Raw genomic sequence first — 57,671 nt, 5'->3', positions numbered from 1 at the left:
CGGTCGCGTCGAGTACAGGGAGGTGGGGTGGATCTGCACGTAGTCCATGTGCTCGAGGGCGATGCCATGGCGCGCGGCAATGGCGCATGCGTCGCCGGTAAGGCTGGGGAAGTTGGTGGAACGAGGGTACGTGCCGCCTATACCGCCGCAGGCCCAAAGCGTCTGGCTTGCGAAGATGCGCAGCTGCTCCCCGTCGGCTGTGTGCGCAAGGACGCCGCAGCAGCGCATCTGCGGCTGGCGGGGGTCGACGTCGCGCTGCGTGGCCGATGCAGCGGCAACGAGCGGCGCGCAGTCATAATCTTCAACGTTGGTCGCGTTTTGCGTCGTTTCGCCTTGTACCGCCGTCTCGTTCTTCGCCGCATTCTCTGCGTTGACCTGGGCCTCGTCCTGCGTGACTAGGATGTCGTCCATGCAGGTGTGCTCCAGGATGCGGACGTTGGGCAGCTCGCGCACGCGAGCAAGCAGCGTGGAGGTTATCTCGTCGCCGGTGATGTCGCTGTGGAAGCAGATGCGCGGGCGGCTGTGCGCGCCCTCGCGGGTGTAGCGTAGGTTGCCTGCCTGGTCGCGCTCGAAATCCACACCGCGTTTCACCAGGTCGGAGATGATGCTGCGGCTTGCGCGGATCATCAAATCCACGCTTTCGCAGCGGTTCTCGTAATGGCCCGCGCGCAGGGTGTCCTCGAAAAACGGCGCGTAGTCGGCGTCGTCGTGCTGCACGCAGATGCCGCCTTGCGCCAGCATGGAGTCGCATTCGTCCACAGTCGTTTTCGCCAGCATCACCACGGAAAGCGTGGAGGGAAGGTTGAGCGCGCAGTACAGCCCTGCCACGCCGCAGCCGACGATGACCACATCGCAAGCGATGTCGCGCACCTTGGCTGCGCCGCTGCCATCCGGTTGCAATCGGTTACCGGCATGCGCGCCCGACACGTCAGCATGCGTGCAAATCGCATCTGCTACCGCCGTTTCCGCAGGTGCAGTGGCTATTTCGCCAGCCAATTCGTTCTCTTCGCTCATCTTCGCCACCTACTTCGCCGCGTACTCCAGCATGCGTTCGAGCGTCAGGCGCGCCGCGGGGGCCAGCTCGTCGCCGACGTGCACCTCGTACGGAGCGGGGTTGCGCAGGCATGCGGCCAGCTTCGGCAGCGTGACCAGGTCCATGTTCTCGCAGCGCGGCGTGGTGGCGGGGAAGTGGAAGCGCTTGCCCGTGCCCTGCGTGCGCAGCTCGAGCTCGCGGATGATGCCGACCACGGTGCACACGATGAACTCCTGCGCCTCCGACGCGGCGGCGTGCTCGATCATGCCCTTCGTCGATCCGATGTAATCGGCCTCGGCCAGCACGTCGGCCGGGCACTCGGGGTGAGCCATGACCACGGCATCGGGATGCGCTTCCTCCAGGTCGATGATCTGCTCCACGCTGATGGTCATGTGGCGCGGGCAGTAGCCTTTGTTCAGGATGACGTTTTTGCCGGGCAGCTGGCTTGCCACGTAGCGGCCCAGGTTCATGTCGGGGATGAACAGGATGTTGCGCTGCGGCAGGTTGCTGCAGATCTTCACAGCGTTCGAGGAGGTCACGCACACGTCGGACCAGGTCTTCGCCTCGGCGGTGGAGTTGACGTAGCACACCACGGCCAGGTCGTCGCCGTATTCGGCGCGCACGCGGTCGATGTCGGGCTTGCTGATCATGTGCGCCATGGGGCAGTCGGCGGCGGGCTCGGGCAAAAGCACGGTCTTGCCCGGATTGAGCAGCTTCGCCGATTCGCCCATGAATTCCACGCCGCACAGCACGATGGTTTGTTGCGGCAGGTCGACGGCCAGTTTCGCCAGGGCGAAGCTGTCGCCGACGTAGTCGGCCGCGGCCTGCACCTCGGGCGGCACGTAGTAGTGCGCCAAGATCACCGCGTCGCGCTGCTCCTTTAGCTGCGCGATTTCCTGGGTCAGCGCCGCGATAGACTCGGCCGCGCTTGTCGTCTGCGCGCCTGCGCCGGTTTGCCCTGCGTTGTTTTCGATGCCCTGCTCGCTCATGTTCGCTCCATGCTTCCGTGCGGTTATTTGACGCTGCAGTATGCCGCAAAACTTTACAGCTGACTTGACAGCTGTAAAGTTCCCATCGTTTCTCCATCGGCCGCAAGGGCTGCCGCCTGTGTTCGTGCTCGCTCGTGCGCCCGGCTCGGCGCGTCTGTCGCTAGCAGCGGCTCCGCCCGCCGCATCCGCCCGCCGCCCGCGGAGCGCCTTCGCCGTTTGCCCTTAAATCCCGTATCGCCGGTAGGTACAACATGCGAAAGGCCCATACTGAATCGGTGCGGAACACGTTTGCGTCCCGCGTCCGGCGCCAACCCGTGTATTGCGGGCGCGCTGCATCCATTCGTCAACCCAAGGAGGTTCAGCATGGCTCGCGTGTACAATTTCTCGGCCGGTCCGGCAGTGCTCCCCGAGGAGGTGCTGTCCTCCGCCGCCGCGGAAATGCTCGATTATCAGGGCACCGGCATGTCCGTGATGGAGATGTCGCATCGCTCCGCCGCGTTCAAGGGCATCATCGAGACCGCTGAGCAGGACATCCGCGACCTCATGAACATCCCCGACAACTACCGCGTGCTGTTCCTGCAGGGCGGCGCCACGCAGCAGTTCGCGGCCATTCCCATGAACCTGATGCAGAACAAGGTTGCCGACTATATCGTGTCGGGCAACTGGTCGAAGAAGGCCTTCAAGGAGGCAAAGCTCTACGGCGATGCCCGCTGCATCGCCAGCTCCGAGGACGAGAACTTCACCTACGTGCCCGACGTCGACGGCCTCACGTTCAGCCCCGACGCCGACTACGTCTACATCTGCCAGAACGAGACCGTCTACGGCAACCGCTACACCAAGCTGCCCGAAACCGGCGACACCCCGCTGGTCTCCGACGTGTCCAGCATGTTCCTCTCCGAGCCCATGGATGTGTCGAAGTACGGCCTGATCTACGGCGGCGTGCAGAAGAACGTCGGCCCGGCCGGCGTGGTTATCGTCATCGTGCGCGACGACCTGATCCGCGAGGACGTGTTGCCGTTCACGCCCACCATCATGCGCTACAAGACGCAGGCCGACGCCGGCAGCCTGTCCAATACCCCGCCGTGCTACGGCATCTACATGTGCGGCAAGGTGTTCCAGTGGCTCAAGGGCCTGGGCGGCCTTGAGGCCATGCAGAAGCTCAACGAGGAGAAGGCCGCCATCCTCTACGACTACCTGGATCAGTCCAAGCTGTTCAGCGGCACGGCGAAGAAGGAGTTCCGTTCGCTTATGAACGTGCCGTTCGTCACGGGCAACCCCGAGCTGGACGCGAAGTTCATCGCCGAGGCCAAGGCCGCGGGCATCGAGAACATCAAGGGCCACCGCAGCGTCGGCGGCATGCGCGCCAGCATCTACAACGCCATGCCCAAGGCGGGCGTCGAGGCGCTGGTCCAGTTCATGGACAAGTTCGAGCGCGAGAACGCGTAAGTTCGCGATAAGCGAGCGCCCGGTGCGCGGGCGCTGGTCTCGCGATAGCGATAGCGCTTTCAAACGGGCGGGCGGCCACCAAGGTCGCCCGCCCGTTTTGTTGCGTGAAGGACGCCGCGGCGTCTATCGGGTTTGCTTGTGACTATTGGCGTTACGAATAGGTTTCAGGTCGGTTATCGGTTTCGCATTGGTGCTTGTGGCGTTATAATAGTGAGATTATGACTACACAGCTTCCTTATCTCATCTGCTCCATCTTGAGCTTCGTTCCCGCCATCGTGTTGCACGAGATGGCGCACGGCTTTGCTGCCTGGAAACTGGGCGACCCCACCGCCAAACGCGCGGGGCGCCTGTCGTTCAACCCGCTTGCGCACGTCGACCCGTTCGGCACCGTTATCATGCCGTTTTTGCTCATGGCCATGAACATGCCCGTGTTCGGCTACGCCAAGCCGGTTCCGTACAATCCCGCGTACTTCAAGGACCCGCGCAAGGGCGACCTGATCGTGGGTTTGGCCGGTCCCGCCGCAAATTTGCTGCTCGCCGTGCTGGCGGGCGTGGTCGCGTGGGTGCTCTACGGGTTCGCCCCTGTTGCGCAGTGGGTGGTGCAGAGCCAGGCGTTCTTCTACATCTACTTGATGTTCCTGCCCATGTTCGCGCTGATCAACCTGTACCTTATGTTCTTCAACCTGCTGCCCATCCCTCCGCTGGACGGCAGCTCCATCTTCGCGTTCTTCATGCCCGTGAAGTGGTTGCCGAAGTACTACAAGGTGCAGCAGTACGCGTTCCCCATCTTCATGATCGTGGCTATTATGCTGCCGTATATCATCCACGTGAACGTGTTCGGCATCTACCTGGATGCTACCGCCGGCAACCTGGGCAACCTGCTGTTCCCCTTCACCATCTCGTAGGGGCGGCGGGGCATCGTGTCGTACCGCGTTCGCACCGACAGTTTCGAGGGGCCGTTCGATCTGCTGTTGTACCTGGTCAGCCGCCAGAAGGTTGATATCGGCGCCATCAACATCACGCAAATCGCCGATCAGTATCTGGCCGAAGTGGGCCGCATGCAGAACCTTGACCTGGACGTTGCCAGCGATTTTTTGCTGGTAGCCAGCACGCTGCTGGAGATCAAGGCGCAAAGCCTGTTGCCGCGCGAGCATATCGAGGTGGAGGACGATATCGCCGAGCTGGCGCCCTCCGAGGCGCGCGACATGCTGGTGGAGCGTCTGCTGGAATACAAGCAGTACAAGAACGCCGCGGCGGCGTTGCACGCGCGGTTCGTTGCCGAGGGTCGCATGCATCCGCGTCCGTTCGGCCCCGAGGCGTGCTTCCTGAACCTCATGCCCGACTTCTTGCGCGATGTGTCGCTTGACTCTCTGGCGCTGCTTGCCGCCCGTGCGCTGGCGCGGCGCGAGGTGTTTCTGCTGGAAAGCGAGCATATCGCCGCGAAACCCATCCCGGTGGAGGTTCACGTGCGCGCCATCCATCAGCGCATCCGCAACCTCAAACAGCTGCGCTTCTCGCAGTTGATCGCCGACGATGCGCCCACGCCGCTGGTGGTGGTCACGTTCCTGGCGGTGCTCGAGCTGTACAAGCGCTCCATGGTACGCGTGGAGCAAAGCCAGCTGTTCGGCGACATCGATATCGAGTACATCGAGGGTTCGGGCGAGCTTTTGCTGGACGGCGATGATGCGCTGACGTCGGTTGGGGAGGAATAGATGTTCGAAGGACTTGATCAGGCGCAGCTGCCCGGCGCCATAGAGGCCATGCTGTTCGTTACCGACGAGCCGGTCGGCGTCATCGAGCTGGCCGACATGCTGGAGGCCGACCCGAAGCTGGTCGAGCAGGCGCTGATGGACCTGCGCGAGAAGCTGGAGCGCGAACAGCGCGGCATCCAGCTGCGCGAGGTGGCCGGCGGCTGGCGGCTGTACACGCACCCGGCCTATCACGACCTGGTGGAGAAGTACGTGCTGTCATGGGACACGCGCAAGCTCTCGCAAGCGGCTATGGAAACGCTTGCCATCGTGGCCTACCTGCAGCCCTGCACGCGCGCCGGCGTTGCCAGCGTGCGCGGCGTGAACTCCGACAGCTCCATAAACTCCCTGGTGGAAAAGGGGTTAATTCGCGAAGCGGGGCAGGCAGACGCGCCGGGCAACCCCACGCTGTATACCACCACGCGCGGCTTCCTGGAGAAGTTCGGGTTGCGCTCGGTGCGCGACCTTCCGAATCTGGACGAGTTCGCGCCCGATGACGCCACGCGTCAGCTCATCCGCGAGCGCCTGAGCGCGGGCGGGCAGGAGGCGCGCGTGGCGCCCGAGGCGCAGGTCATGGATGGCGGAGCGGGCGATCCGCTCGATGGGCTGCAGTTCGACTTCGAGGACGAAGGCGCTGGCGGTGCGTCGACCTCGCAGCAGGGTGCCGGCGACGGCCCGGTGAGCAGCGCCGCGCAGCAGATGCTCGCCGACGCCATGGCGCAAAGCTTCGGGCTGGTGGAGAAGATCGACTTCGACAGCCTGAAGTTCGAAACCGACGACGAGTAACCGTTTCCCCGCCTACTTCGACCGACCTGTGATGGGAGAATCATGACCAGGCAACTCAAACCCAACCAAACGCAGCCCGAGGAGCGCCTTGTGCCCATGCGCCTGCAGAAGTTCCTGGCGCGCGCCGGCGCGGCAAGCCGTCGAGGGTCGGAGAACCTCATGACGGCCGGGCGCGTGACGGTGAACGGCCAGGTAGTCACCGAGCTGGGAAGCAAAGTCGATCCGTTGGTTGACCAGGTGGCCGTCGACGGCGTGCCCGTGCGCCTGGAGGGCGGCCCCGTCACCATCATGCTGCACAAACCCGCCGGTTACGTGACCACCATGTCCGACCCGCAGGGCCGACCCACGGTGGCCGAGCTCGTTCCCACCGACCGCTTCCCGGGGCTGTTTCCCATCGGGCGCCTGGACTTCGACACCACGGGCCTTTTGCTGTTCAGCACCGACGGCGAGCTGGGCAACGGCCTTTTGCACCCGCGTCATCACGTGGAGAAGCGCTACTTGGCGCTGGTCAACGGCAAGCCCACGCCCGAGCAGCTCGCCCAGCTTGAGCAAGGCATCCAGCTTGACGACGGCATGACCGCGCCCGCGAAGGCCGCGCTGGTGGAAGGTGCGGAAGCGAAGCGCGCGCTGTCCATGCTGGAGGTGCCGCCCGCCGTGCCCGACCACGAGCCCAACGGCAGCGTGCCCAGTCCGCAACGCGTCGCCATCCTGCGCAAGCGCTCCCAGCAGCGCGCCGTGGTGCGCGTAGTGTTGCGCGAAGGACGGAAACGCCAGGTCAAGCGCATGCTGTCGGCTATCAAGCACGGCGTTTTGGCCCTGCACCGCGACAGTTTCGGCCCCATCGAGCTAGGCGACCTGCCCCGCAGCCAATGGCGCGAACTCACTCCCGAAGAGGTGGCGGCGCTGCACGCGTCTATAAAGTAAGCGTTCGTGTTCCCCTCGTGCTTGCCGGGCGTGGCGGGCTGTGCGCTGGCGGGAAACGGCTATAATGGGCACCCGGGTAAACTGCTGGTGTTTGCGAACTCGGCGTTTCGCCTTGTCGCGGGCCTTCTTTGACCTGCGCGGCGGTTTCGCGCTTGCCGATGCGATGCCGGCTTGCCCGCAACGTCCTATCCTAGATCGGATCCGGAAGGTCTGCATCGCCTTATGGCACAAACAATCGATCAAGCGAAAACCGGCGGCTTCGAACGCGTAGCCGTCATCGGCTTCGGCCTCATCGGCGCCAGCTTCGCCGCCGCATTGCGCGGGGCGAACCCGTCGGCGCAGGTCATGGCCGTCGACACCGACCTGGCCACCCGCGTCGAGGCCGTCAACAGGGGCTGGGCCACCGCAACCGCCGCTCCCGATGCCGCGGAGTTCCGTGCGTTCATCGAAGACAGTTGCGACCTGGTGGTTTTGGCCACGCCCGTCAGCGTGGTGGAAGGCTATCTGAAGGATTTGGCGGAGTGGGGCTATCGCGGCATAATCACCGATACCGCTTCCACGAAAAGCCGCATCATCGAAATGGCCGCGCACACCCTTCCGTATCCGCAGAACTTCGTCCCCGGCCACCCCATGGCCGGTTCCGAAAAGAACGGCATCACGGGCGCCCGCGCCGACCTGTTCAAGGGCGCGTATTGGATCTTGTGCCCCGACGCCGATACGCCGGCGGAGCATTTCACGCGCCTGCACGAGCTGATCACCGGCATCGGCGCGCGCGTCATCAGCCTGCCGCGTGAACAGCATGACGCGGCGGTGGCCGTGGTCAGCCACGTGCCGCACTTCACCGCCAGCTCGCTCGTGCAGCTTGCTGTGCGCCACGCCGAGGGCCAGGATTCGCTTATGCGCCTTGCAGCGGGCGGGTTCAAGGACTCCACGCGCATCGCCGCCGGCTCGCCCGAGCTGTGGTGCGGCATCGCCTTCGACAACAAAGATGCGCTTTTGGGTGGTTTGCGCGAGATGCAGGGCATCATCGGGCAGTTCGCCGACGCGCTTGAGGCGGGCGATCGCGCAACGCTGACCAGCCTGCTCGCCGAGGCCGCCGATGCGCGGCGCGCGCTGCCCGCCGCATGGCTGCCGTGCACCGAGCGCCTGCTGGAGGTGCGCATCCCCATGGAGGACCGCCCCGGCGTGGTGGCCGAGGTCACCACCATCACCAGCAAGGTGGGGTGCAATATCCAGTCCATCGAGATCGATCACGTCACCGAGGACTCGGCCGTGCTCTCGCTCGTGCTCACCGACGAAGGCGACATCGGCAAGCTGTCGGCGCACCTTATCAACGCCGGTTTCTCCGTTTCGTTCAGCCCGCTAGCGCCTAAGGAGCACACCCATGTCGGATAACATCACCGTCATCAAACCGCTTGAAAGCCCCATGCACGGTTCCACGCGCGTGCCGGGCGACAAGTCCATCAGCCACCGCGCCGTGCTGTTCTCCGCCATGGCGGAAGGTACTTCGCGCGTGTCCGGCGTGCTCGATTCCGCCGACGTGCGCAGCTCCATCGGCGCCGTGAGCGCCCTGGGCGCCCAGGTCAGCCTGGAGAAGCAGCCCGACGGAAGCCTTGCCGGCGGCATCACCGGCTGGGGCGCCGCCGGTCCCAGCCAGCCCGCCGAGCCCGTGGATTGCGGCAACTCCGGCACCACGGTGCGCCTGCTCATGGGCATCCTGGCGCCGTGGGATATCCAGGTCACGCTCACGGGCGATTCCTCGCTGTGCAAGCGCCCGATGCGCCGCATCACCGCGCCGCTCATGAAGATGGGCGCGCGCTTCCTTCCCGAAGGCCGCGAGACGCTGCCCATCACCGTCCACGGCGGCGGGCTGCGCCCCCTCACCTACGACGCTCCTATGGCATCGGCCCAGCTCAAGACCGCTGTGCTGCTTGCCGGCATGTACGCTTCGGGAACCACCACGGTCAACGAGCCGGCGCCGAGCCGCAACCACACCGAGCTCATGCTGCCCGAATACGGCGTGGCCACCACGGCCGGCTCCTGCACGGCCAGCGTGACCGGCACCGCCCAGCCCCATGCCGGCGAGGTGCTCGTGCCGGGCGACCCCTCCTCGGCGGCGTTCCTCGCGTGCGCGGCGGTTCTGCGCCCTGAAAGCTCGATCCAGATCGAGGACGTCAGCCTGAACACGGCGCGTATCGGCTTCGTGCGCACGCTCGAGCGCATGGGCGCCCAGGTCAGCGTCACGCACACGGGCGCGGCGGGCAAGGAGCCCTACGGCATCATCGAGGCCTGCTACACGCCTGACCTGCGCGGCTGCGAGGTGCCGGCCGACAAGATCGCCGGCATCATCGACGAGATCCCGGTGCTGGCGCTGGTTGCCGCTCACGCGCACGGCATCACCGTGTTCCGTCAGGTGGGGGAGCTTCGCGTGAAGGAAACCGACCGTCTTGCCGCTATAATGGACGGTCTGGCCAAGTTGGGCGTGGATGCCTGGTGCGAAGGCGACGACCTTTACATCGAGGGCCAGCCCGGCCTGCAGGTCCCCGAGGGGCTCGAGTTCGACTCGCTCGGCGACCATCGCCTTGCCATGACCTGGTCGCTCGTCGGCCTGACCGGCAAGGTTTCCGTGAACATCAAGGATTTCGAGGCCGTGTGCGTCAGCTATCCCGGCTTCCTGGACGATATCGAAAGGCTTGCACGATGATCATCGCTATCGACGGCCCGAGCGGCGCCGGCAAATCGACCGTTTCGAAGGCGGTCGCGCGCCGTTTGGGCTTCTCGTGCCTGGACACGGGCGCCATGTACCGCTCCATCGCCTGGCAGGCGCTGCAAGATGGCGTCTCGCTGGAAGACGGCGAAGCGCTCGGCCGCATCGCCGATATGCATGAAATCGGGTTCTCCCATGAGCCGGGCGACCCGTTGCCGCGCCGCGTCTCCATCGCCGGCGTGGACGTGACCGACGCCATCCGCACGGCCGAGATCGACCGCTCCGTCAGCGCCGTGGCCGCCGCGCCCGCCGTTCGCCAGGCGCTTGTGGCCCAGCAGCAGCGCATCGGCCGCGCGGGCAACTACGTGGTGGAAGGCCGCGACATCGGCACGGCGGTGTTCCCTGAGGCTGAGCTGAAGGTGTTTTTGACCGCCAGCGCTGCCGAGCGCGCCCATCGCCGCGTGGCGCAAAACGAGCGCCGGGGCGTGGGCAGCACCGATTACGCCGAGGTGCTTGCCGACATCGAGCGCCGAGACGCCATCGATTCCTCGCGCGATACCAGCCCGCTCAAGCCGGCGCCCGATGCCGTGCAGATGGACTCCACGGGTCGCACCATCGAGCAGATCATCGAGCGCATCTGCACGCTTGCCCAGGAGAAGGGCGTGCACGTATGAGCCTGTTTCTGAAATACGAGGACATGTGGGACCGCGCGCTCGGCGGCACCACCGACGAGAAGCAGATCCCGCATTGGTTCGCGAACTTCGCGTATGTGCTGATCGGCTTCGTGTTCAAGGTGCTGTTCCGCTATCGCGTGGACGGGCGCGAGAACCTTCGCGCGTTCAAGGACCGCTGCGGTGCGGTGGTGGTTTCCAACCACACGTCGTTTTTGGACGTGGTGCTTATGTACGTGGCGGCGCGTCCGAGCCAGTTCGTGCGTCTGATGGGCCGCGACTCGCTGTTCGGCAACGCCCACGGCTTGGCGGGGCAGATCCTCTCGCGCGTGGGCGCGTTCCCCATCAAGCGCGATTCGGCCGACCGCACCGCCATTAAACGCGCGGCGCACATGCTGAAGGGAAACCAGCTGGTGGGCATCCTGCCGGAGGGCACGCGCCGCGGCAAGGGCAGCAAAACGCCCGAAATCCACTCCGGTGCGGCGTTCATCGCGAAGATGGGCAAGGCGCCTATCCTGCCCATGTGCGTGCGTGAGGCGGAGAACGTCAAGCGCAAAGGCGAGCGCATCCGTTTCCCCAAAATCACGGTGGAATACGGAAAGCCTCTGGTGGTAAGCGATTTCGACTTCCTGCCGAAGGAAGATCGCCTGGACGGGTGCTCGTGGTACGCCATGCGCGAGGTGTTCGCGCTGCATCAGCGCGTACCGCGCGAGCAGGTGGATATGCGCGCGCTGTTCCCCGACGGCCGCGATTTCTCCGAGGTGTTCGCCGCTCATCCCATTCCCGAGCACACCCCCGAGGAGGCCATCGAGCTGACCCGCCCCACGAAGAAGGCGAAGGCCGAGTAGTAACAGGTTTGGGATAGCAGGGGCCGCGTAAGCGGCCCTTTGCGCTATCGTGCGTCGTAAAAGCCGGGAGGCGCGAGCCGCAAAACGCTATCTGCATCCGTAAGCCCGCAGCCGCAATCTGCACGTTGCTATTCCGCGGGCAACTATTCGCGAGTCGCTATCTGCGAGCCTCGACCTATACCTATACGAAAGGATCGGACATGGAAGTCATCCGCAGCAAGAACGCCGGCGCATGCTACGGCGTGCAACGAGCTCTTGACCTGGCCCTGAAGGCCAGCGAGGGCGATGGCAGCGCGTTCACGTTGGGGCCGCTGATCCACAATCCCCAGGTGGTGGCGAACCTTGAGGCGCGCGGCGTGCTGGCCGTCAAGGAGCCCGAGCAGGCCACGCACGGGGCTATCATCATCCGCAGCCATGGCGTCACCCCGGCCGTGCGCCGCTCGGTGGAGGCGCGCGGGCTTCCCGTGATCGATGCCACGTGCCCGCATGTCGCGCGCGCGCAAAAGGCCGCGGCCACGCTTGCCGGTGAGTGCGGCTATGTGGTTGTCGTGGGCGAGGAAGGCCATCCCGAAGTGGAGGGCCTGGTGGCGTATGCTCACGAGGCCGGTGCGCAGGTGCATGTGGCGGAAACGGCAGCCGATCTGCCGGGCGACCTGCCCGAGCGCGTGGGCGTGGTCGTGCAGACCACGCAAACCCGCGATGCGCTTGACGACGTGCTCGAGGGCATCCGCGCCCAGGGCGTCGATGCGCAGGTCAAGGATACGGTGTGCACGGCAACGCGCCAGCGCCAGCAGGCCGCCGCGGAGCTTGCCGGTCAGGTGGACGCCATCGTGGTGATCGGCGGCCGCAATTCGGCCAATACCACGCATCTGGCCGAAATCTGCGCCGCCGAATGCCCGCGCACGCATCACATCGAGTCGGCTGCCGAGCTTGATCCGGCATGGTTCGCGGGCTGCTCTTCCGTAGGCGTCACGGCCGGCGCCAGCACCCCCGACGACCAGATCGACGAAGTGGTGCAACGCCTCGAGCGCATGTAGCGAACATATCCCCATGTGAACCGTCCCCGTCTGCACGTGCTTCGGCATGTGAGGGCGGGGACGGTTTTGTGCACGGACGGTGAAGAAACGGCCCGATTTGTTGCACAACAAATCCCGCGAAAACCGGGTTAGCCTTGAAGCATGAACGAAGCCGTCCGGCGCCGCAAAAGCGTCGGCGCGCGAACGCGATGCGGAGGTTGCCACCATGTGCAGGATATTGCTCGTCGAAGATGCCGTGCCCGAGCCCGAGGCGCTGCGCGTGCTCATCGAGCAGCATCCCTGCGCCGGCGCGATCCAGTTGGAGAGCTGCGCGTTTTTCCAGGTGAGCGAGCGCATCTCCCAAAGCCCGCGCATCGATGCGCTGTTCGCTCCCGTGGATGCCCCTGGCGCCTTCCCGGCGTGCGCTTGCGATGAACGCGCCGGCATCGCGCTGGTGCGCGAGTTGCAAGATCGTGACATCCTTCCGCTGACCGTGTACTGCACCACGCGCGCTGCCTACACCTCGGCGGTGTACGGCACCGACCATCAGTATCTGCTGCTGGCGCCGTATTCGCCCACGGAGGCGCGCAACGCCTTGGACAAGGTGTTCGGTTTGCTCGGCCATCGCGCGGCAAGCCCGCTTGCGTTGCGCAGTGCCGGGACCGTGCACATCGTGGACCCCGCCGACGTGGTATATGTGAAAAGTATCGGGCGGAAAGTGCTGGTCAAGCTGTCGGATGCTCGCGTGCTGGAATCGTATGCGGCGCTGGCGGAGCTTGAGCAGCAGCTGCCCGGCAGCTTCGTGCGCTGCCACAAAAGCTACCTTGCGAACATGGAGCACGTCGTCCAGGCGTCCGCCGACGGGCTGGTCATGGACTGCGACGAGGCGGTCCCCATCAGCCAGCGCCAGTACCGCACCGTCCGCGACGCCCTCAGGTCGTTCTCCGTCTCGTAGGGGAAGAGTGCCGCGGTCGACGGGGTTTGCCCCGTCGGCTTCGTTTCGCCTTCGCGGGATGAGCGTCGGCAGGCGCCGCGGTCGACGATCTTCGAATCGCGCTTTTCGCCGCCGCCTTCGCATTCTTTCCTAGAGCGGGTATTGGTCCTCCGACTTCTTCGTGCCATTCCCGCCGGGCAAAACGCAATTCCGTCTTATGCTTAGTTGCGCTGATTTTTCGCGTCGCGTTCCCGCCGTGCGCCTTAGCGGGCGCGGCATGCTACCATGATATGCTGCGAAAAATCGACGGCATATGGGCAAGTAGAAGCGGAAAGGCGGTGTTGACGTGGGCATTTATCCTCCTCAGGATGTGGCGAAGCAAGCTGCGCAGTCCGCGGGCCGCCGCAAGCGCCGCGCTCCCGAGCCCCCGAGGGCCGTCATCGAATCCGTGCTGCCCGAAAGCCCCGCCGACGACGCGGGCTTCACGCCGGGCTGCATCATCACCAGCGTGGACGGCCAGCCCGTGCGCGACATGATCGACTGGCGCTGGCTAACCGCCGACGACGTGATCACCCTCGGCTACATCGACACCGACGGCGACGCCGGCGAGGTGGAGCTTGAGCGCTACGAAGGCGAGGAATGGGGCTTCGAGTTCTCCGGCGTGGTGTTCGATGGCGTCAAGCAGTGCCGCAACGCCTGCATCTTCTGCTTTATGCGCCAGCTGCCCGATGACATGCGCCCGTCGCTGACCCTGCGCGACGACGACTTCCGCCTCAGCTTCCTGTCGGGAACGTTCGTCACGTTCACCAACTTGTCGGCCGCCGACGAGGCGCGCATCATCGAGCAGCACATCAGCCCGCTGCGCGTTTCCCTGCACGCGTCCAACCCCGAGGTTCGCCGCCGCATCATCGGCCGGCATGCCCAGCACGGCATCGACGTGATGGACCGCCTGCTTGCCGCCGGTATCGAGTTCCACGCCCAGATCGTGCTCATGCCCGACGAGAACGACGGCGACGCGCTGCGCGAGACGCTCGACTGGGCGTATGCGCGCCCGGGCATCCTGGACATCTGCATCGTTCCGCTGGGGTTCACCAAGCACCAGACGTGCTTCACGAAAAGCTTCAACGACCCTGTGGCCGCGCGTGCCGCCATGGACACCATCGTGCCTGCTCAACAGCGTGCCCTTGCCGAACGAGGCCACCTGTGGGCCTTCGCCGCCGACGAGTTCTACTGCAACGCCTACGGCGACGAGTTGCTGGAGAACCTTCCGCCCACCGAGCACTACGGCGACTTCGGCATGTTCGAGGACGGCGTGGGCATCATCCGCTCGTTCGTGGACGATTGGGAGGCGGCGGAAGCGGCAGGGCTTGACGCGCAGGCTGCCCAGGCGCTGCAGCAGGCGGGCATGCGCGTGCGCTACATCGCTGGCATGGCCACGCCGCATTTCTTCCGCCCGCTGTTCTCGCGCGGCCCGCTTGCCGGGGTGGTGGAGCCGCTGTTCGTGGAGAACCGCTTCTTCGGCGGGAACGTCGACGTCACCGGGCTGTTGTGCAGCTGCGACATCGTCGAGGCCATCCGCGCCGACGCGGCCGAGCACCCGGGGTGGACGTACGTGGTCCCCAAGGTCATCTTCAACGACGACGGCGTCACGCTCGATGACGCAACGTTGGAGGATATGGGGAAGGCGGCGGGCGTGCCCGTGAGCGTGGTATCCTGTAACGCGACTGGGTTCTTGCCGGAACTCGTCGAACTGGCGCGCGAATAGCGGCGCCGCAAACGTAGTATTTTCCTCAACCGAAAAGGATTTGATATGGCTCTGCCCATTGTGGCGGTTGTTGGACGGCCGAACGTCGGCAAGTCCACCTTCGTTAACCGCATTGCCCAGGCCGACGAGGCCATCGTGCACGAGATGCGCGGCGTCACCCGCGACCGTTCGTACCACATCGCTGACTGGAACGGCGTGCCGTTCAAGCTCATCGATACCGGCGGTATCGAGATGGGCGACGACGACGCGTTCCAAAGCTCCATCCGCACGCAAGCGTTCGCCGGCGTGAACGAGGCTGACGTCATCGTCTTCATCGTCGACGGCCGCACCGGCATCAACGCCGACGACGAGGAGGTGGCGCGCGTGCTGCGCAAGACCTCCAAGCCGGTGTACCTGGTGGTGAACAAGATGGACAACCCCGACACCATGGACCAGGTCTGGGAGTTCTACCAGCTGGGACTGGGCGATCCGTGGTCGGTCTCCTCGCTGCACGGTAACGGCACGGGCGACCTGCTCGACGCCGTGGTGGAGGACCTGAAGAAGGTCGAGACCGCTGACGATGAGGAAGAGGACGGTGGCATCAACATCGCCATCATCGGCCGTCCGAACGCCGGTAAGTCCTCGCTGACCAACCGTCTGACCTCGGACGATCGCTCCATCGTGTCCAACGTCGCCGGCACCACGCGCGACGCCATCGACACCGTCATCGAGCACGACGGCCAGCGCTACACCATCGTCGACACCGCCGGCCTGCGCCAGAAGAGCAAGATCGACGAGGACGTGGAGTACTACGGCTTCGTGCGCGCGATGCGCGCCATCGACCGCGCCGACGTGGCCATCCTGGTCATCGACGGTTCCATCGGTCTGACCGACCAGGACCAGCGCGTGGCCGGCTTCGCCGCCGACCGCCAATGCGCCATGGTCATCGTGTTGAACAAGTGGGACCTGGTGGAGGGCCCCGACGCCAAGGCCGAGGTGCGCGAGAAGATCACCGACCGCATGACCTTTGTGGGCTATGCCCCGGTCGTTGCCACCTGCGCGCTCACGGGCAAGTCCGTCCATCGCATCTGGGAAGCCGTCGATGTGGCGTACGAGAACTTCTGCAAGAGCATCCCCACCAACCAGCTCAACGTCTGGTTGGGCGAGATCCGCGAGGGCGGCCATACCGTCTCGAAGGGCAAGGCCATCCTGCGCATGAAGTACGTCACCCAAACGGCAACGTGCCCGCCGCAGTTCACGTTCTTCGTGAACCGCCCCGACCTGGTCAACGACAACTACGAGCGCTTCCTGGAGAATCGCCTGCGAAAGTCGTTCGACCTGACGGGCACGCCCATCCGTATGAAATTCAAGAAGAAAGATTAAGAGAGAGCCGCTGTGGAACTGCTGGGAGCATTAGGGGTTTTCGTCATCTCTTTCCTGCTGGGGTCCATCCCCTGGGGCGTCATCATCTCGAAGGTGTTCTACCGCACCGACATCCGCGAGCACGGCTCGGGCAACATCGGCACCACCAACGCCATGCGCACCATGGGCAAGGTGGGCGGCAGCGCCGTGTTCGTGCTGGATTTCGGCAAGGGCATCGTATCGGGCCTGATCGCGGCCGCGGCTGCGGCCATGTTCGGCGGCGGTATGTCGCTATCGGGCCATGTCATCGGCTATGACGACTTCGTCACGGTGGCCTTCTTGGGCTGTGTATGGGGACACATTTTCAGTCCTTGGCTGGGATTCAAGGGTGGCAAAGGCGTTGCCGTCGCCGTCGGCTGTCTGTTCGTGACGTTCGGCTGGCAGGGCGCGTGTCTTGAGCTGGCCATCTTCGCCGTGCTGGTGCTTGCCACCAAGTACGTGTCGGTGGGTTCCATCGCCGCCGCGGGGGCGTGCCCGCTGTTCGCCGCGTACTACTTCTTGTATGCCACGTTCGCGCCCGCAGCGTGGGTTTGCACCACGGTGGCGGCGCTGACGGTGATCTGGGCACATCGCGGCAACATCGCGCGCCTGCGCGCCGGCAACGAGCGCCGCATCGGGCAAAAGGGTAAGGAAGCGTAAGGAAAGTGGACGACGACATGAAGGTTGCAGTCATCGGCGCCGGTTCATGGGGAACCGCGCTGGCGCAGACGCTGGCCCTCAACGGGCATAACGTGAGCCTGTGGGCCCGCAAGGATTCGGTGGTGCACGGCATCAACCACGAGCACGTCAATCCGCGCTACCTTTCGGATGCGAAGCTGTCCGAGAATATCGTGGCCACCACCTCGTACCGCGATGCGCTGCATCGTGCGAAGGCCGCCGTCATCGTGACGCCGTCGAATCTGCTGCGCGGCGTGGCGCGCGTGCTGTCCGACGTGGTGGACGACCAGTTCCCGATCATCATCTGCTCGAAGGGCGTGGAGGCCGATAGCGGCTATCTGCCTGTGGGCGTGTTCGAGTCCGAGCTTGGCAACAAGGACCGCTTGGCGGTGCTTTCGGGCCCTAACCATGCCGAGGAGGTCATCAAGGCCAAGCCGGCGGGCACCGTGATCGCATCGTCGAGCCAGGACACGGCGGTGATGTTCCGCGACCTGTTCGTCGCGCCGACGTTCCGCACCTACACCAGCGACGACGTCACGGGCGTGGAGCTGTGCGCCGCGTTCAAGAACGTTATCGCCATCGCGGTGGGCGTGGCCTACGGCCTGGGCTACGGCGACAACACGGCCGCCATGATCATGACGCGCGGTTTGGCCGAGATGAGCCGCCTGACGGTGAAGTGCGGCGGGCAGGCAATCACGTGCATGGGCTTGGCCGGCGCGGGCGACCTGATCGCCACGTGCACCTCCGAGCATTCGCGCAACCGTTCGTTCGGCGTGGAGCTGGCGAAGGGCGGCACGCTTGATGCGTATCGCGAGCGTACTCACATGGTCGTCGAAGGCGCGCTGGCGTGCAAAACGCTGAAAACGCTGTCGGAGGCCTATGATGTCGAGCTGCCCATCACCGACGTGGTGCGCAGCGTAGTGTGGGAAGGCGCCGACCCGAAAGCGGCAGCAAAGGACCTGTTCGCACGCCCGTTGACCACCGAGTTCTACGGACTGTAGTCCGACCTGGGGTTTCTAGGCTGTGTCTTGCCGAGTGAACAGGGGACGGAGGTGTGTTCGTCCGGTGTTCTACGGGCTGCAGGGATGGCTTGGGAGCTCCGAGGCCGTAGCACGCCTGGGGCTTACTGGCTGCAGGCTGGGTCTGGACATTCGGACTAAGGATTTGACCGGGGCCTCTCAGGGCTGTATAGTCCGATTTGATATGATTTTGCCGAAGAGCGGTTGCTGTGTTTAGCGGCAGCCGCTCTCTTTATGAGCTCCGAACAGTGAACAGTGGGGGGTGAACAGGGGACGGAGGTGTGTTCACGCGCCATCGTAGCCGCATGAGCAAGAGACGACGACCGCGTGAACATACCTCCGTCCCCTGTTCATGACGAACGCACCTCTGTTTCCGTTTCGCTAGCAAGCTTCTGAAAGACGAAAACCGGCAGGCGGATGACGGGCCCCTCCCTTGCGAAAGGAACCGCATGAGCAATTACTCGTCCACCGTTGATACCCTTGCGCGTCAGGTGAAGGTCATCGCTTCCAGCGCGGTTGCGGTCATCGCACTGGCCTTGGCCTTTGCGACCGCGCCTGCTGCGGCGTTCGCCGTTGACGCAGCCGGTGCTGGCGACCAAGGCTCGCCGTGCGTCCCCACCCAGGAGCAAGTTGAAAGCTACCGTGCGGACGGCTCGCTCGACGAGCGTGCGCAGGTTGCCGAGCGCCTTGGCCATGCGCAGCTGTCTGCCGATCTGACGCAGCAGGCTCTTGCGCGGCAAGCGGCGGCGCTCGGCCAAGGCGCGGATATGTTCTCGCTGCGCTTCGCGGTTCCTTCGGTTTGGAAGAGCGGTATGGCAACGGTCGGCGCCGGGCGCGTGCTGGCGTTGCGTGTGTCGTTCCCGGACTATTCCTTCGCCGACGATGATACGCTTGAGGCGCTTGATGCGCTCATCAACGGCGGCGCCGCCTCCGCGTTCCCTTATGAAAGCCTGCACGCCTACTACCGGCGCGCGAGCTACGGTGCGCTCGACATCTCCGGAACCGCCGTGGACTACCAGGCCAAACACGAGCGCAGCTACTATCAGCACGACATCAACTCGCTGTTCGTCGAAGCGCTCGACGCGCTTGACGAGACCCTGGACCTTTCGCAATTCGATGGAAACGGCGATGGGTACATCGATTGCGTGTACCTGCATTTCGCCGGGCCCGATGCCGGGTGGGGAAGCACCTGGTGGAGCCAGGAATGGACGGTGCCGCAGCAGGCTCCTCCCGAGGCGTATGAACGTTCATGGGATGGCATGCGTCTGTGGAACGCGTTCCTGCTGGCCGACAACTGCGCTGCGGACATGGCGGCTTCCACGCTCATTCACGAAACGGGCCACGTGCTCGGCCTTCCCGATCTGTACAGTTATCGGAAATCGACGGTCGGCTTGTCGGGGCGTTCGGGGTGCCTGACGTTCGACCTGATGGACAATAACGCCGGCGACACCAACGCCTTCTTCAAATGGATGCTCGGTTGGATTGACGAAAGCAAGGTCGTGCGCGTGGTCGCGAACGCCGATGGGATCGACGTGCAGCGCGGCGGCGTCACACAGCACTACGACGAGCATTCGATCGATCAGGTGCTTTCCGCGTTCACGAGCTCCGACCTTGCAGAATGTGGCGGGTTTATCGCCGTGTCCGATTCCGACGATCTGCTTGACCCGACGAAGGGCCTGTTCTCGTCGTTTTACCTGCTGCAATACGATCGCTATGCCGGCAACCAGTCGCTGGTGTACAAGCGCGGCGGTCAGGATTTCGAGCTGCCGTCGGGCTTCAGGCTCTTCCGTGTGCAGGCGGCGCTTTCCGCGGAAGGGAACGACTACCTACATCAGAACACCTCCGGAGCGCCCGGCAACCAGCTTATCGAGCTGGTCGACCCCGACATGGACGCCACCCACTCCGAAGGGATCGGTTACGCGCCTGCTGCGATCACGGGCGACGGGTACGGGTGCATGCTGTATGCCGGCCAGGAGGTGTCGCCGACCACGTATCCCTCCACGAATTTCGGCGAGAGCATTGGCGGCGGTTTCACGGGATTGACGTTCTCGTTTGGCGAATGCGGCGAAGATTCCGGCGCCGTCACCGTTTCCTGGTCGGACGCCGACGAGCCGGTTCCGGGCAACTTCTCCCTTTCCTTGCAGTCTGGCACGCTGCTGAACTGGGGCCCTGTGACGTTCGCCATGTCGTATCCCGCGCTTTACAAGGCGTTCGAGAACGAGGCGTTTCCGTATCTCGTGATCGACGGGAAGCGTATCTTCTCCGCCGCGGACGTGAGCGGCGAAACCGTTTCCATGCGATATCAGCTCAATCCTGGCGAGGTTTTGCCGACCAGCGCTTGCGAAGCGGTGTTCCCCGCGGGTTGCTTCTTGTTGGGCGTGGTTGATGGGCAAGAGGTGTATTCCGAGGAGATCCGCGTGCCGTTTTCCCCGTCCGGCCTGGCGAGCTTCGGCAAGCATGGCTTCTACGAGCTGGAGACCGACCCGCTCGACGAGCGCGTCGGCATATCTTCGGTGTTCGCTCGTGGCGACGGGTCACACTGCTTCCTGCGCGCGGTCGGCGAGAGCCTGTACCTGGAAACCATTGACGAGAAGGACCCGTCGAAGGTGAGCGAAGCGAAGATCGACGGCGCGGCGCTGCCAACGTATCCGCAGGCCAGCGCGGTGCTGCAGTGCGCTGGCCTGCCCGATGACCGCTGCCTGGTGACGGTATCGTTCGAGAACTTCGACGCTTCCGACTTGGCGCGCGCCTACTTGGTGGACCTTGGGTCGCATCGGGTACTCGGCGAGGCGTCCCTCAGCCGGTTCCCTGGCACCGTTCGCGCCATGACGGTGGGGAACGTGCCGGTTTTGGGGATGTATGCGTATCAGCTTGGCTTCGGCGAGGGTTATGTGATGACGTCGGCGTTCGCGGACGTTGCGGCAGGTGGGGCGGATGCGAGTGCTGCGGTTTCGGCTGCGGAGTGCGTGCTTTGGACGCGGGCGTCGGGTGTCTACGATGCGGGTGACGGGCTGATCGCTGCCATGTTCACCGAGAACGTTCTCGATGGCAACGGCTATCCCGGCGGGGTGGACCTTACGGTGCGCCTGTACGATGCCGAGTCGGTGGCGGCGCTTTTCGCGACTGCGCCCGCTCAGCTGGATCCCGATGCGCTTGCGGATTTCACCGAAAGCCTTGATCCGGTGCGCGTGTGCAAGCTGAGCGGGTATCAGGCAGTCAACGATGTGGCGGCCTGCGATGATGCCGTGTATGTGCTGGCATCGGGCCGTTTGGATGCCAGCGGGTCGCAAGGCGATGCGTCGCGTGGAGGCGCGATCGTGCGGTTCGACCGTTCGGGCGTGCAAACCGCCTGCCGTGAGCTTGTCCCGGTCAGCTCGGTTGCGGCGACGTATACGGATCTGGTCGTCGGCGAGCAGGGTGCGGTGGCGGCAACGCGCATCGCGATAGGGAACAAGGGCGCGTTCGAACCGCAGGAGACGCAGCTGTTCGATTCGTCGCTGAACGCGGCGGGGTCGTATGATTTCGTCGGGAACTCGACCGGCGGCTGGGTCGGCGGGCGTTGGGTGGCGCTGGGCTGGGATAGCTCGCGGTTCGGCAACGCCATAGGCGCCGGGGCCCCGCCCGCGGGGGTTGCTGCGGCGGTGGGCGTTGATGGCGTTGTTGCGCGAGAGGGCGAGGAACCCGACCTGCACACGCGCGTCGGCTATGCGATATCCGACGCCTTGGATGTTGCCTCTGAGCCTGAAGAGTCGGACGATTCTGAGGACCCTGATGATACGGAAGACCTTGATTCGGAGAAGCCCGATGCTTCCAAGAGCCCTGGTGGGCCAAAGGATTCGGGCGAACCGCAGGGGGCAGGCGCTTTGTCTGCGGGAACCGGCGATAGCGCGCCTGTTCTTCCGCTGGCCATCGTCGCCGTCGTCGCGCTGGCGGTTGCGATATGGGCGCGCCGTCGTAGCCGTTGACCGACGGATGACTAGGCGGTTTATTGAATCGGTGGCCGCTGTTCACCGGTTGTTGTGCATGGTTGCAAACAAAGAGAAAGCCCGCGAACTCCAATGGGTTCGCGGGCTTTCGCGATCTTAAAGGCTTGTGGCGGGATTCCCGCTATTCGGCGGCTTCCTCGTCCTGCTTTTCGGCAGCTTCGACGATCTTGTCGATGATGACGTCCAGCTTGCCTTCCACGTCGTAGTCCTCGACCTTGCCCTCGTCGCACAGGCGCGCGAACTTCGGGTCGATGGGCAGAGTGGTGTAGGCGGGGATGTTGTAGCGCTCGGCAACTTCGGCGCCCTGAGGCTCGCCGAAGATGTGATGTTCCTTGCCGCAGTCGTCGCACTTGAAGTAGGCCATGTTCTCCACCAGGCCCAGCACCTCGACGTCCATGTCATGTGCAAGGTTGACCGCCTTGCCCACGATCATGGCCACCAGCTCCTGGGGAGCCGACACGGTGACGATGCCGTCGACGGGCAGCGACTGGAACACGGTGAGCAGCACGTCGGAGGTTCCCGGAGGCATGTCGACGAACAGGTAGTCGATGTCGCCCCAGTTCGTCTCGCTCCAGAACTGGCGGATGGCGTTGGACACGACCGGGCCGCGCCATGCCACCGGCAGGTCGCCCTTGGGAAGCATGAGGTTAGTGGACATGACCTTGATGCCCGTTTGGGTTTGGCCGGGCAGGATGCCGTCGGCGTCGGCGGTCAGCGGGTTGGTGATGCCGAAGGTCTTCGGGATGGAAGGGCCGGTGATGTCGGCGTCTAGGATGCCCACCTTGTTGCCGCGCTTGTTCATTTCGCTGGCAAGCAGGCTGGTGACCAGGGACTTGCCTACGCCGCCCTTACCGGAGACGACGCCGATGACGTGCTTGACGTTGCTGCGCTTGTTCGTCTCAAGCTTGGTGGGGCCGGCAGCGGTGCGCTCGCCGCACCCCGAAACACCGCAGCTGCCGCACTCGTGCGAGCACTCTTCTGCCATGATTCCTTCTTTCTTATTGTGCTCCCAGATGCCTGGAAGCGTCACTCGTCCTGAAGGGATGATAGCACAACGCGTCAACGCGGCAGCCAATTAGCACCTGCGACGTGACATATGCGGCACATTGTCAAGCAAACCCCGCTTTATGCATTTTGAGACACTTCGGGGACGTAGCGCTAACTGTCAGCTTGCGGAGTGGCGGTCACCTCGTCTATTCCCGTCGCGGCCCGTGCGTACGTTGCCGTCTACAGCCATGCGAGCATGATCCTTGGCTGAGACGCTTCGGGGACGTAGCGCTAACTGTCAGCTTGCGGAGTGGCGGTCACCTCGTCTATTCCCGTCGCGGCTCGTGCGTGCGTTTGTCGTTTGCGGCCATGCGCGCAATGCGAGCAAGGTCCTTGGTGAAGATCGCCCGTTGGTGCGCGGCCTCGTAAAGTTGACAGATAGTCCTACGTCCCCGAAGTGTCTGGATTTGGGCGGGTGGGTGTGGCTACTGGACCTGCTGGACTTCGGTGGCGTTGAGGTCGAAGTCCTTGAATGCGGCGGTGGTGTAGGCGGGGTTCTCGTAGGTGTTGAAGTAGTAGCGGCCCTCGCGTGCGGAATAGGCGCTGGTGAACACGGTGAACTCGTTTGCGCCGTCGTTCATCTGCGCGCTTCCCTCCACCATGGCCACGCCGCCGAGCGTGCGGAAGACGCGCGCGACGTTGCCGGTCTCGGTGTCCTTCGGCGCATGATGCGCGTTCAGGTACGCCGCGCGCACGAAGCGCGAGGGCGAGTACACGTCGCCGGGCAGCCCGCGCATGCCCGCGCCGGCGCCGTAGGGCGTCAGCGTTGCGTTCGCCCAGGTCACGGAGCTAGGCGCGCCGGGGGTCACGTTCATGTAGCTGCGCAGGTTCTCCAGGTGCCACGCAAGGCCCGGCTGATTGGCAAGCACGTCGGCGGGGTCGCGCATCACCTGCAGGCCCTCGGCGGTGGACTCCACCACGATGCAGCCGCTGGCGTCGGCGATGATCCAGTGCAGCATGCTGATGGGGAAGTCGCCGAAGCCCTTGTTCACCAGCGTGATGTTCGCCAGCGCCGCCTCGACGTCGTCGACCTTGTCGAAGTTCGAGGTGACCCACAAGGGGAATTCGTACGGTGCGACTGCCGTGGTTCCCGGACGGGCGTCGTCGGGGAAGTATGCGTAGCCGGGGAAGTTCAGGCCGGCGATGGCCAGGCCGTTCTCGTTGGCGCAGTCGAAGTACAGCGGGTACCCTTCCGACGCGATGGCCATGCCCAGCACCGCACGATGCCCCGTGTTCGCGGGATGGTTGCGCGGCGTGAACGTGATGGTTTCGCCATAGCCGTACGCCCAGTCCAGGTTGCGGCCGAAATACAGGTTTCCGTCAGGGTCGGTGAATCGAATCGCCGTGCACATACGTGCCTCCGTTCAGTATCGATGCGCGGGTTTGCGCTCGCGCTTGCTCCTTCGGGGCGTTTTGCCTCTGCAGGAAAGGAATAGTACGCCTGCGACTGCTGGTTGCAATCGGAAAAGCCCTAGCGTTGCCTTCGCGTTGCGAAGCCGTTGAGCTGGCGTGCGTGCGGCTTGCGGGGCGAAGAAAGCGAGTAGCCCGCGCATCGCGCAAGGCGCATAGCCGTTGCGTTGCCAATCGACGGTTGCGAAGCCGCTGAGCGGGGGCGTGTGCAGCTTGTAGGGTGGGGATCGTGCGACAAAAAGCCCGCTGCCGTAAAACGGTATGCAGACGGATTGCCTCGAGAGAGGTTCGGGGTCAAGAGAACGAACAGCCCGCGCATCGCACAAGACGATATGCGGGCTATGGGGTTCGAAGGGTTGCTGCTGCTGGGCGCAAAGGCTCGGGAACGACGGGAAACCGCTGCTTCCTGCGCTATTTCCCGTTGCGGATCTTCTTGATGCCTCCGGCGGCTATAGCGGCGCCTGCGCCGATAGCTAGTACGCCAGGTCCGGGCAGTATGAGCATGGGAACGCCCACTGCCATGACGGCGGCGCCTGCCACGGTTTGAGCTGCGCCCGTCAGGCGTGAAGCGGCAGCGGCGGCATCTCCTTGATTGCGAACGGGGTTGCCGTGGCCGTCGACGAACGTGGTATGCAGCGGCTGATTGTCCACCTTCCCGACGCGTTTGCCGAACGAGGGCGGCGTGAAAGGCTCTGCTGCTGTTTGGGCGGCAGCGGCAGCGCCGCGCGCTGCGTCGACCGGGTTCACGTCGATGATGGGATGTTTCGGGAACGCCATGAGCTGCTCCTTATGCGTAGCGCCGCAGGGGTGCGGCGCGTGGTAAGTCTTGTGCGGGACGGGCCTAGCAGCCGCGTTCCGCTATTCGTAGGGTATCGCGCTGCGGGTGCTGCGGGCCCGCGCACGCCGACGCTGTCACCAACGCGTAACGAGTTCGCCACATGTCTCATTTTGGATTGCCGGTCGGCCCGCCTTCCTCTGCGACGAATCGGCTTGCCGGCAGCTTCGCCTTCTGGTAACGCCTTGGTTTCCCGTTCGCTTTCTCCTAGCTTTCACGCTCGTTTTCGACCCGCCTTCCCCATGATGCCTTCGAGGCCCCCGGTTTTCCCATGCGGAGCCTCTGCTCGCCGATGGATGCCTTCCTGCAACGCCCCGGGGCGTATCCATCATCAGGCGTTTTGCCGGTTCGCGGAGGGTTTTGCGCTACACTATCGGTAGTGTTCCGACCGTTTGGTTCGACTGCGTTTCGCGCTTGAATCGAGTTGGCGAATCGGGCGCGACGCCTTTATAAGGGGAAGGTGATCGTATGGCAGCTCCTGCTACCGAACATGTCCGAAACATCGTGCTGGTGGGCCAAGACGGCGCCGGCAAAACCTCGCTTGCCGAGGCCATGCTGCACGTCTCAGGCCGCACGCCGCGCATGGGCACTACCCACGACGGCAAATCCTACCTTGATTACGACCAGGAGGAGATCCGCCGCAAGTTCACCCTGGGCACTTCCGTCGCGCCCATTCCGTACCACGATTACAAGATCAACCTGCTCGACACCTCGGGCCATCCCGACTTCATCGGCGACACGCTTGCCACCATGCAAGCTGCCGAAATGGCGCTGTTCGTTATTGACGCCGTTGCAGGTCCGCAGGTCATGACCACGAAGCTGTGGCGCGAGGCCGAAGGCATGCGCCTGTCTCGCGCCGTATTCATTAACCACATCGACCGCGAGCACGCGAACTTCGACACCATCATGGCGCAGCTCCACGCGCGCTTCGGAAGCCGCTTGGGCCCGGTCACCATCCCCATCGGCGTTGCCGAGGACTTCAAGGGCGTCATCGACGTGCTGCGCATGAAGGCCCGCTATTTCGATCAGGATGGCACCACCGATGACCGCATCGAGGATATCCCGGCCGAGTACGCCGAGGCGGCGCAGATCGCGCGCGACCGCCTGTGCGACCTGGTTGCCGAGGCCGACGACGACCTGATGATGAAGTATCTGGACGGCTCCGAGCAGCTGACGCAGGAAGAGCTCGAAAGCCTGCTCGACAAGGCCATCGCGCAGGAGCTGTTCATTCCCGTGTACGTGGGCTCCACCATCATCGAGCAGGGCATCCGTTGCGTGATGAAGGATATCTGCACCTACTTCCCGCACCCGCGCCACCACGGCGCCTTCCGTCTTGCCAACGGCGAGGAGACGTTCGTGGACGAGGACGGCGAGCCGGCGGCGTTCGTCTTCAAGACCGTTGCCGACCCGTTCGTGGGACGCTTGAGCTACTTGAAGCTGATCAGCGGCGTGCTCACGCCCGGCATGGAACTCACCAACGCACGCACGGGAAAGAAGGACCGCCTGGGTCATCTGTACGTGATGATGGGCAAGGAGGCCACGGACGTGAAGTCGGCGAAGGCCGGCGACATCATCGTGGTTCCCAAGCTCACCGACACGCGCGCTGGCGACACGCTGTCCCAATCGGGCACGATGTCCATCGACCCGCTGCCGCTGCCCGTACCGCAGTATCCCGTTGCCATCGAGGCTGCCAACAAGAAGGAAGAGGACAAGGTCGGTACCTTCCTTGCGCGCGCGGTCGAGAACGACCCCACGCTGCGCGTCGCCCGTAACGAGCAGACGCACCAGACCATCGTCACGGCAATGGGCGAGGCGCAGGTGGAGACGCTGCTTGCGCGCATGAAGGAGCAGGCGAAGGTGGAGGCGCGTCTGGTTCCCGTGCGCATCCCGTATCGCGAGACCATCACGAAGACGGCCGAGGCGCAGGGGCGCCATAAAAAGCAGACCGGCGGCGCAGGCCAGTTCGGTGACTGCTGGTTGCGTATCAGCCCCAACCCTGGCGAGGGCTACGAGTTCGTCGATGAGGTCAAGGGCGGCGCCATCCCCGGCGGCTTGATCCCCGCCGTTGACAAGGGCGTTCAGGAGGCAATGGCCGAGGGTTTCTTGGCGGGCTATCCCATGGTGGATATCAAGTGCGCCGTGTTCGACGGCTCGTACCATTCGGTCGACTCCAACGAGATGGCGTTCAAGACCGCAGCGCGCATCGGTTTCCGTGCGGCATGCGAGCAGGCCGGTGCCATTCTGCTCGAGCCCATGGCAACCATGGACATCGTGGTGACCGAGGAATATGCCGGCACCGTTATGGGCGACATCGCCACGCGTCGCGGACGTATCGTAGGCACTGACTCCACTGATGAGGGCGAGACGGTCATCATGGTGCGCGTGCCGTATGCCGAGGTCATCGGCTACACCAAGGACCTGCGCGCCATGACGCGCGGTTCCGGTAGCTACTACATCGAACTGGAGGGCTACGACCCCGCGCCCGCCGATGTGACGAAGAAGCTGGTCGAGGCTTACCAGGCATCGAAGGCATAGACAGGTCCATAAGATGATTGCAGCGAGCCGTCCTGCGGGGCGGCTCGCTGTTTGCTGCGGCGAAGCGATTCGGGTTGGTGTTTGCATTCGCGCCTCCTGGTGCGTTCTTGGTTAGGTGGCTTGGTGATCGTGCGGTGTTGATCGTGGCATCGGCATGCTCCGGGTCGCAGAGTCGCCTGCATTTCGCGGCAGTCGCTTGCTTGTGGCGGGCAGGCCCTGAGTTTGCGAGGAGCCCGCCCGTTCCAAAGGGAGGAGAGGCGATGGGGAGTAAAGCAGCAGGTCAGGAGCGTCTCCCATGACACGGCCCGCTTAAATCCAGCCGCCTCATCGCCTGGTACGAGTATGATGCCGCCATCTTGCAGAACCCTTGTCCGTTACACCGAAAACTGTCGGGTGGACCTTGCAGGTTTCGGAGCAATCCTTCTGCTAGGAAGACGTCGGAATGGCTGAAAGACCTTGCAACGTTGGCGGGTTGCAGTCTCCTTAGTCTTGCAGATTTGTGAATCCCCAGGTAAGCGGGCTTCCGCGTCGTGCGCGCTAGCGTTCCGGGCCGTCTGAAGTATTTCCTTATAGCTTCGGTAACTTTTCCTCATGTGGGCATTTTTCCTAGACGGTTCGCCGAGTTCTTGGTAGGCTCGAACTATTGATTCCGCGCCATGCCCACGCATCGGCGCAGGCAAGTAAAGGGGAATGCCATGTCTTACGTATTCACGCACGCAACGCTGCTCGACGGCACGCGCGATATGCAACCGCAGGAGAACATGACCGTCGCCGTGGACGATAACGGCCGCATCAGCGCGGTCGGGCCCGCTGCCTCCACGGTGGGTCCTGCGGGCGCGCAGGAAGTGGACTTGAAGGGCGCCTATTTGATGCCGGGCCTGGTCAATCTGCATGTGCATCTGTGCGGCAGCGGCAAGCCCACCAGCGCCGGCGCGGCGGGCGACCTTATTGAGAAGGTCGTCGCCAACCCTATCGGGCGTTGGTACCTGCATCGCACGCTGCGCAAGCATGCCCAACAGCAGCTGGCCAGCGGCGTTACCACGGTGCGAAGCGTGGGCGACCCGGGCTTCGCCGATGTGTGGGTGCGCGATGCCATCAACGCCGGCAAGTACCAGGGTCCGCGCTTGGTCACGTCGGGCGTGGGTGTGACGGTGCCGGGCGGTCACGGCGCGGGACTGTTCGCGCACATTGCCGAAACGCCTGATCAGGCGCGTGAGATCGTTCGTGACTGCTTCGCCCACAAGTGCGACTTGGTGAAGCTGTTCATCACTGGCGGCGTGTTCGATGCCGAGAAGGAGGGCGAGCCGGGCGTGCTGCGCATGTCGCCCGAGATCGCGGCGGCTGCGGTGGACGAGGCTCACAAGCTGGGCATGCATACCGCGGCGCATATCGAGAGCACCGAGGGCGTTCGCGTGGGCTTGGAAGCGGGTGTGGACACCATCGAGCACGGCGGCGTTTTGGACGATGAGCTGCTGGCGCTGTTCCGCGAAAATGGCGTGGGCCGAAAAAGCTCGCTGACCTGCACCGTCTCCCCGGCGCTGCCGTTCATCAAGCTGCCGCCCGAGATGACCCATTCCACCGAGATCCAGGTGGTCAACGGCCGCATCGTCTTCGAAGGTATCGTGTCGGCTGCAAAACAGGCCTTGGAGCAGGGGATTCCCGTTGGGCTGGGCACCGATTCGGCGTGCCCGTACGTCACGCAATACGATATGTGGCGCGAGCTGGTGTATTTCGAGCGCATCGTGGGCGCAAGCCGACAGCTTGCGCTGCATTCGGCAACGCTGGGAAACGCGAGCATCATCGGGCTTGGCGACGAGACGGGTTCGATCGAAGTAGGGAAATCGGCCGACATGATCGTACTGGATGCGAACCCGCTTGATGACCTGGAGGCGCTGCGACACGTACGGCGCGTCATGGTCCGCGGCAAGTTCGCCGACAGCCTGCACGTGAAGCACCTGCCCGAACTCGATCGCGAACTGGACAAGTTCTTGCCGGCTTAATGACCTAAGAATTATCTTAATTAGATAGCTTCGTCTTCTGTTTATACGACTGGCGTTTTCGATGGCCTCGTGCTAGGGCGGCAACCCTGTGATGCGCGAGGCCTTTCTTTCGTTCGTGCTGGCCTTGTCGATCAACCCGGTTGTTTGGGTTTGCATTTTGCTGGCCTTTTTGCGAACTGAGACGGCGGCGAGCCGCACCCGCGAAGGACACAGGCTGGGCTCCCGAATGGGACCGGACGGTATCGCCGTCTAAAATCCTTTGTCCCCGGAGTCGCCGCCCTTATTCTGCTGTTAGTGATTCGACGGTCGGTATCCCCATTTCCTTCAGCATGGAGTTCGGGTCGACAATGCGCATAATCGTCTTATATTTATCGAACAGCTGCGATAACTCGTTGAAGAAGTCGAAAAGCTCTTCTTTCGGCAATATCGGGACCATTTGCTCGACCATATCCTTGAAAGCTATGTCATGAGAGCGGCCAATTTTTGCACAGTATAGACGCTCATCGTGGGCGCATAGATTGCGAAAATCTACCAGAACGGAGAAGGCATGCAGCAACTCTTGCGGTGTGATTCTTCTATTGGAGTCAGAAACTGATGCAATCGTCTTACATGCACTGTTCTGGATGCTTCGGCGTTGAAGCTGATAAAAATGGGCTATATGGCCGAAGGTCAAGTCGTTCGCGAGTACCCATAGAGGCACGAACCCATAACGGTTTACGTAATGCGATATGAAGGCTTTTCCGTCTGATCCCGCAACCTTTTTGTTCAGCACGCTCATAAGCCTCGATAGATTTGTTTGATGTATTTTCGCACGGTTGCCGGAGAAGCCTTTTGCAAACAGCATGTCCTTTGCGGATGCGTATGATGAAGTAGCAAGATAGTCGTTTGGACCTGGATTTGCCTTGCAGAAGGAATACACTACCGCGTTTTTCATGATTGCTTCTGCCTTTGCGATGTACTTGAACGTTAGCGAGCGCAAATCGCGATCGAACAGAAATAGCGAGTAAATCCACTCGAAGCGTGTTCCTTTTTGGAAAATATCATCGGCACTTTCCTTCATTGCCTGAGTGTCAAGAAAGGGCTTTTTATACCCGTTGACCACAGCATAGTAGCTTTCGCGCATCAACTGGGTTTTCGTGTTTTCGTCCGTGATAACGTTGCGCGATTCAAGAAGGTCTATGAGCTCATCGATGGTTTAAAATTCTTTTGCCAAGGTGACTCCTAAAATCAAAGGGCCGCTAGCCCAATGAGCTAGCGACCCTTCTAGTCCCCGCCTCACTTAGAGTCCACGGGGCCGTGTCACTAGTCATTAATCTACATTGCATAGCGCCGACGGTCAAGCGCCCCACGTTGTTTTGTCGAAACTCTTTTGAACTGGTGAACGCGTAGCATCGCATATCAGCTTCTGCATCCTCTGTTGCCAACTACTCTGCGTATCGCAGGAGAGGAGCTCGTGAACCTCCTTGACGGCGCGCACGCATGTTTTACCTTTCCGCTTTTCGAGATGCTTCGATCGACTCCCCTAAATTGATAATCAGCAATTCGTGCTTCATTAACCCTACCTTGTCTATTTCATCTTCGTTTGGAAATCGATGTCGTGATGCGCGATTCGACACTTGTGCATTAGAGCGCCTCGCGGCTCTGGAAGTAGGCTACATGCTCCACCTTCACTTGACGGTCGTCCTGGGCTGTTATGTACAGGTTCATGTGCTCGGGATTGTGGGACTCGGGCGATAGAATCAGGTCGCCATTGATCACGGTCATGCGGCGCATGATGGAATCGGCGTTGTCGATGGTGGCCACAACGACGTCGCCGGTTTTCGCGGGGATGCCCGGCTGCACGATCGCCACCATGCCGGGAGGGCAGATGCGGTCCATACAGTCGCCGTCAACCTCTATGGCATAACTGTCCGGGTCGCGGTCAAGTAGAAATTGCGGCACGAGCACCTCTGGGAGCTCGTCGAACTCTTCGGGAAGGTGCGGCTTGCCGGCGTGCGTGCTGCCGACCACCGGAACCTTTGCCAGTGGCGCTGCCTTGATGGATAAACTCTCGCTAGAGAAGCGGTCATGATTGCTTGCTGCAATGATGGCGTTATCAGGCACAACGTCATCTTCAATGATTTCGCTTTTTGCGATTCTCAATGCTAAAGATATTTTTTCAATTGTACCCATTCTTGGGATGGCGCGGCCGTTTTCCCACTGCGATACGGCCATGCTGGACACGCCGGCAAGCCGACCGAACTCGTCCTGCGTCATTCCCGCAGCTCGTCGAATCCGCCTGATGTTTTCAGCTATTGTCATAGCGCCTCTCTCTACGGTTTGTTGAAAGATAATTACAATCTATTATAGAAACTATATGTTTAACTATAGCGTAATTATCACGAAAAGAGATCGATGAGTGAACGATTTCTTGCTGCGGATTTGACGGGCTTTTGCTGAGGAATCAGCTGTTTCCGCAGGTCAAACGGTGTGAAAACGCAATAAAACAAACGTTCGATTTTTCTTGAACGCGGGGGTTTCGCATGGTACAGTAGATGCAGCGAACCCCCCTTTTCGCGTATTCGCAACCCACCTGCCCATATCCATGAAGGAGGCACGAGCGCCCGATGATCAGACCGATTATGCGAAACGAACTGTTCTTGGCCATGCCATCGGAGGCTGCAACTATCGAGGACGCGCCTGTTGGACAGGATTTGCTCGACACGCTTCAAGCACACGCTCATGAGTGTGTGGGAATGGCGGCGAACATGATCGGCGTGCGCAAGCGCATCATCGTGTTCGATGACAATGGCGCGGCTAAGCTCATGTTCAATCCCGAAATCGTGCACGCCTCAAGCGAGTATTCTACTGAGGAGGGGTGCCTGTCTCTTGTGGGGCAGCGGCCGTGTCAGCGGCATCGCAAGATTCGCGTGTCGTATCAGGACGAATCGTTCAAAACCTGTCAGAAAAGCTTCAGCGGCTTCACTGCGCAGATCATCCAGCATGAAATAGATCACATAAACGGCATTGTCATCTAGGCGTTTGTCGTAGCGTTTTACCGGATGAGACGCTTCTGGACGGTCTCCGAAGCTGTTGCAAGCCGCAATCAACTTGCAGGATTGCGGTGACGTGGTCATGTAATCGCGCATTTGCGTTTGCATTGCGTCTGCATTTAGACTTGCGTTTGCGTTTTGCGCATTGTGAAACTTGTTGTTAGGGAAAGGTTTGCCGTGTCGGTACCTATAGAGCAGGCGCGCTTGGCGCTGGAGATGCATTTCGGCTACAAGGATTTCAGGCCGGGCCAGCAGGGTGTAGTGCAGGCTTTGCTCGCAGGTCGCGATGCGCTTGCGGTCATGCCTACCGGCGCCGGCAAGTCGGTGTGCTATCAGATACCGGGTGTTGTCATGAGCGGCCTTGCGCTGGTCATAAGCCCGTTGGTGTCGCTGATGGGCGATCAGGTGCGCAGCTTGCAGGATGCTGGCATTCAGGCGGCGTATCTGAACTCCACGCTTACCCCGTCTCAGCAGGGTTCGATTATGGCGCGTGCCCTGGCGGGGGAGTTCGACCTGCTCTATGTTGCGCCTGAGCGTTTGGAGGATCCGCGCTTTGTGGAGTTCGCCTCGCAGGCGCCCATTCCGCTGGTCGCGGTAGACGAAGCGCATTGCGTATCGCAATGGGGCCAGGATTTTCGCCCATCGTATCTGCGCATCGGTACGTTCATCGAACAGCTTCCTACGCGCCCCACTGTTGCCGCACTCACCGCAACGGCAACGGAGCGCGTTCGCGCCGACATCGTGCGTCTTTTAGGATTGCGGGATCCCTACCAAGCGGTCACCGGTTTCGACCGGCCAAACCTTCACTTTTCCGTGGAGCGCCTAGAGCCGAACAAAAAGTTGAACCGCATCACAACGTATGCGAAGGCGCATCCTGAGGACTCGGGCGTGGTGTATTGCAATACGCGCAAGAATGTCGAGAAGGTGCACGAACACTTGGTGCAGTCCGGCGTGAAGGCAACGCGCTATCACGCAGGATTGAGAAAAGAAGAGCGCAGTGCCAATCAGCAGGCATGGATCAACGACGATGCTGCGGTCATCGTGGCAACTAACGCCTTCGGCATGGGCATCGATAAATCAAACGTGCGTTACGTCATCCACTACAACATGCCCGCAAGCATTGAGGCCTATTATCAGGAAGCGGGCCGCGCGGGGCGCGACGGGCTTGCGGGCGAGTGCATGCTCTATTGGAGCGATGGCGATTTGTCCACTTGCAGGTTCTTCCTTGAGCAGGACCGCGGCAACGAAGGCATGAGCCCCGAGGAGGCTGAAGTAGCACGTGCTGCTAGGCGCCGCATGCTGGCGGCCATGGATGGCTATTGCCTGACGTGCGAATGCCTGCGCGGCTACATGTTGCGTTACTTCGGCGATGAGTCCGCAGCGCAGCAGGACAACGGCTCGTGCAACAATTGCTCGAACTGCGAAGGCGGGTTCAGGGCGGTCGATGTTACCGCGGAAGCGCGTGCCGTCATGCGTTGCGTACAGGAGCTGCGTGGAAGGTTCGGTAAGGGCGTGGTGGTAGATGTGCTGCGCGGCACGAACACGGAACGTCTCGAGCAGTTCGGCCTTGCGCAGGCGAAGTGCCTCAACTCCGTCAGCATGTCGCAAGTGCAGCTGAAAGAGGTCATCGAGCTGCTTGCGGCGGGCGAGTACTTGGAGATATCTGAAGGCAAGTTCCCCGTGGTGGGGTTCGGCCCTCGTTTCCGCGAGGCTGCAGCGCCTGATTTCCGGTTACAGATGAAACAGGTGTTGCGACAACCGCAGCGCAAGCCGGGCGTTGCCGGCGGTCACTCGTTCGGTGGGTCGGGTACGGCAAGCGGTCCCGATGCAGCATACGATCAGGATCTGTTCGAAAGGCTGCGCACATTGCGCAAGCAGCTGGCGGTCGAAGGTGGGTTGGCTCCGTACATGGTGTTCGGCGATGCGTCGCTGCGAGACATGTGCGCCCGTATGCCCGAAACCGAGGATGAGTTCATGGACGTTAACGGCGTAGGCATGAAGAAGCTCGAGAAGTACGGCAAGGCCTTCCTCGACGAGATTGCAGCCTATCGCTCCGAAGTGCAGTAAACAGCGGCGCGCTTAGGCTGGGCATAGGACTAAGCTTGGCATCATATGGGAAGAGGGGCTTGCGCCCCTCTTCCCATATGCCACGATGTTAGCGATTAAGGGGCTAAGTGCCCCTGGCCTCTTGAGCCTCGTTACGCTTGGCGATAGTGCGAGAGGAAGTCGCCGAGCTGGCCCATGGCTTCGGAGAGCACCTCGATACGCGGGAGGTAGACCACGCGGAAGTGGTCGGGCGAACCCCAGTTGAAGCCCTTGCCGGGAACTAGCAGGATCTTCTTCTCGTGCAGCAGGTCGAGTGCGAACTGCTCGTCGTTGGTGATGTTGAACTTCTTCACATCGATCTTCGGGAAGATGTAGAAGGCTGCACGGGGCTTGACGGCGGTGATGCCGGGGATGTCGTTGAGCGCCTTGTACACGTAATCGCGCTGCTCGCATACGCGGCCTCCGGGCACCACGTAGTTGCGCACGCTCTGATGGCCCCACAGCGCGGTCTGGACGATGGACTGCGCCGGCACGTTGGAGCACAGGCGCATATTCGACAACATGTTCAGGCCCAAGATGAAGTCCTGCGCGCAGTATTTCTCGCCGGACAGCACCATCCAGCCAATGCGATAGCCGGCAATCATGTGCGACTTTGAAAGACCCGAGAAGGTGATGCAGAACAGGTCGGGAGCAAGGCTTGCGATGGACACGTGCTCAAGGTCGTCCATGACCAAGCGGTCATAGATCTCGTCGGACAGGATCATCAGCTGGTGCTTGCGAGCCACATCGACGATCTGCTGCAGCACCTCGCGCGGATACAGCGCGCCAGTGGGGTTGTTGGGGTTGATAATGACGATGGCCTTCGTGCGCGGCGTGATCTTGCGCTCGATATCGTCGATATCGGGATACCACTCAGCCTGCTCGTCGCAGATGTAGTGAACGGGCGTGCCGCCGGCAAGGGTGGCGCAAGCCGTCCACAGCGGATAGTCGGGGCTGGGGATAAGGATCTCGTCGCCGGTGTCGAGCAGCGCCTGCATGCACAGGTTAATGAGCTCGCTGACGCCGTTGCCGGTGTAGATGCTGTCCATGTCTACATTGGGAAGGCCCTTGATCTGAGAGTACTGCATGATGGCCTTGCGCGCGCTGAACAAGCCCTTCGAATCGCTGTAACCCTCGCAATCGGGAAGCTGATGACGCATATCCTGAACCACCTCGTCGGGCGTGCGGAACCCGAACGGGGCAGGGTTGCCGATGTTCAATTTCAAAATGCGCATGCCCTGGGACTCCATGCGAGCGGCTTCGTCCACAACCGGACCACGAACATCGTACAGAACGTTATCAAGCTTCGAGGATTTCTTGAACTGACGCATAGGTACGCTCCCTTGATCATCGGACACAGCAGGTTCATTAGTATTGGAAGGTTCAAAATCATTTTGAACCTCATGAACAAGTGGTTCAGGTTCAGAAGGTTCATGTTCAGGAGGAGTCATGGGCGCAGATTCCTCACCACCCAGCCACTCAGGAGTGACGTTCAATAGTTCAGCAAGCAGCTGCATCACGTCGGGGCGGGGGATGGTCTTGCCGCTGACGTACTGGCTGACCTGGCTTTTCCAGAGTTTATGACCTTCTTCTTGCGCTGCGTGGATCAAATCTGCCTGCTTCATGCCGGCGGCATCCATGGCAATCTTCAGTTGCTCGGCAAACACGTTCTGATCCATACCGTTCCTTTCGTTCAAAGTTCAAACTATAGGTTCATAGTTCAGTTCAACATAGAATTGAACTAAAAATTGAGCCAAAGCATGAACAATTCAATTCATGAACCTATAAATTAAACTATGAACTGTCGTTAATGGTAATATTAAGTTCAGAGTTCATAGGTTCAATTTCTTGCAGTGTAGCACGTTCGTGTAGCTATGTGTTCAATTTCATAAAGCTCCTGAAGTTCAAGAATGAACTTTCTCCGGTTAACGGTCTGTTCGCCTCTTCTCCCCGTTTCCTTAAAAGCATTACCCTCATCTGAAGTCGGCCTTACAGTCGCTTTACATATCGCCCCTAGACTTTCTCTCTGCATGCCGAGGGTGTGCTGCGCCCTTGAAACGTCGCAGTAACGCGTTCGAGACCGACAAGCTCTCATATGGGGTAGAGCCACTCGAACGCTCGATGTTCTAACGACGCAATGAGGTTTTCGAAGGGAGAACGAAAGTAATGGATCCGGCAACGCTGGTAATCGTCGGCTTGGTGATCGTCACCGCTTTGACGTTTGACTTCACGAACGGTTTCCACGATACGGCCAATGCAATGGCCACGTCCATCGCTACGGGCGCGCTCAAGCCCAGAACCGCTGTTATCGCCGCAGGTACGCTGAACCTCGTCGGCGCGTTTCTGTCTGTGGAGGTCGCAAAGACCATCTCCGGTGGTTTGATCAACGAGCAAGTTGTCACCATCGCGCCTGAGTTCATCTTGGCGGGCTTGATCGGTGCCATCATTTGGAACCTGCTCACCTGGCTGGTAGGCCTTCCTTCCTCGAGCAGCCATGCGTTGTTCGGCGGTCTGGTCGGCGCCGTCATCATCGGCGCGGGCGTTGAGGGCGTGAACTTCACTGCCGTGATCACCAAGATCCTTGTCCCTGCTCTGGTGTCTCCCGTCGTTGCCGGTTTGGCGGCCTTCTGCGCGGTCAAGATCATCTTCGCCGTGGTTAAGCACATGAGCGAGAAACAGGTCGAGTCCGGCTTCCGTCACGGTCAGACCGTCACCGCTTGCTTGGTGGCTCTTTCGCACGGCACTAACGACGCCCAGAAAACCATGGGCATTATCACGCTGACGCTTATTGCCGTGGGCCTTCAGCCTTCCGGTTCCGGTCCCGAGCTTTGGGTTGTCGCCGTCTGCGGCCTTGCCATCGCCGCCGGCACGTACATGGGCGGTTGGCGCGTCATCCGCACGCTGGGCAAGGGCCTGACCGAGATCAGCACCCCGCAGGGCTTCGCCGCCGAGGCTGCAAGCGCAACCACTATCCTGGTGTCGTCCCACCTTGGCTTCGCGCTTTCCACCACGCAGGTTTGCTCTGGTTCCATCATCGGCACCGGTCTTGGCAAGAAGGGCAATCCGGTCAACTGGGGCGTTGCTGGCCGTATGCTGATCGCCTGGCTGGTCACCTTCCCCGCGGCGGGCATCGTTGGCGCCCTTGCTTGTGCGCTTGCGAAAACCGGCGTCTGGGGGACCGTGGCAACGGTTGCCATCGCTGTGTGCGCCGCGCTGATCATCTTCCGCCTTTCCAAGCGCAATCCGGTCAACAGCGGCAACGTCAACGATAGCCATAAGGTGAACATCAACGCCGAGAAGGCTCGCACGGTCCAGCCCCAAGCTCAGGCTGCGTAAGAAAGGTAGAACATGATCACGACTGAAATCATTAGCTTTGCTACCGTTCTATTCACCGCGGTTTGCGTTGCAAGCCTTATCAGCGTCTTGTATGCCTGGGGTTTGCGCATGTGGGCAGACGGCTCGGTGGATGCTCAAGGCAACGCTCATCTGATGCACCGTGTAGTCTCCGTTATCTGCTTCACCGCTTGCGTCTCGATCGTCCTATTCGCCCTTTGGCTCATGATTCCCATGTTCCACTAATCAACGATTGCGGATAGGTGCTTTTGGCGGGTATCATTTTGTGACCGATATCCGAATGCGATCACTTCGTTAGGAGTTGCAATGGGAAGCATTTTGGTAGGCATTGACGGCAGCGATCGCGGGCGTCGCGCCCTTGATTGGGCGGTGCGATTCGCTCGCGTGGTCGGCTACGACGTCCACATGCTGGCGGTCATCGATGAAGCGATCGCCAACAAAGCCGGAGTAGGCGTCGAAACCATCACCGAAACCGTGACCGCCGCGCTCGAGAAGAAGCGCCAAGCAGCCTTGGAAAGCTATCCCGACATGCGCATCCAGGCAAGCGTCTCCGTCGGCGACATCGTCGGCGTGCTCGCCGATTCCGCGGCCATGCACGACCTGATCGTGTTGGGCAGCCACCACGGCCACACCATCGGCGAAACCATCGGCGGCGCGAAGGGCCTGCGCGTTTCCGTGTCCACCAGCGTCCCCACCGTCGTGGTGCCCGCGGATTGGGATGCGAAGCAGCAGGGTACCGGGGTCGTCGTGGGCGTCGGCCCCGACGAGGCGATCAGCGCCCGCGCCATCGACTTCGCCGCACGCGCGGCCGTGGCCACGCAGCAGCCGCTTGAGCTGATCAGCGCCTGGGGCGTTCCCGCATGGCTTGAGCGCACCGCGGAATCCATGGGCGGCGGCCTCGCCACCGTCGGCGAGCAGCGTCAGATCGAGCTTGACCGCCAGCTCGGCCGACTTGCCTTCGAGTACCCGGCGCTGCAGGCCACGGGCCGCACTGTTGAGGATTCCTCGCCCTCCCGTGCCCTTATCGAAGCCGGTAAGGAAGCATCCATGCTGGTCATGGGCACCAACTCGCGCAATGCGCTGGGTCGCACGCTGTTCGGGAGCGTCACGCACAGCGTGCTTTTGAACCTGAAGGTGCCGACCATCATCGTCCCTCAGGCATAAGCGCTACGCAACATATCCGATGTCGCATCTCCCCTTGGCGGCATCCCCCCATACGAAACCGGCGCCCTTGAGCGCCGGTTTCCGTTTCTGTTGGGGTTTACGGGCGAGCAAATCGCCCGCTGGGCGGTGGCGAGGCGTTTTTTGCGGGCGAAAGAGATACCGCCGAGAGGATGGCCCTATGGCGGTAACTTATTCGCGAATCTCAGCCGTCGCTTCGTCGCGCATCCCCGCCTTACGCCGTCCAGTCGCGGCGGATTTGCTCCCATTTCGCGTCACGGCCAGCTTCCACCTGGGCAATCTCGTCGTCGGTGAGCGCACGGAACCTGCCTTGACGTCGCAGATATGCCTCAACGCTGGCGAACTCACGCGGGTTCCTGCTGAGCTTGAACTGCCCGCCCGGCACGCCGCTGAGCTGGGGTCCTTCGTACTCGGCCAGGTACCACAGGCCGCAATCCACGATGTCGCGCGCCACGTCCACCATATCGGCCTCGGGGCAGCCCCAGCCGGTCGGGCAGGGCGCGATCACGTGGATGAAGCGCGTGCCGCGGATGTCGCGGGCGCGTTCCAGCTTGCGCAGGAAGTCGGGCAGATACCCCACGCTGGCCGTGGCCGCATAGGGGATGCCGTGCGCGGCCACGATCTCGAACACGTTCTTCTTCTGCGTCAGGCACCCGTGCGCGTTGCGCCCGGCCGGCGTGGTGGTGGTCTTCGCGCCGAAGGGCGTCAGCGAGCTCTTCTGGATGCCCGTGTTCATGTACGCCTCGTTGTCGTAGCAGATGTAGAGCACGTCGTCGTTGCGGTCGATGGCGCCCGAGAGCGCCTGCAGGCCGATGTCGGCGGTGCCGCCGTCGCCGGCGAAACCCACCACGGTGCAGTCGTCGGGCTTGATGCCCTGCGCCCGCAAACCTGCTTCGATACCGGTGAGCACGCTTGCCGTCGCCGCAAAAGGCGTGATCATCGCGTTGTTGGCGAACGAAAGCTGCGGGAAGTTGAATCCCACGGCGCTCATGCAGCCCGCCGGCAGCGCCGCCACCGCGTTCGGGCCGAGCACCTTGAGCGCCGCGCGAACGGCAAGCGAGCCGCCGCAGCCGGCGCAAGCCTTGTGCCCGAAGAAGAACTCGTCATCGGGCAGGGTCTTCGCGTTCAAAGCCATGGCTATCGGCCTCCTTCCGCATCGGTTGCGCACGCGCCGTCGCGCGCGCCTTCAGAGTCGCCGCCGGCAATGGCAACGGCCCCGGCGTCGCCGCAACCTTCGCAGCACGGGTTGCCGAACTCGTCGGCAACGGAGTCGACGCCCAAAAAGCCCACGCGCGGGCAATCCTCTGGCGCGATGCGCCCGGCGGCGATCTGCTCCAGCACTTCGAACATGCCCCTCATCTGGGCCTGCGTGATATCGTCGCCGCCAAGGCCGCCCACGAAGTTCACCACCGGCACGGCGTTGCCCGCCTGCTGCAGTGCGGAGCACACGTTGGTCATGACCGTGCCTTCCGCGCCGAAGCTGACGTCCTTCTCCAGCACGCCGACGGCTGTCGCGTTCGCCAGCGCCTCCACGATCTGCCGCGCGGGGAACGGGCGCATGTACCGGATGCGCACCAGGCCCGCTTTCACGCCCTGCGCGCGCAGCTTCGCCACGCGCTCGCGCGCCAGGCCGGCGATGGAGCCCAGCGTGACCAGCACGATTTCGGCATTGTCGCAGTTCACGGCCTCGATCAGGCCCGGATAGCTCCTGCCGAACACCTCGGCGAAGCGCGCTTCGACGCGCTCCACGGCGTCGGCGGCGGCCAGCATGCCCTCGTGAGCCGAGCGCTTGAAGTAGCGGTTGAACTCCGGGCCCGCCGAGTAGCCGATGTTGACGGGGTTTGCGAAGTCGAAGCGGTTGCCTGCGCCGTCGTAGGGCGGCAGGAACGCGTCGGCTTGCTCCTGGTCGGGAATATCCACGCTTTCGTAGGTATGCGTGAGCGCAAAACCGTCCAAGTTCACCATGAACGGCGTGCGGACCTCAGGGTCCTCGGCTACGGCATAGGCCATGAGCGCCAGGTCGAGCGCCTCCTGGTTGTCCTGCGCGTATGCCTGCACCCAGCCGTGGTCCAGAAGCGCTAGGCTGTCGCGTTGGTCGCCGTAGATATTCCACGGCAGCGCGGTCGCGCGGTTCGCGTTCATCATGACGATGGGGAAGCGGCCGCCTGCAGCATAGGTCAGGCATTCTGCCATGTAGAGCAAGCCCTGGCTCGACGTCGCCGTGAACGTGCGCGCGCCCGTGGCCGACGCGCCGATGGCGCACGACAGGGCCGAATGCTCGCTTTCGACGTGCACGTACTCGGCCGCCAGCTGGCCTTCCTCGACCATCTCGGAGAGGCGCTCGACCACGACGGTCTGCGGCGTGATGGGGTAGGCCGAGATCACCTGCGGCCGCGCCAGGCGCACGCCCTCGGCGAACGCCTCGTCACCGGATAGAAAACGCTTCATGCGCATCACGCCTCCTTCGCGTTCGCTTCGGGCGCCATGGAAAGCGCGTCGAACTTGCAGGCGGCGGCGCAAACCCCACAGCCTTTGCAGAAATCAAGGTCGATATCCACCGAAACACCCGCCTTGTTCTGGCCGGCAACCTTGAAGATGGCACCGTCCGGGCAGTACAGGTAGCACTGCAGACAGCCTGTGCACGCGTCCACGTCGAGCACAGGGCGCACGTTGCGCCAGCCTGCGTTGACCTGCGTCAGGTAACCCGCCGTGTAGCAAGTGGTGTCGGCATAGGCGGAAGGCTCGGGAATGGTGGCGAACAGCTGCGGCATATGCGCTGCCGAAGAATGCGCCGACCGGTGCACACCGGTTACCGTCTCTACCGCTTCGCCAGGATGAACTGCGGATTCGTCCGCGCCAGCAGCTTCCACATGCCCGGCAACCTCTGCCTGTTGAACCAGCGCGATGGCGCGCTCGACCACCTTGATGTTGCCCTTGTGCAGCTTCGCGGGCATGTACTGGCGGATGGCCTCTTCCACGCTCTCGCGGTCCACGCAATCGGCAAGTTGCGCCAGCGCGCCCAAAAACACCGTGTTGGGGATGGGTCGGCCCAGAAGCTCGGTTGCCAGACCGTCCGCGTCGATGGCCAGCAGGCGCGGGTCGCCCAGCGCCTCGGCGGTGTTCACCAGGCAGATGCCGCCCGGCTTCAGCTCGCGCTCCCAGCCGGGCGCCAGCAGCGTTCCGTCCAGGTAGATCACGAAATCCGCCTTTGAAACGGCACTTCGGTCACCGATTTGCACCGTATCGATCTTGGTGAACGCGCGCATGGGAGCGCCGCGTCGCTCGGGGCCGAACGAGGGGAACGCCAGCGCGTGCCGCTTGCCGTCAAGCGACGCCGCCGCGCCCAGAAGCCGAGCGGCGGTGAAGGCCCCCTGCCCGCCGCGGCCATGCCAAAGCACTTCTATCATGTGAAACCTTTTCCCGTCTTGGATACGCCGTTCCATCATACGCCAGGGTTTTTGCCCTGCATTCGGCGGGCCCGGCGTCGGCCCGCAAAACGCCGAAAAGGGGACGAGCACGCTCGTCCCCTCCAAGGTCGCAAAAACCGCGTTTCCTAGAACTTCGCGTAGCGCTCCAGATTCTTCTCGAGCGTTGCCACGAAGCGCGCCGCGGTGCCGTCGAGCTGCGCGCCCTTCTTCTTCAGGTAGCCCAGGCGCAGCGTGACGTCCGCGTCGAGCGGCACCGTGCGCAGCTGAGCGCCGTCGGAGATGCCCACCAGGATGCCGGAGGTGACCGTGTAGCCGTTGAGCGCCACGATCAGCTCGGAGAGGCTGGCGCGGTCGGTGGTGGCGATGGACTTGGCGCGCGGCTGGTCGCCCAGCGCCTCCTCGAAGAAGGCGGCCGGAGCGTCTTTGCCCTGGTCGAAGTAGATGTAGGGGTAATCGGCAAGCTGCTCGAGCGTCAGGCTGGACGCGTTGACCAGCGGGTGGCTGGCCGGCAGCGCCACGCGCGGGGCCGACTCGACCAGCTGCACGAACTCAAGGCCGGCGGCGTCGAAGGCGGCGTCAAGCTCCGCGGCGGTCGCGGAGGTCTCGAACACCACGCCCAGCTCGCTTTCGCCCGACGCCACGTCGTCGATGACGCCCTGCGTGGTGCGGTCGCGGAACGCGTAGTTGTAGGAGTCGCCGCCGAGCGCCAGCACCGTGTGCGCAAACGTCTGGACATTGAACAGGTAATGCTGTCCGGAAACGGAGAAATCGTATGCCATGGGAAGATCCTTTCGCTGAATGCCGCTTCTCGCAAAACCCCTCGCAGGAAGCGGCCGATGTAAACCAGGGAGTTTTGCGCCGCCGCTTACTTGGCGCTTTCGCGCTCGTCGATGAAACGCTTGGCCTTGTGCTCGCTGGAGGTGCCCAGCTTGTCGGCGTCGAACACGATGACCTTTGCCGGACGCACGCCCGTGTGGGCCTTCAGCGCTGCCTCGACGCGCTTGGACACCTGGTCGTAAGGCTCGTCGCTGCCCAGGGCGCGCTCGACGGACACCTCGTAGCGGGTGGTGAAGTTCTCGTCGTAGACGCGGATGGAGTACTCGCCGGTCAAGCCCGGCTCCTTGCGTACGACGTACTCGACGTCGGAGGGGAACACGTTCACGGCGCCCACGATGAACATCTCGTCCTTGCGGCCGGTCACGTGGATGCGGGCGTGGGTGCGGCCGCAGCTGCACTTCTCCGTGGAAACGTAGCCGATGTCGCCGGTGCGGAAGCGGATCATCGGGCGGGCCTTCTTCATGAGCGTGGTGTAGGTCAGCTCGCCGGTGCTGCCGGGCTCGAGCACCTCGCCGGTGACCGGGTCGACGGTTTCGACGAGGATCTGGTCCTCCACGATGTGCAGGCCGTCCTTCGCCTCGCACATGGCCGCGCAGGCGCCGTAGATGTCGGACAGGCCGAAGAAGTCGACCACGTTGGCGCCCCACAGCTCCTCGATGCTCTCGCGGGTGGATTCGATGGAACCGCCCGGCTCACCTGCGACGATGATGGTGCGGATGCTGAAGTCGTTGCGCGGGTCGAGGCCCTTCTCCTTGATCTTCTGGCCCAGGGTCCAGGCGTAGGAGGGGCTGGTCCAGATGATGGTGGGCTGGTACTGCTTCAGCACGAAGATCAGGCGGTCGGAGGGGATGGCGCCGGCCCAGATGGCAAGCGCGCCCAGGCGCTGCGCGCCGATGACGTCGGGGCCGCCGACGTACAGGGCGAAGTTCAGGCCGTGGACGTAACGGTCGTTGGGGCGCATGCCGGCCTGCCAGAACAGTCGGGCCTCGGTGTCCTGCCACAGGTCGAAGTCCTCCTGCGTGAAGGGGCTGACCGTGGGCACGCCGGTGGAGCCGGAGGAGGTGGCCATGAACACGACGTCCTCCTCGGGCACGCTGCACAGCTCGCCGAAGAAGCTGCCCACGTGCTGGGTGTCGCGCTCGGTCTGCTTGTTGATGAAGGGGAACTTCGCCAGGTCGTCGAGCGTTTTGATGTCGGAGGGCTTCACGCCGGCGGCGTCGAAGCTGCGCTTGTAGTAGACGGTGTTGTCGTAGGCGTACTGCACCATGGTCTGCAGGCGCTCGAGCTGCAGCTGCTCAAGCTCGGGGCGCGGCATGCACTCGATTTCCGGATCGTAGTACTTCTGGTCGTACGGGATGTTCTTCTTTGCCATGATGCGGTGCTCCTTGCTATCGCGTAGTGCCGGCGGGCGCCTTGCCTGCCGTGGTTTTGCTGTTCGTATTGAACCACCGAATCGTCCGGTATTCAACGTAGGTTACTAGGATATTTATCGATGGGGTGTTATCGGGCAAAACGATAACATGATTGACCTGGGAATATATGGCGAAAGAAGGGGCAGGGAAGGGGAAAGCTGGCGAAGAGAAGTGCGATGTTAGCCATGGCTAGCTGCCGGTTTGCGCGCTCAGCGGTAGGCGGGGACGCGCCGGAGTATGGGAGGAGAGGGGAAGGGGAGGTGGAGAAAGGGAACGGCGAGCGAAGAGGGGCGGCAATGCGCGGGTGTGGGGTGACCGTGCCTTCCGTTCCCTCCTCGAGTATCGTCCCGTAATCCGTTCGCCGAAGTCCGTTGGTTGCTCGTCGTCTTTGGCCGCGCTGTGTCAAGGGCAGACAGCCCTTCGCCGTTCCCCTGCGTTTCATATGGTTGCAGCCCGCGCGCTGCTTGAGCGTCAGCGGGCGCTCCTAGCCCTCCGCCAGCTCGCGCAAAAGCTTGATCTCGGCTGCGTAGCCGGGCAGCTCGTTGGGGGTTTCTAGGATGAAGGGCAGGTCGCGGAGCGCGGGGTGCGTGACGATGCGCTGGAACGCGTCGACGCCGATAAAGCCCTGGCCGATGCACTCGTGGCGGTCCTTGTGCGCTCCGCAGGGGTTCTTCGAGTCGTTGATGTGCACGGCGCGCAGGCGCTCGAGGCCGATCACGCGGTCGAACTCGTCGAGCACTCCGTCCAGATCGTTCACGATGTCATAGCCGCCGTCGTGGATGTGGCACGTGTCCAGGCACACGCCCATGTGGTCGGAAAGCTTCACGCGGTCGATGATGGCGGCCAGCTCCTCGAACGTGCGGCCCACCTCGGTGCCCTTGCCGGCCATGGCCTCAAGCAGCACCGTGGTGGTCTGCTCGGGGCGCAACACCTCGTTGAGCAGGCCCGATATCAGCTCGATGCCCGTTTCCGCACCTTGCTTCACGTGGCTTCCAGGATGGAAGTTGTAGTAGTTGCCGGGCACGGACTCCATGCGCACCAGGTCGTCGGCCATGCATTCCAGCGCGAACTCGCGGGCGTGCGGCTTGTCCGAGCAGGGGTTGAGCGTGTAAGGCGCATGCGCAACCAGCGGGCCGAAGTCGTGCTCGGCCATCAGCGCGCGCAGCGCCGCGGCGTCGGCGGGGTCGATGGCCTTCGCCTTGCCGCCGCGCGGGTTGCGCGTGAAGAACGCGAACGTGTTCGCGCCGATGGAAAGCGCGGTTTCGCCCATGGCCAAAAAGCCCTTCGAGGTTGACAGATGGCATCCGATGGTCAGCATATCGGCCCTTTCTTTGTCTGCGGATTTTTGTGAATTGAAGGTTGAGATCTCGGTGTTAGAGGCTTGGGAACTCGGGTTTGGGGCTTGGGGTTTCCGGGAACCAAGGTTCCGGAACCCGTAGACCGTGGGCTCGGGAAGTTGCGGGTTGGGAGTGGGGTCCCGTGTTCGGGTTCGGTGGAGTTGGGACCCACTGCTTGCGCGTCCGCAGCCTGTTCGCCTAGCGCTACCAGAGCCCCAGCGCGTGCTGCGCCGCGAGGCTCACGCATGCGATCGCCACCCAGCATGCGGCGCCCAGCACGATGGGCTTTGCGCCCGATTTCACCAGGCAAACCACGTCGGTGTTCAAGCCGATGGCGGCCATGGCCACCACGATGAAGAACTTGCTGAGCGTTTTGAGCGGCGCGAAAACGGCAGGGTCGATGCCCGCGGCGCTGGCGGCCGTGGCCACCAGGGAGGCGCACACGAACAGCACGATGAACGTGGACAGCGCACGTTTCAGGCTGAAACCGCTGGTAGAGGCCGTATCCGTGCCATTTTGCGCGGCTTGCTTGCGCTCGCGCGCGGAAACCCAAAGCGCCAGCGCGAACGTGATGGGGATGATGGCCAGCGTGCGCGTGAGCTTGACGATGGTGGCGTAATCGAGCGCGTTCGCGCCGGGGTGCATGCCATCCCACACGGCTGCGGCGGCGGTCACCGACGACGTGTCGTTGACCGCGGTGCCCGCGAACAGGCCGAAGCCGTTATTGCTCAAACCTATAACGTCGCCCAGGGTAGGGAAGATGAGCGCCGCCAGCACGTTGAACAAAAACACCACCGATATGGCGTGCGCCACTTCCTGGTCGTCGGCCTTGATGACCGGCGCGGTGGCGGCGATGGCCGAGCCCCCGCAAATCGAAGAGCCCACGCCGATAAGCGTGGCGGTGCGCCCGGGCACGTGCATCACGCGGCACAGCACGGCCGCGGTGATCAGCGACGCGGAGATGGTGGACAGGATGACGGGCAGCGACATGGCTCCCACCTGGGCCAACTGCGTCAGCGGCAGCCCGAAGCCCAGCAGCACCACGGCGGTTTGCAGGATCTTCTTCGACGCGAACTTGATGCCCGGCCCCGCAGCGCCCTTGTCCTTCCAGAACGTGCCGATGACCATGCCCAGCAAAATGGCGAACACGGCGCCGCCCACCAGCGGCACCGCCTGGCCGAGAAACCAGCAGACGACGGCGATAAGGGCGCTTACGGCAATGCCGGGCGCAAGGGTTTTGATGCGGGACATGGGATGCTTTCTACGCGTATGTTGTATGACGCGGTCAACTATAGCGCAACGTCCCGGTGGAGCTACGCGCCAGCGCGCGCATCCGCCTGAAGAACATCGATGGCGATGTCCACGGCGTCTTGGATGCAGCCGGGGCAGGAGCGGAGCGGCCCCGCAGGGTTGCCGATGCCCTTGAGCTCGGCGCAGATGGTGGTGCCGTTTTGCGCCTTGAATCGCGCGCACATCCGATCGGCAAGCTGGTACGTTTCCATCTTGCTGACGGGGTTTTCGCTTCCGGCGCTTTTGACCCATCCGGCTGCCATGACGGCGCCCGACACCGCACCGCAGGTCTCGGTATAGCCGCCCATGCCGCCGCCGAAGCCCTCCATCAGGCGAAACGTCTGGTCGACGTCAAGCCCGATCGCCGGCGCCAGCGTGCAAGCGACCGCCTGCGCGCAATTGAAGCCCTGCTCGAGATACGCCATCGCCTGCGTTTTGCACGCATCGTGATCAAGTTTCAAAATCGCCTGTGTCGACATGGCAGTTCCTTTCCCCCTAGGTTTGCCCTATTGTAACCGCTAACATTTTGCAGCTTGTCGGCAGAAATGCGTTCAGGTTCGCGCAACGCGGTAAGCTGAGCGCGAACGTAACGAAAGGGGAGCTCGCCATGAGCCACGAATCCTGCAATCTTTCGGCAGATGAGGCGCTCGAGCGCCTGCGCGAGGGAAACGCCCGCTACCTGAACGCGAACCAAGCGCAGGGCAACGTGTCGCCGGAGCTGCGCCAGCAGACGTTTCGCGAAGGCCAGCACCCGTACGCCATCGTTCTGGCGTGCTCGGACTCGCGCGTGATCCCCGAGGCCATCTTCTCGGCGGGCATCGGCGACCTGTTCGTCATCCGCGTGGCCGGCAACGTGGTGGACAAGCACCAGCTCGGCAGCATCGAGTACGCCGAGGATCATCTGGGCTGCAACTTGGTGGTGGTTTTGGGCCACACGTGCTGCGGCGCCGTCGACGCGGCCATGCACCACGAGCCCTACGGCACGGTGAAGTTCATCACCGACGAGATCGCCGACGCCATCGGCGACGAAACCGACGAAGCCGCGGCCTGCCTGGCGAACGTGGCGCACAGCGTCCGCCGCATCGAGGAAAGCCGCAAAGTCCGCACCGACGAAGCAGAGCACGGCCTGCGAGTAATAGGCGCCCTCTACCAAACCAACACCGGCGAAGTCCAGTTTTTGGAGTGATAGCCAAACGCAGTTACGCCCGCGGAATTCCGCGGGCGTAACTGCGTTTTCGTGGGGTTGCTCGCGGACCAGCGGACTCATCGCTCCTCGCGGCAACCCTGCCGGCTCCTGTTCGCTTCGGCGAGTCCATTGCCCCTCGCAAGCTCCCCGTGTGAACACACCTCCGTCCCCTGTTCATCTGGTGCGTTTAGCCCCCAACAGTTTGCGTCCACTCCACCAGCGGCTCGAAGCCCAACGAGCTATCGGCGGTGCCAAGCATGGCTTTAAGAAGCTCGGCGTGGGACGGCTTGAATTCGAACCCGGATAGCCTGAGGTATGTACCCATGAGGGCGGTGGCGGTTCGTTTGTTACCATCGGCGAATGGATGGTCTTTGATGATGCCGTAAGGTATCTGCAGGCCTTTGCCTCGTCAGTTGGATACAACTCGATGCCGGCGAAAGACTGGAACGGCTGCGCGAGCGCGGACTCCAAAAGTCCCTCGTCACGCACACCGTCGATTCCGCCGAACCTGGCAACCACGGCGGAGTGTATCGCCAGGGCTTCGTCTTTGGTAATGGGTCAGAAGCTCATTTTGCAAGCTCCTCGAACACGTCGGCGTACTCGTCCATGAAGTCGACCGCTACGTCTACAGCCGATGCTTCCGCCTTGGCCGGTTGGGTTATCACCCAGGGCTCGTTGTTCTTCAGAACGGTGACCGGATTGCCGGTTCTGCTCGCCTCTGCTGCTACGCGGGAAAAGTCGGCTTCGACCTCCGCAAGGTCTATGGTCAGCGCGGCCACGCGAACCTCCTTATAATGTAGTCAGTGTTATGACTTGATTATAAGGTGCTACCAACTTGGACGAAAGCCGCCCTACACTCGCGGGAACACGGCCAAACAAAATCCGAACCCGACGAACGGAATTCGGGAACCGTCGGCTCACTTGCTTGGTCGCAAAACAGGTTGATTCCTTACGATTGCAGCACCTAGCGTGATTTCGTTCGCGACACCTTTGAGCGCGCCCGATCGCCGCGTCGGCGCTGGCATCACTTTCGCGGACTTCTCATTCGCGCTCTCTCGAAATGCGCCCGATCGCCGCGTCGGCGCTGACGTCGTTCTCGCAGGCTTCTCGCTGGCATTCCCTTCTTGCTGGCGATTTTGTGTGGTCGGGCGGCGGGCAGCTTTGCCGCGTTACCATAAACACCCTCTTGCGGCTAGGCATGCCGTACAATCTGAAGACACATCACGCTCCATCCGGGGAAATGGCCCGGTTAGGGCTTTGTCGTCTCCATCGCCCGGCGGGCCGCGTTGCAGGAGCTTTGAAACCAACCATCCCGACGCGAAACGAAGGCCATGCAGCGAGACAAGATCAAGCCCATATTATTCAGCATCATCAAGCACTCCAGCAAAGAGGAGCTGCGCCGCCAGATCCCGAAGGACATCGTCTCGGGCGTGGTGGTTGCCGTGGTGGCGCTGCCGCTTTCCATCGCGCTGGCCATTGCATCGGGCGTAGGTCCTGAGCAGGGCCTTTACACCGCCATCGTCGCGGGCTTCCTGATCGCGTTCTTGGGCGGCAGCCGCGTGCAGATCTCCGGCCCCACCGCCGCCTTCGCCACCATCGTCGCGGGCATCGTTGCCACCGACGGCATGGAGGGCCTGGTAGCGGCCACCATCATCGCCGGCGTGATGCTCGTGCTCATGGGCCTGCTCAAGCTCGGCACGCTCATCCGCTTCGTCCCCTACACGATCACCACCGGCTTCACTGCCGGTATCGCGGTGACCATCGTGATCGGTCAAATCAAGGACCTGCTGGGGCTGACGTACCCCGCCGGCACCACCACCGTCGACACCACCGATAAGCTGGGCGCCCTGGCGGCCAATATCTCCACGGCGAACTGGCAGGCCGTGCTGGTGGGCGTGGTGTGCCTTGCCATCCTGATGCTATGGCCGAAGGTATCTAAGCGCATCCCCGGCTCGCTGGTGGCCGTTATCGTGGGCGCCGCCATGGTGCCTGCGTTCGGCCTGCAGGTCAACACCATCGGCGACCTGTATACCATCGAGGCGGGCCTGCCCTCGCTGCAATTCCCCCAGCTCAGCCTTGACCTGTTCCGCGACGAGCTTGCCAACGGCATCACCATCGCCATCCTTGCGGCCATCGAGTCGCTGCTGTCGTGCGTGGTCGCCGACTCCATGATCTCGGGCCATCACCGCTGCAACATGGAGCTGGTGGCGCAGGGCGTGGGCAACATGGGCTCGGTGCTGTTCGGCGGCATTCCCGCCACGGGCGCCATCGCGCGCACGGCCGCCAACGTGAAAAGCGGCGGCCGCACGCCCATCGCCGGCATGGTGCACGCCGCGGTGCTGCTGTTGGTGCTGGTGTTCCTGATGCCTTACGCTGCGCTCATCCCCATGCCCACCATCGCCGCTATCCTGCTGCAGGTTGCCTACAACATGTCGGGTTGGCGCAACTTCGCCCACCTTTGCGCCACCGCCTCGCGCGGCGCTGTGGCCACGCTGTTGCTGACGTTCACGCTGACCATCGTGTTCGACCTGGTCACCGCCATTGCCGTGGGCATGCTCATCACGGTGGTGCTGTTCATGAAGATGGTCTCCGAGGAGACCGAGGTGAAGGGCTGGACGTACTTCTGCGACAAGGACTCCGAGGTCACGCACCTGCGCGAGCTTCCCAAGAGCGTGCGCGTGTACGAGATCAACGGCCCGATGTTCTTCGGCATGACCGATCGCATCTCCGACATCTCGGTGAAGGACTTTACGAAGTACCTGATCATCCGCATGCGAGGGGTGCCCTCGCTGGACGCCACGGGCATGAACGCGCTGGAGAACCTGTACGAGTACTGCGCGGAAAACGGTGTGCAGCTGATCTTCAGCCACGCAAACGAGCAGCCCATGAGGACCATGCGCCGCGCCGGATTCGTCGACCTAGTGGGCGAGGACCGCTTCCGCCCGAATATCGACGATGCCATCGCCTACGCCCGCACCCAGCTCGAGCAGGAGGAGAAAGCCGCGTAAGGCGCCTGCGAGGGGCGATGGGTTCGCTGCCCCGGCGACCCCCCCCCGTGAACAGGGGACGGAGGTGTGTTCATGTGGAACGTCGACGAGGCGCGATCGGCCCTGGCAGGCCAGGCTCCTGCCAACCACCTAACGAAAACGTAGTCTTGCTGCGCAACTCTCGCACGTCGCTCGCTCCCCGCGGCGCCTGGCCGCCGTGCTAGTCACCGTCCCCGCTCCGCCCCTCAATCACCCCTCGTACGCGTCGCGCCATTCGGTGGGGGAGATGCCGGTTGCTTGCTTGAACGCTTGCGAGAACGCTGAAGGTCGCGGCCAACCCAGGCGCGCGGCCACGTATGCGACCGAATCGCCGCTTGCGAGCAGGACCTTTGCGCGTTCGATCCGGCGCGCTTTGGCGTATCGCCCGATGCTTTGCCCCGTCTCGCGCGAGAACGCCGAGCATAGGTGCGAACGGCTCACGAACAGCATGCTCGACAGCTCGTCGAGGCCGGGCGCGCGTCCCTCGTCGAGCATGCGCTCGATGGCGGCCTGCGCCTCAAGGGCAAGCCTGCCGCGCTCGCGCGCCGAAGCGCCGCACCGCTCGCCCTCGTCACCGGCGCATGACGCCGCAAGCTCAGCCACCATCTGCTCGACGCGCGCCTGGATAAGCAGCGCCGAACCCGATCGGTATTGCGGCCCGGTGCCCAGCAGCGCCGACATGATGATGCGCGATTGCGCCTCATCCCACGTGCGCCCGAACCGCTCGAACATGCCCGAGAACGCTCCTGGCCAGCGCACATCGAGCTCCTCGAAATACTGCGGCAGAAAGCAGATACAGCGCGACGAATACAGGCCGCCCCGGCGCAGCGTGCCGGAAAACGAGCCCGCAGGCTGCACGAACGAGTACAGCGACCCGTCGAGCAGCGCTCGCGGCCGATCGATCATTCGCGGCATGGTGGCCTTCGAATCCTCTGACACCATGCAAACGCACGCATACGCGCTCTCGGGCGACTCGACCAGCGCCATATCTCGCTCCATATACACCTCGTGGCTGAACACGATGCAGAAATCCCCAACGGGCATGCCCCACGCCGACCCGCGGCCCCACGCGTTCCGACCCGTGCCCGACCAGCCCTCGCCGTTGCGGCGGACGACGATCCCGAACTGCTCGAGCTGCGGCTCGTAAAGCGAGCGAACCGCGCGCGGGATGGCGTTGTAGGCGGAAGCATCGGTCATTCGGATTCGTCTCCCGTTGTTTCGGTTTCGTGCGCGCGCTTGACGTAAATGTTCGCCAAGGCTTCCTTGCATGATAAGTTACGCGAAGGTAACTAGCAAGAGGCATTCCGCGCCAGCCAAGCGCTCAAAACGCGCCGCGCAAAAGCCGCAAATAGGGAAGGAATAACCATGGCCGAAGAGGAACCACGCCCAATACCTCGCCAAAACGCCAGCGAAGCCGCCGCCGACCCGCTAGCAACCGCACCCACCCCCAGCCGCAAGCGCAACTCCATCGCCCAGCTGCTCGACTTCGCAGGCAGCAGAAAGCCGCTCACGTACCTCGGCCTGGCGCTCAGTGCCGTGTCGCAGCTGCTCGGCTTCGTGCCCTACGTGTGCATCTGGCTTGTCGCGCGCGACCTCATCGAAGTCGCGCCGAACTGGCAGGCCGCGCAAGGTATCGCCGCATACGGCTGGTGGGCCATTGGCGGCGCGATCGCCTCGATCGCGGCCTACTTCCTCGCGCTCATGTGCACGCACTTGGCCGCGTTCCGCACGGCGTCGAACATGCGCAAGCAAACCACCGAGCACCTCATGCGCTTGCCGCTCGGCTACTTCGACGCCCATGCCACCGGCGAGCTGCGCCGCGTGATCGATGGCTGCGCGGCCAGCACCGAATCGCTGCTCGCGCATGTGCTCCCCGATGCGGCGGGCTCGATCGCCATGGTGATCGGCATGCTCGCGCTGCTGTTCGCCTTCGATTGGCGCCTTGGCCTTGCGTGCCTGGTCCCGGTCGTGATCTCGATCTGCTGCCTCATGACTATGATGACCGGCAAGGGCATGGAGTTCATGAAAAGCTATATGGGCGCGCTTGTGCGCATGAACGAAACCGGCACCGAATACGTGCGCGGCATCCCCGTGGTGAAGGTGTTCCAGCAGACGGTGCACTCCTTCAAGGCGTTCCACGATGCCATCGCCGACTACGCTCGCATGGCGCAGGACTACGCGGGCACGTTCTGCCGAAAACCGCAGGTCTTTCAGCTGTCGGTGCTCAACGGCTTGGTGGTGTTCCTGCTTCCCGTGGCGCTTATCCTGGCACCCGGCGAAGCGGACTTCCCGCGTTTCGTAGCCGATTTCGCCTTTTACGCCATCTTCTCGGCGGTCATCCCCACTGCCATGGCGAAGCTCATGTTCATGAGCGAAGCGTCGCAGATGGCGGGCGACTCCCTCGGCCGCGTGCGCGCGATCTTGGAGGAGAAGCCGCTCGAGGCCCCCGCGAACCCGCGCCCCATCGAAGGCGGCGACGTGCGCTTCGAGCACGTGTCGTTCGCCTACGAAGGCGTCGAAGCCAATGCGCTCGACGACGTGAGCTTCGAGGTCCCCGCCGGCACGACCCTCGCACTCGTGGGGCCATCGGGCGGCGGTAAGTCGACGTGCGCAAGCCTGGTCCCGCGCTTCTGGGACGCAACCGCCGGGCGCGTGCTCGTCGGCGGCGTGGACGTGCGCGACGCCGACCCGCGCGAGCTTATGGACAAGATCGCGTTCGTCTTCCAAACCAACCAGCTGTTTAGCCAGACGCTCGAGGAAAACGTGCGCGCAGCCAGGCCCGATGCCACGCGCGAACAGGTGCTGGCCGCGCTGCGCGCCGCGCAATGCGACGAGATCGTGGCGAAGCTGCCGCAGGGCATCGATACGCGCCTGGGCGCCGGCGGGGCGTACCTGTCGGGCGGCGAAGTGCAGCGCGTCGCCCTTGCCCGCGCGATCCTCAAGGACGCGCCCATCGTGGTGCTCGACGAGGCCACGGCGTTCGCCGACCCCGAGAACGAGGCCCTCATCCAGCGCGCGTTCGCGAAGCTGGCCGAGAACCGCACGGTGATCATGATCGCCCACCGGCTCTCGACGGTGGTAGGCGCGGACCAGATCGTGGTGCTCGACCAGGGCCGCGTGGCCGAGCGCGGCACGCACGCCGAGTTGGTCGAAGCCGGCGGGCTGTACGCCTCCATGTGGGCCGACTACGAGCAGGCCGCAAGCTGGAAGATCGCGGGCGCGCAAGCGGAAGCGGCCGCCCTGAAGGGAGGTGAGGCATGATGTTCGCCTCGTTCAAGAAGAAGTACTTCCTTTCCGACAAGGGCATGTCCGGCGTGAAACACGGCGTGTTCTGGACCTGCGTGACGAACCTGGTCACCATGGCGGGCATGGCGTTTCTGTTCCTGGTGATGGACGGGTTCGTGAAGCACCTGGTCGAAGGCGCCGACCTGCCGGGCGCGGCGGCGTTCGCCATAGGCCTTGCGGTGTTCTTCGCGGCGCTGCTGCTGTCCAATTGGCAGCAGTATTACTACTCCTACTGCATCTACTACGAGGAATGCGGCAACCAGCGCATCGAGATCGCCGAGCGCTTGCGCAAACTGCCGCTTTCGTTCTTCGGGCGGCGCGACCTGGCAGATTTGACCGAAACCATCATGGGCGACGTGCAGGTCATGGAACACGCCTACAGCCATGTGCTCGGCGAGCTGTGGGGCGCCGTGATCTCGACGTCTATCGTGTTCGTAGGCTCGCTGTTCTTCTGCTGGCAGCTTTCGATCGCCGCGTTTTGGAGCGTTCCGGTGGCTTTTGCCCTGCTGTTCGCCACGCGCAATCCGATGAGGCCGGTGTTCGAGCGCAATAGGATGGCGAAGCTGAAGGTGACGCAGGGCATCCAGGAGACGCTCGACTGTGTGCGCGAGATCCGCGCCACCAACCAGGAGCGGTGCTACCTGGCGGGCCTGAACGCCACGATCGACGCCACCGAGCGCGAATGTGCGAAAGGCGAGCTGGTCAACGGCCTGCTGGTGAACACGGCGTACGCGATCCTGCGCCTGGGCATCGCCACCACGCTCATTGCGGGCGCGGCCCTTATCGCCGCAGGCCAGATCGACTTCATGGTCATGTTCGCGTACTTGCTGATGATCTCGCGCATCTACGCCCCGTTCGACCAGGCGCTCGCGCTGGTCAGCGAGCTGTTCGCCTCCGAGACGTCGGCGGCGCGCATGCGCTCGATCATGGAGGAGCCCATGGCCTCGGGCACGGCGGAGTTCGCGCCGGCGGGTCACGACATCGAGTTCGACCACGTGGCGTTCTCCTACGGCGCCGGCGATGACGGGCGAGCGGGGGAGCGCGTGCTGGCCGACGTGAGCTTCACGGCACGGGAAGGCCAGGTGACGGCGCTGGTGGGGCCATCGGGCTCGGGCAAGTCCACCTGCGCGCGCCTGGCTGCGCGGTTCTGGGACGCCACGGGCGGCACGGTGCGCGTGGGCGGCGTCGACGTGTCCGCGGTAGACCCCGAAACGCTGCTGCGCGATTACGCCATCGTGTTCCAGGACGTGCTGCTGTTCGACGACACGGTGATGGGCAACATCCGCCTTGGCCGGCGCGATGCCACCGACGCCGAGGTGCTGGCCGCCGCGCGCGCCGCGAACTGCGACGAGTTCGTCAGCCGCATGCCGCAGGGGTACGAAACGAAGATCGGCGAGAACGGTTCCAAACTCTCCGGCGGCGAGCGCCAGCGGATCTCGATCGCCCGCGCGCTGTTGAAGAGCGCGCCCATCGTATTGCTCGACGAGGCGACGGCCTCGCTTGACGTGGAGAACGAAACCAAGGTGCAATCGGCTCTCACAAGGCTGCTAGCAGGCAAAACGGTCATCGTGATCGCGCACCGCATGCGCACGGTCGAAGCCGCCGACAAGGTGGTGGTCCTCAAAGATGGCCAAGTAGCCGAACAAGGATCGCCCGCGCAACTAAAAGCAGCCGGCGGCCAATTCGCCCGAATGGTAGCGCTGCAAAAAGAAGCCGAGGGTTGGCGGCTGTAATCCCATTCCCGCCGTGAACAGGGGACGGAGGTGCGTTCACGCGAGGACGCAGTGAGCAGCTGATTCCGTCATGCGAGCCCTGACCCTTGCAAGGAATCCGCTATTTAGCTCATTCCTTGCGTCAAAATCAGCAGCTTCAGCGGAAACGGCCTGCTTTCAATGCAAGGAAGTCGCGAAATCGCAACTTCCTTGCATTAGCTGTGCCGAATGAACAGGGGACGGAGGTGCGTTCACGCGGGGGGCGGGGCAGACCTCCGCCGCGTCCTGCCTGCGTCCGCACTCCCGCATCCCGCGCCGCCACACCCGCATGCGTCCCCATACGCTATCATCAGCAGCGTCGTACACCTCGCGATGCCTGGGGCCTTGCTCGGGCGGTAAGGGATATCGGTGGACTTGCTATCCGTGTTCATCCAGGGGCTGACGCTGGGCCTGGCGTATCTGGCGCCCATCGGGATGCAGAACCTGTTCGTCATCAACAGCGCACTGAGCCATAAGCTGGGCCGCGCCATGGCCACCGCGCTTGTGGTGGTGTTCTGGGACGTCTCGCTGGCCTTGGCGTGCTTCTTTGGCGCCGGCGCGCTGATGGACGCCCTCCCGTGGCTCAGGAGCATCGTGCTGGGCCTCGGCGGCCTGCTGGTCGTATGCATAGGCGTGGGGCTCATCAGGTCGGAAGCGGACCTATCCTGCGACAAGGACATGAACCAGCCCTTCGCGAAGATCATCCTCG

46 protein-coding genes and 1 pseudogene (2 of these 47 cut by a window edge) are annotated in these 57,671 nt (G+C 63.1%); 28 read left to right on the top strand and 19 right to left on the bottom strand.

Annotation, left to right across the window (positions count from 1 at the left end):
* Both Q0G75_RS01890 and nadA read right to left on the bottom strand, forming a co-directional pair.
* Window positions 1-1,014, bottom strand: partial view of an FAD-dependent oxidoreductase gene (locus Q0G75_RS01890; protein ID WP_294414801.1) — the 5' portion only. It extends 789 nt beyond the left edge of the window; the window shows 1,014 of its 1,803 coding nt (coding positions 1-1,014); the start codon lies at window positions 1,012-1,014; its stop codon lies beyond the left edge, outside the window.
* A 9-nt stretch (window positions 1,015-1,023) separates the two neighbouring features.
* Window positions 1,024-2,022, bottom strand: a complete 999-nt coding sequence (gene nadA / locus Q0G75_RS01885; RefSeq protein ID WP_294414802.1) for a quinolinate synthase NadA — start codon at window positions 2,020-2,022, stop codon at window positions 1,024-1,026.
* A gap of 363 nt (window positions 2,023-2,385) precedes the next feature.
* Here nadA and serC point away from each other — a divergent pair, with 363 nt between their 5' ends.
* From serC to Q0G75_RS01805, 16 genes are all read left to right on the top strand, one after another.
* Entirely contained in the window at window positions 2,386-3,468 is a 1,083-nt protein-coding gene (gene serC / locus Q0G75_RS01880) for a 3-phosphoserine/phosphohydroxythreonine transaminase (RefSeq protein WP_294414803.1), read from the top strand.
* Between the two features lie 218 nt (window positions 3,469-3,686).
* Window positions 3,687-4,373 carry a site-2 protease family protein gene (locus Q0G75_RS01875; RefSeq protein ID WP_294414804.1) on the top strand — a complete coding sequence of 229 codons (687 nt, stop codon included), beginning with the start codon at window positions 3,687-3,689 and terminating at the stop codon, window positions 4,371-4,373.
* Between the two features lie 15 nt (window positions 4,374-4,388).
* Window positions 4,389-5,180 carry a segregation/condensation protein A gene (locus Q0G75_RS01870; protein ID WP_294414805.1) on the top strand — a complete coding sequence of 264 codons (792 nt, stop codon included), beginning with the start codon at window positions 4,389-4,391 and terminating at the stop codon, window positions 5,178-5,180.
* Window positions 5,181-6,002 carry an SMC-Scp complex subunit ScpB gene (gene scpB / locus Q0G75_RS01865; protein ID WP_294414807.1) on the top strand — a complete coding sequence of 274 codons (822 nt, stop codon included), beginning with the start codon at window positions 5,181-5,183 and terminating at the stop codon, window positions 6,000-6,002.
* A gap of 42 nt (window positions 6,003-6,044) precedes the next feature.
* A complete protein-coding gene (locus Q0G75_RS01860) occupies window positions 6,045-6,926 on the top strand; it encodes a pseudouridine synthase (protein ID WP_294414808.1) in 882 nt (293 codons plus the stop codon).
* A 222-nt stretch (window positions 6,927-7,148) separates the two neighbouring features.
* On the top strand, window positions 7,149-8,321 hold the full coding sequence (locus Q0G75_RS01855; RefSeq protein WP_294414809.1) for a prephenate dehydrogenase/arogenate dehydrogenase family protein: 1,173 nt from the start codon (window positions 7,149-7,151) through the stop codon (window positions 8,319-8,321).
* Window positions 8,311-9,630 (top strand): 3-phosphoshikimate 1-carboxyvinyltransferase, encoded by a 1,320-nt coding sequence (gene aroA / locus Q0G75_RS01850; RefSeq protein WP_294414810.1) that lies wholly within the window; start codon window positions 8,311-8,313, stop codon window positions 9,628-9,630. Before Q0G75_RS01855 ends, aroA begins: the two co-directional genes overlap by 11 nt.
* Window positions 9,627-10,307, top strand: a complete 681-nt coding sequence (cmk, locus tag Q0G75_RS01845) for a (d)CMP kinase (RefSeq protein ID WP_294414812.1) — start codon at window positions 9,627-9,629, stop codon at window positions 10,305-10,307. The genes aroA and cmk overlap by 4 nt, the downstream gene beginning before the upstream one ends.
* A complete protein-coding gene (locus Q0G75_RS01840; protein WP_294414814.1) occupies window positions 10,304-11,152 on the top strand; it encodes a 1-acyl-sn-glycerol-3-phosphate acyltransferase in 849 nt (282 codons plus the stop codon). The genes cmk and Q0G75_RS01840 overlap by 4 nt, the downstream gene beginning before the upstream one ends.
* 200 nt (window positions 11,153-11,352) lie before the next feature.
* Window positions 11,353-12,189 (top strand): 4-hydroxy-3-methylbut-2-enyl diphosphate reductase, encoded by an 837-nt coding sequence (ispH, locus tag Q0G75_RS01835; protein WP_294414816.1) that lies wholly within the window; start codon window positions 11,353-11,355, stop codon window positions 12,187-12,189.
* Between the two features lie 205 nt (window positions 12,190-12,394).
* A complete protein-coding gene (locus Q0G75_RS01830) occupies window positions 12,395-13,123 on the top strand; it encodes a LytTR family DNA-binding domain-containing protein (protein ID WP_294414818.1) in 729 nt (242 codons plus the stop codon).
* 325 nt (window positions 13,124-13,448) lie between these two features.
* Window positions 13,449-14,867: a DUF512 domain-containing protein gene (locus Q0G75_RS01825; RefSeq protein WP_294414819.1), complete on the top strand. Its 1,419-nt coding sequence runs from the start codon at window positions 13,449-13,451 to the stop codon at window positions 14,865-14,867.
* Between the two features lie 45 nt (window positions 14,868-14,912).
* Window positions 14,913-16,229, top strand: a complete 1,317-nt coding sequence (gene der / locus Q0G75_RS01820; protein ID WP_042435995.1) for a ribosome biogenesis GTPase Der — start codon at window positions 14,913-14,915, stop codon at window positions 16,227-16,229.
* Window positions 16,230-16,241: 12 nt separating this feature from the next.
* Entirely contained in the window at window positions 16,242-16,907 is a 666-nt protein-coding gene (gene plsY, locus Q0G75_RS01815; RefSeq protein ID WP_294414821.1) for a glycerol-3-phosphate 1-O-acyltransferase PlsY, read from the top strand.
* A 5-nt stretch (window positions 16,908-16,912) separates the two neighbouring features.
* Window positions 16,913-17,926, top strand: a complete 1,014-nt coding sequence (locus tag Q0G75_RS01810; RefSeq protein ID WP_294414822.1) for an NAD(P)H-dependent glycerol-3-phosphate dehydrogenase — start codon at window positions 16,913-16,915, stop codon at window positions 17,924-17,926.
* A gap of 467 nt (window positions 17,927-18,393) precedes the next feature.
* On the top strand, window positions 18,394-21,909 hold the full coding sequence (locus Q0G75_RS01805; protein ID WP_294414823.1) for a M6 family metalloprotease domain-containing protein: 3,516 nt from the start codon (window positions 18,394-18,396) through the stop codon (window positions 21,907-21,909).
* A gap of 142 nt (window positions 21,910-22,051) precedes the next feature.
* On the opposite strand, the gene Q0G75_RS01800 is transcribed toward Q0G75_RS01805, so the two are convergent.
* The 3 genes from Q0G75_RS01800 to Q0G75_RS01790 all read right to left on the bottom strand — a co-directional run bounded on the left by Q0G75_RS01800 (window position 22,052) and on the right by Q0G75_RS01790 (window position 25,164).
* Entirely contained in the window at window positions 22,052-22,915 is an 864-nt protein-coding gene (locus Q0G75_RS01800; protein ID WP_042435988.1) for an Mrp/NBP35 family ATP-binding protein, read from the bottom strand.
* Window positions 22,916-23,402: 487 nt separating this feature from the next.
* A complete protein-coding gene (gene bsh / locus Q0G75_RS01795; protein WP_294414824.1) occupies window positions 23,403-24,329 on the bottom strand; it encodes a choloylglycine hydrolase in 927 nt (308 codons plus the stop codon).
* 469 nt (window positions 24,330-24,798) lie between these two features.
* Complete coding sequence (locus Q0G75_RS01790) at window positions 24,799-25,164, bottom strand: hypothetical protein (protein WP_294414825.1); 366 nt, start codon at window positions 25,162-25,164, stop codon at window positions 24,799-24,801.
* Window positions 25,165-25,690: 526 nt separating this feature from the next.
* On the opposite strand from Q0G75_RS01790, the gene Q0G75_RS01785 reads away from it, so the two are divergent.
* Together Q0G75_RS01785 and Q0G75_RS01780 are read left to right on the top strand one after the other, a co-directional pair.
* On the top strand, window positions 25,691-27,757 hold the full coding sequence (locus Q0G75_RS01785; RefSeq protein WP_294414826.1) for an elongation factor G: 2,067 nt from the start codon (window positions 25,691-25,693) through the stop codon (window positions 27,755-27,757).
* Window positions 27,758-28,452: 695 nt separating this feature from the next.
* Window positions 28,453-29,757 carry an amidohydrolase family protein gene (locus tag Q0G75_RS01780; protein ID WP_294414827.1) on the top strand — a complete coding sequence of 435 codons (1,305 nt, stop codon included), beginning with the start codon at window positions 28,453-28,455 and terminating at the stop codon, window positions 29,755-29,757.
* A 280-nt stretch (window positions 29,758-30,037) separates the two neighbouring features.
* On the opposite strand, the gene Q0G75_RS01775 is transcribed toward Q0G75_RS01780, so the two are convergent.
* Together Q0G75_RS01775 and Q0G75_RS01770 are read right to left on the bottom strand one after the other, a co-directional pair.
* Complete coding sequence (locus Q0G75_RS01775) at window positions 30,038-30,880, bottom strand: Abi family protein (RefSeq protein ID WP_294414829.1); 843 nt, start codon at window positions 30,878-30,880, stop codon at window positions 30,038-30,040.
* A 500-nt stretch (window positions 30,881-31,380) separates the two neighbouring features.
* Window positions 31,381-32,058, bottom strand: a complete 678-nt coding sequence (locus tag Q0G75_RS01770; RefSeq protein WP_294414831.1) for an XRE family transcriptional regulator — start codon at window positions 32,056-32,058, stop codon at window positions 31,381-31,383.
* Window positions 32,059-32,363: 305 nt separating this feature from the next.
* Between Q0G75_RS01770 and Q0G75_RS01765 the strand changes: the two genes are divergently transcribed.
* Window positions 32,364-32,774, top strand: coding sequence for a peptide deformylase (locus Q0G75_RS01765; protein WP_294414832.1), 411 nt, complete (start codon window positions 32,364-32,366; stop codon window positions 32,772-32,774).
* A gap of 192 nt (window positions 32,775-32,966) precedes the next feature.
* Window positions 32,967-34,856: a DNA helicase RecQ gene (gene recQ, locus Q0G75_RS01760; RefSeq protein ID WP_294414833.1), complete on the top strand. Its 1,890-nt coding sequence runs from the start codon at window positions 32,967-32,969 to the stop codon at window positions 34,854-34,856.
* 131 nt (window positions 34,857-34,987) lie between these two features.
* Here the strand turns inward: recQ and Q0G75_RS01755 are convergent, their stop codons facing one another.
* Entirely contained in the window at window positions 34,988-36,553 is a 1,566-nt protein-coding gene (locus Q0G75_RS01755; protein WP_294414834.1) for an aminotransferase class I/II-fold pyridoxal phosphate-dependent enzyme, read from the bottom strand.
* Window positions 36,554-37,040: 487 nt separating this feature from the next.
* On the opposite strand from Q0G75_RS01755, the gene Q0G75_RS01750 reads away from it, so the two are divergent.
* The 3 genes from Q0G75_RS01750 (at window position 37,041) to Q0G75_RS01740 (ending at window position 39,392) form a co-directional block, all read left to right on the top strand.
* A complete protein-coding gene (locus Q0G75_RS01750) occupies window positions 37,041-38,210 on the top strand; it encodes an inorganic phosphate transporter (RefSeq protein WP_294414835.1) in 1,170 nt (389 codons plus the stop codon).
* A gap of 12 nt (window positions 38,211-38,222) precedes the next feature.
* Window positions 38,223-38,453: a hypothetical protein gene (locus Q0G75_RS01745; RefSeq protein ID WP_294414836.1), complete on the top strand. Its 231-nt coding sequence runs from the start codon at window positions 38,223-38,225 to the stop codon at window positions 38,451-38,453.
* Between the two features lie 81 nt (window positions 38,454-38,534).
* Window positions 38,535-39,392 (top strand): universal stress protein, encoded by an 858-nt coding sequence (locus Q0G75_RS01740; RefSeq protein WP_294414837.1) that lies wholly within the window; start codon window positions 38,535-38,537, stop codon window positions 39,390-39,392.
* A gap of 232 nt (window positions 39,393-39,624) precedes the next feature.
* On the opposite strand, the gene Q0G75_RS01735 is transcribed toward Q0G75_RS01740, so the two are convergent.
* From Q0G75_RS01735 to Q0G75_RS01700, 8 genes are all read right to left on the bottom strand, one after another.
* A complete protein-coding gene (locus tag Q0G75_RS01735; protein WP_294414838.1) occupies window positions 39,625-40,545 on the bottom strand; it encodes a thiamine pyrophosphate-dependent enzyme in 921 nt (306 codons plus the stop codon).
* A 2-nt stretch (window positions 40,546-40,547) separates the two neighbouring features.
* Window positions 40,548-41,858: a transketolase C-terminal domain-containing protein gene (locus tag Q0G75_RS01730; RefSeq protein WP_294414839.1), complete on the bottom strand. Its 1,311-nt coding sequence runs from the start codon at window positions 41,856-41,858 to the stop codon at window positions 40,548-40,550.
* Window positions 41,859-41,863: 5 nt separating this feature from the next.
* The gene (locus tag Q0G75_RS01725; protein ID WP_294414841.1) at window positions 41,864-42,817 is read right to left on the bottom strand and encodes a 2-oxoacid:acceptor oxidoreductase family protein; all 954 of its coding nucleotides are present in this window, start codon (window positions 42,815-42,817) and stop codon (window positions 41,864-41,866) included.
* Window positions 42,818-42,963: 146 nt separating this feature from the next.
* Window positions 42,964-43,617, bottom strand: coding sequence for a LysR family transcriptional regulator substrate-binding protein (locus tag Q0G75_RS01720; protein WP_294414843.1), 654 nt, complete (start codon window positions 43,615-43,617; stop codon window positions 42,964-42,966).
* Between the two features lie 86 nt (window positions 43,618-43,703).
* Window positions 43,704-45,047, bottom strand: a complete 1,344-nt coding sequence (locus Q0G75_RS01715; RefSeq protein ID WP_294414845.1) for a phenylacetate--CoA ligase family protein — start codon at window positions 45,045-45,047, stop codon at window positions 43,704-43,706.
* A 524-nt stretch (window positions 45,048-45,571) separates the two neighbouring features.
* Complete coding sequence (locus Q0G75_RS01710) at window positions 45,572-46,405, bottom strand: deoxyribonuclease IV (protein ID WP_294414847.1); 834 nt, start codon at window positions 46,403-46,405, stop codon at window positions 45,572-45,574.
* 223 nt (window positions 46,406-46,628) lie between these two features.
* Window positions 46,629-47,675 carry a YeiH family protein gene (locus tag Q0G75_RS01705; protein ID WP_294414848.1) on the bottom strand — a complete coding sequence of 349 codons (1,047 nt, stop codon included), beginning with the start codon at window positions 47,673-47,675 and terminating at the stop codon, window positions 46,629-46,631.
* A gap of 62 nt (window positions 47,676-47,737) precedes the next feature.
* Window positions 47,738-48,193, bottom strand: coding sequence for a C-GCAxxG-C-C family protein (locus Q0G75_RS01700; protein WP_294414849.1), 456 nt, complete (start codon window positions 48,191-48,193; stop codon window positions 47,738-47,740).
* A gap of 128 nt (window positions 48,194-48,321) precedes the next feature.
* Between Q0G75_RS01700 and Q0G75_RS01695 the strand changes: the two genes are divergently transcribed.
* Window positions 48,322-48,900, top strand: a complete 579-nt coding sequence (locus Q0G75_RS01695; RefSeq protein ID WP_294414850.1) for a carbonic anhydrase — start codon at window positions 48,322-48,324, stop codon at window positions 48,898-48,900.
* A 187-nt stretch (window positions 48,901-49,087) separates the two neighbouring features.
* Here Q0G75_RS01695 and Q0G75_RS09335 read toward each other — a convergent pair.
* Window positions 49,088-49,455, bottom strand: a pseudogene (locus tag Q0G75_RS09335) (type II toxin-antitoxin system death-on-curing family toxin).
* Window positions 49,456-49,466: 11 nt separating this feature from the next.
* Window positions 49,467-49,679, bottom strand: a complete 213-nt coding sequence (locus Q0G75_RS01690; RefSeq protein ID WP_294414851.1) for a type II toxin-antitoxin system Phd/YefM family antitoxin — start codon at window positions 49,677-49,679, stop codon at window positions 49,467-49,469.
* 552 nt (window positions 49,680-50,231) lie between these two features.
* Here Q0G75_RS01690 and Q0G75_RS01685 point away from each other — a divergent pair.
* Window positions 50,232-51,908 (top strand): SulP family inorganic anion transporter, encoded by a 1,677-nt coding sequence (locus tag Q0G75_RS01685; protein ID WP_294414852.1) that lies wholly within the window; start codon window positions 50,232-50,234, stop codon window positions 51,906-51,908.
* Window positions 51,909-52,136: 228 nt separating this feature from the next.
* On the opposite strand, the gene Q0G75_RS01680 is transcribed toward Q0G75_RS01685, so the two are convergent.
* Window positions 52,137-53,123 (bottom strand): AraC family transcriptional regulator, encoded by a 987-nt coding sequence (locus Q0G75_RS01680; protein WP_294414853.1) that lies wholly within the window; start codon window positions 53,121-53,123, stop codon window positions 52,137-52,139.
* A gap of 168 nt (window positions 53,124-53,291) precedes the next feature.
* On the opposite strand from Q0G75_RS01680, the gene Q0G75_RS01675 reads away from it, so the two are divergent.
* The 3 genes from Q0G75_RS01675 to Q0G75_RS01665 form a co-directional block, all read left to right on the top strand.
* Window positions 53,292-55,187, top strand: coding sequence for an ABC transporter ATP-binding protein (locus Q0G75_RS01675; protein ID WP_294414854.1), 1,896 nt, complete (start codon window positions 53,292-53,294; stop codon window positions 55,185-55,187).
* Complete coding sequence (locus Q0G75_RS01670) at window positions 55,184-56,944, top strand: ABC transporter ATP-binding protein (protein WP_365910452.1); 1,761 nt, start codon at window positions 55,184-55,186, stop codon at window positions 56,942-56,944. The genes Q0G75_RS01675 and Q0G75_RS01670 overlap by 4 nt, the downstream gene beginning before the upstream one ends.
* Window positions 56,945-57,331: 387 nt before the next feature.
* Window positions 57,332-57,671, top strand: partial view of a LysE family transporter gene (locus Q0G75_RS01665; RefSeq protein ID WP_294414855.1) — the 5' portion only. Its footprint extends 275 nt past the window's final position; 340 of the gene's 615 nt are visible here — the first part of the coding sequence; its start codon is at window positions 57,332-57,334; its stop codon lies beyond the right edge, outside the window.

This window comes from uncultured Senegalimassilia sp., assembly GCF_934636665.1.
GTDB lineage: Bacteria > Actinomycetota > Coriobacteriia > Coriobacteriales > Eggerthellaceae > Senegalimassilia.
Note: the sequence above shows the minus strand (reverse complement) of the source record. Positions and strands in the feature narration are given on the sequence as shown.

Excerpts from the sequence above, each read along its gene's own strand:
- nadA (WP_294414802.1), bottom strand. The coding sequence starts at position 2,022 with ATGAGCGAGCAGGGCATCGAAAACAACGCAGGGCAAACCGGCGCAGGC.
- serC (WP_294414803.1), top strand. The coding sequence starts at position 2,386 with ATGGCTCGCGTGTACAATTTCTCGGCCGGTCCGGCAGTGCTCCCCGAG.
- Q0G75_RS01875 (WP_294414804.1), top strand. The coding sequence starts at position 3,687 with ATGACTACACAGCTTCCTTATCTCATCTGCTCCATCTTGAGCTTCGTT.
- scpB (WP_294414807.1), top strand. The coding sequence starts at position 5,181 with ATGTTCGAAGGACTTGATCAGGCGCAGCTGCCCGGCGCCATAGAGGCC.
- Q0G75_RS01860 (WP_294414808.1), top strand. The coding sequence starts at position 6,045 with ATGACCAGGCAACTCAAACCCAACCAAACGCAGCCCGAGGAGCGCCTT.
- Q0G75_RS01855 (WP_294414809.1), top strand. The coding sequence starts at position 7,149 with ATGGCACAAACAATCGATCAAGCGAAAACCGGCGGCTTCGAACGCGTA.
- aroA (WP_294414810.1), top strand. The coding sequence starts at position 8,311 with ATGTCGGATAACATCACCGTCATCAAACCGCTTGAAAGCCCCATGCAC.
- cmk (WP_294414812.1), top strand. The coding sequence starts at position 9,627 with ATGATCATCGCTATCGACGGCCCGAGCGGCGCCGGCAAATCGACCGTT.
- Q0G75_RS01840 (WP_294414814.1), top strand. The coding sequence starts at position 10,304 with ATGAGCCTGTTTCTGAAATACGAGGACATGTGGGACCGCGCGCTCGGC.
- ispH (WP_294414816.1), top strand. The coding sequence starts at position 11,353 with ATGGAAGTCATCCGCAGCAAGAACGCCGGCGCATGCTACGGCGTGCAA.
- Q0G75_RS01830 (WP_294414818.1), top strand. The coding sequence starts at position 12,395 with ATGTGCAGGATATTGCTCGTCGAAGATGCCGTGCCCGAGCCCGAGGCG.
- der (WP_042435995.1), top strand. The coding sequence starts at position 14,913 with ATGGCTCTGCCCATTGTGGCGGTTGTTGGACGGCCGAACGTCGGCAAG.
- Q0G75_RS01805 (WP_294414823.1), top strand. The coding sequence starts at position 18,394 with ATGAGCAATTACTCGTCCACCGTTGATACCCTTGCGCGTCAGGTGAAG.
- Q0G75_RS01800 (WP_042435988.1), bottom strand. The coding sequence starts at position 22,915 with ATGGCAGAAGAGTGCTCGCACGAGTGCGGCAGCTGCGGTGTTTCGGGG.
- bsh (WP_294414824.1), bottom strand. The coding sequence starts at position 24,329 with ATGTGCACGGCGATTCGATTCACCGACCCTGACGGAAACCTGTATTTC.
- Q0G75_RS01790 (WP_294414825.1), bottom strand. The coding sequence starts at position 25,164 with ATGGCGTTCCCGAAACATCCCATCATCGACGTGAACCCGGTCGACGCA.
- Q0G75_RS01785 (WP_294414826.1), top strand. The coding sequence starts at position 25,691 with ATGGCAGCTCCTGCTACCGAACATGTCCGAAACATCGTGCTGGTGGGC.
- Q0G75_RS01780 (WP_294414827.1), top strand. The coding sequence starts at position 28,453 with ATGTCTTACGTATTCACGCACGCAACGCTGCTCGACGGCACGCGCGAT.
- Q0G75_RS01775 (WP_294414829.1), bottom strand. The coding sequence starts at position 30,880 with ATGCGCGAAAGCTACTATGCTGTGGTCAACGGGTATAAAAAGCCCTTT.
- Q0G75_RS01770 (WP_294414831.1), bottom strand. The coding sequence starts at position 32,058 with ATGACAATAGCTGAAAACATCAGGCGGATTCGACGAGCTGCGGGAATG.
- Q0G75_RS01765 (WP_294414832.1), top strand. The coding sequence starts at position 32,364 with ATGATCAGACCGATTATGCGAAACGAACTGTTCTTGGCCATGCCATCG.
- Q0G75_RS01755 (WP_294414834.1), bottom strand. The coding sequence starts at position 36,553 with ATGGATCAGAACGTGTTTGCCGAGCAACTGAAGATTGCCATGGATGCC.
- Q0G75_RS01750 (WP_294414835.1), top strand. The coding sequence starts at position 37,041 with ATGGATCCGGCAACGCTGGTAATCGTCGGCTTGGTGATCGTCACCGCT.
- Q0G75_RS01745 (WP_294414836.1), top strand. The coding sequence starts at position 38,223 with ATGATCACGACTGAAATCATTAGCTTTGCTACCGTTCTATTCACCGCG.
- Q0G75_RS01740 (WP_294414837.1), top strand. The coding sequence starts at position 38,535 with ATGGGAAGCATTTTGGTAGGCATTGACGGCAGCGATCGCGGGCGTCGC.
- Q0G75_RS01735 (WP_294414838.1), bottom strand. The coding sequence starts at position 40,545 with ATGGCTTTGAACGCGAAGACCCTGCCCGATGACGAGTTCTTCTTCGGG.
- Q0G75_RS01730 (WP_294414839.1), bottom strand. The coding sequence starts at position 41,858 with ATGAAGCGTTTTCTATCCGGTGACGAGGCGTTCGCCGAGGGCGTGCGC.
- Q0G75_RS01725 (WP_294414841.1), bottom strand. The coding sequence starts at position 42,817 with ATGATAGAAGTGCTTTGGCATGGCCGCGGCGGGCAGGGGGCCTTCACC.
- Q0G75_RS01720 (WP_294414843.1), bottom strand. The coding sequence starts at position 43,617 with ATGGCATACGATTTCTCCGTTTCCGGACAGCATTACCTGTTCAATGTC.
- Q0G75_RS01715 (WP_294414845.1), bottom strand. The coding sequence starts at position 45,047 with ATGGCAAAGAAGAACATCCCGTACGACCAGAAGTACTACGATCCGGAA.
- Q0G75_RS01710 (WP_294414847.1), bottom strand. The coding sequence starts at position 46,405 with ATGCTGACCATCGGATGCCATCTGTCAACCTCGAAGGGCTTTTTGGCC.
- Q0G75_RS01705 (WP_294414848.1), bottom strand. The coding sequence starts at position 47,675 with ATGTCCCGCATCAAAACCCTTGCGCCCGGCATTGCCGTAAGCGCCCTT.
- Q0G75_RS01700 (WP_294414849.1), bottom strand. The coding sequence starts at position 48,193 with ATGTCGACACAGGCGATTTTGAAACTTGATCACGATGCGTGCAAAACG.
- Q0G75_RS01695 (WP_294414850.1), top strand. The coding sequence starts at position 48,322 with ATGAGCCACGAATCCTGCAATCTTTCGGCAGATGAGGCGCTCGAGCGC.
- Q0G75_RS01685 (WP_294414852.1), top strand. The coding sequence starts at position 50,232 with ATGCAGCGAGACAAGATCAAGCCCATATTATTCAGCATCATCAAGCAC.
- Q0G75_RS01680 (WP_294414853.1), bottom strand. The coding sequence starts at position 53,123 with ATGACCGATGCTTCCGCCTACAACGCCATCCCGCGCGCGGTTCGCTCG.
- Q0G75_RS01675 (WP_294414854.1), top strand. The coding sequence starts at position 53,292 with ATGGCCGAAGAGGAACCACGCCCAATACCTCGCCAAAACGCCAGCGAA.
- Q0G75_RS01670 (WP_365910452.1), top strand. The coding sequence starts at position 55,184 with ATGATGTTCGCCTCGTTCAAGAAGAAGTACTTCCTTTCCGACAAGGGC.